The sequence below is a fragment of the Pseudomonas sp. S06B 330 genome (genome assembly GCF_002845275.2).
Classification (GTDB): Bacteria; Pseudomonadota; Gammaproteobacteria; order Pseudomonadales; family Pseudomonadaceae; genus Aquipseudomonas.
In genome coordinates this window covers 1,593,929-1,651,033 of record NZ_CP088149.1, presented here as the reverse complement: position 1 = coordinate 1,651,033, position 57,105 = coordinate 1,593,929, and the positions used below count along the sequence as shown (strand labels likewise).

Here is a 57,105-nt window from a genome sequence, read left to right as displayed (position 1 = left end):
ATTCATCAGATCAATCAACGCTGACCGATCACGACGCTTGCGGCATTGCTGGCTGGCAAAGGTACGCAGCGCTTCATCAGCCTCGGTCAGGCGGGTGAAACGCAGGAACGGTAACGACGATTGCGCCTCGTGCTCGGCTTCGCGGCTTTCATCGATGTCGACCAGACCGCGCGCACCGATCACCAGATCCGAGTGCGGCTCTTCCAGGCTCAATACGTGGAGGATATTCCCGTACGGGTCCAGTTGCGCACGCACTGGGCGTGGCAGGTCCAGCTGCCACGCCAGTATGTGCTGACGCTCGCTGTCATGCGGCGTCAAGCGCAGGTACTGAATGCTGGTGCGCACCTGGTCTTCATAGTGGTAGGCGGTTTCATGGCTAATCGTCAGTCTCATACAGCCTCCAGGTAAGCGCTGTGGATGGCGTTGCCCAGTTGGCGGACCAATGGGATGTAGTGGTTAAGCCAAGGGTGCAGGCCTTCGGCGAGGATCTCGTCGATGCCGGTGTAGCGCAGCCGTGCATCCACCTCGGCGGCCAGGCGCTGGGCAGCGCGACCGTTAGTGCCTGGCAGACTGGCGAGAATCAGATCGATTTCCTCGGTGCAGGCACGCAATGAGCGCGGCACGTCGGCGCGTAACAACAGCAACTCGGCGACATGGCGGGCAGCCGGCGCGTCACGATAGAGCTCGGTGTAGGCTTCGAACGAGGACAATGCCCGCAGCAAGGCGCTCCATTGGTAGTAACCACGGGCCGAACTGTCACTGACCGCCTCGGCCTCTTCACCGAACATTTCGTAGCGAGCATCGAGCAGACGCAGGGTGTTGTCGGCACGCTCGATAAAGGTGCCCAGGCGGATAAAGCGGAAGGCATCGTTGCGCATGATGGTGCCGTAGGTGGCACCACGAAACAGGTGCGAGCGCTCCTTGATCCATTCACAAAAGCGGCTCATCCCATAGCGGCCCAGCCCCTGCTCGGCGATGCCACGGATCTCCAGCCAGGTGGCGTTGATGTTTTCCCACATGTCGGCGGTGATCCGTCCGCGCACCGCATGGGCACTGGCCCGTGCTGCGCCCAGACAACTGTAGATGCTCGCCGGGTTGTCCGGATCGAGGGCGAAAAAGTGCAGCAGGCGCTCGGCATGCAACTGGCCGTGGCGCTCCAGGTAGTCGTCCAGAGTGCCGGTAATCAACAGGGGCATGGCCATTTCATCCAGACCATCGCCGCGACCATCCTGAGGCATCAACGACAGTGAATAACTGACATCGAGCATCCGCGCGAGGTTTTCCGCCCGTTCCAGGTAGCGTGACATCCAGTACAAATCAGAGGCAGTTCTACTCAACATGGCTTAATCCTCGACCACCCAGGTGTCCTTGGTACCGCCACCCTGAGACGAGTTGACCACCAGCGAACCCTCACGCAATGCGACCCGGGTCAGCCCCCCTGGCACCACGCGGGTTTCACGGCCAGACAGCACGAACGGGCGCAAATCAATGTGGCGCGGCGCAATGCCGTTTTCCACAAAGGTTGGGCAGGTCGACAGTGACAGGGTTGGCTGGGCGATATACGCCGCGGGACGGGCTTTGATTCGCGCGGCGAAGGCCTCGATTTCAGCGCGGGTCGCGGCCGGACCGACCAACATGCCGTAGCCCCCCGAGCCCTGGGTTTCCTTGACCACCAGCTCCGGCAGATGCGCCAGCACGTGGGACAGTTCCTCCGGCTTGCGGCACTGCCAGGTGGGAACATTCTTGAGGATGGGTTCCTCATCGAGGTAGAAGCGGATCATGTCGGTGACATAGGGGTAGATCGACTTGTCATCGGCCACCCCGGTGCCGATGGCATTGGCCAGCACGACGTTGCCGCAGCGATAGGCCGAGAGCAGCCCGGGCACGCCGAGCATCGACTCGGGATTGAACGCCAACGGATCAAGGAAGGCGTCGTCCAGGCGCCGGTAGATCACATCAACCGCCTTGGGCCCGTCGGTAGTGCGCATGAACACCCGCTCATCACGGACGAACAGGTCAGCGCCCTCAACCAGTTCGACGCCCATTTCCCGGGCCAGAAAGGCGTGTTCGAAGAACGCACTGTTGAAGCGCCCCGGCGTCAGCACGACAACGCTGGGGTCATCCAGCGGGCTGGCGCTTTTCAGGGTGTCGAGCAGCAGATTGGGGTAGTGGTCGATCGGTGCGATGCGCTGAGCAGCAAACAGCTCGGGAAACAGCCGCATCATCATCTTGCGGTCTTCCAGCATGTAACTGACGCCACTGGGGGTGCGCAGGTTGTCTTCGAGCACGTAATAGCTGCCGTCACCATCACGCACCAGATCGACCCCCGAGACATGCGCGTAGAGATCGCGGTGCAGGTCGAGCCCCTGCATAGCCAACTGGTACTGCTCGTTAGCCAGCACCTGCTCGGCCGGAATGATCCCGGCGCGAATGATGCGCTGGCCATGATAGAGGTCAGCAAGAAACAGGTTCAGGGCCTTGACCCGCTGAATACAGCCACGTTCCACCACCCGCCATTCACTGGCGGGAATACTGCGAGGGATGGTGTCGAAGGGAATCAGGCGCTCAGTGCCCTGTTCGTCGCCATAGAGGGTGAAGGTAATACCGGCGCGATGGAACAGCAGGTCGGCTTCACGCCGACGTTGTGCCAGCAGTTCCGGCGGGGTGTCGGCCAACCAGCGGGCGAACTCCCGGTAATGCGCACGGACCTGGCCGTCTGCGCTGTACATCTCATCAAAAAAGGTGCGGATCATGCCGAACTCCTTGTCACCCGAGCACCTAAGCCTTCGCAAGCCCCGTGCCAGCGGCATAATTCCTTTGATTTCAATCGGTTGTATTTTCAAAGACGAGCGGTCGCACCAGATGCGTGCAACCGCTACGACTACGCTGTGATCAACGCTTCATTGCGAGGCGTTGTTCAGGCCAGCGGGCGCTCCTGTTTGACGCCCCAGCCTTCGATTTCACCGCCCAGTGGCGCGATCACGGCTTCGAAGTCCTGCTCGAACTCACCGATACCGCCGTAGGTGGCGTACATCACTTTGCTTAACTCAAGGTGCCAGGCACCATCATCACGCTCATGCACCTGGGCGCTGAGCGATTCCCCGCGAAACTGTCCCGCTGCCCGTCGTGCCCGTGCCTCATCAGGAAAAACTGCATAGAACTCAATGGGATGAATCTGGGCAAAGTTGAAACCGCCCTCTTTCATCTGGCGTAGAACCGTGCTGCTGATGTCCTCGTATTGGCTGCTCATGAATCGTCCTCCTAACTACCGATGGATAGACTTTCAGTGCAAAACGCACCTGCCCGTCACACAAGACGTGTGAGGGCAATTCGAGCTGATGCATGACGTGGATCGGCAAGCCCGGGCGCTTGCAAAAAAACGGCCCGAACTTGATTGCAGCGTAGCGCCAAGTTGCCCAGCGCGCCAATGGGCGGTTTCAAGGCGCTGGGGTAATCGCGGTAATCTCGACTCCGTTCTGTTCCTTGAGCCATTTGGCCGTGGGCATTGAGGCGCGATCCTCATAGTCGGTGAGGTCCAATTCACTGATGACCGGATACAGGTGGGCGCGAATATGCTGCGCCGCTTCCTCGATGGAGGGTGGGTGATCACAGGTGCACGGCAGCACGTTTTGTTCGCCTTTTTGATCAACAAAGGTAATGACCCATGCTTTCATCAGATTCTCCTCAGTTCAGACACGCAGAGTGAATCGACTTACCTTCCGTTGACCTGCACCACGGGGGAATGTTCAGTTACGGCGATCGTTGGCCATTGCAAAAAAAAGAGGCCCAGTGGGCCTCTTTTGTTTAGCAACGGAATACTGCTTACTCCGGCGTTCCGTGGACTACACCCGCGGTGTTGTCGAGCAAGCTCTTGGTCGCAGTCTGGATGAACGACTCAAGCTTGTGGGTCAGGTCCTGCTGGTCCGGGCTTTCGATCAGCTCGGCCTTGAAGTTAGCGCCCAACTCGTAGCGGTACATGCGTGGCGCCATGTCCTTGGACTCGATCAGGATGCGATCTCCCTTGATCAGGCCAACCACTTGCTCGCTGCCCGATGGTTTGATCATGCCAAAGCCTTGATCACCCGCCGGCAGGTTAAGCAGGTCACGCCCCCAGCACTGGTGACGGGTTTCCCCACCCAGACGGCCCATGATGGTCGGGACGATGTCGATCTGGGTACCGACGGTGTGATTCACCGCACCGAACTTCTCCTGAATGCCTGGGGCAATCAGCAGCAGCGGTACGTTAAAGCGGCCCAGGTCGAGTTCGGTCACTTGCTGGTGGTTACCAAAGCCGTGGTCACCCACGATGACGAACAGGGTTTCCTTGAAGTACGGCTCTTTGCGCGCCTTCTCGAAGAACTGGCCCAGCGCCCAATCGGAGTAACGCATGGCGGTCAGGTGTTCATCCAGGCGACCTTGACCGGTCACAGGTTCTACCGGCAGATCGGCAGGCAAGGCATACGGGGTGTGGTTGGACAGCGTCTGCAGCAGCGCATAGAACGGCTTCTTGCCGTAGTTCTTGGCCAGTTCTTCAGCACTGCGGTCGAACATGTCCTGGTCAGACACACCCCAGGTCGGATCGGAGACCACCGGATTGACGAAGTCATTGCGCCCAATAAAGGTGGTCATACCCTGGTTGCCGAAGAAGCCGGACTGGTTGTCCCAGGCAAAGTCACCGTTGTAGACGTAGACATCGTCGTAGTCACGAGCGCTAAGCAGTGCCGGCAGACCGGACAGCTTGTGACCCCCTTCCGGCGTCTGCATCAGGTACTCGAAACCTGGCAGGTTCGGGTAGCAGGCCATAGTGGCGAACATGCCCTGGTGGGTATGGGTGCCATTGGAGAAGAAACGGTCGAACAGCAGGCCTTCTTTGGCCAACTTGTCGAAGTACGGAGTGATGTTGTTCGGGCTGCCCAAGGCGCCCACCGAATGACCGGCGAAGCTCTCCATGAGGATCACCACGACGTTCTTGATCGGCAGGGTGCTGTCAGCTGGCGGAGTGAAATCACGGCGCACCGCAGCTTCATCGGCATCAACCAGTTTGTCGTTTTCAGTCAACAGCATGTCACGCACGGTCTGGGTTGCCAGCGATTGCTCGATGGTCGACTTCCAGACGTTGGCGCGGTCCTCGCCGAAACGGCTCTTGGCCGCGTCGATCAAGGTCAGGGTGCCATTGAGGCCCAATTGGTTGACGAAGTTCGAGTCAGTGGTGAAGGCATCGCCCCAGCGCATCGGCGGGCCCTGACGCAGGGTACCGCGAGCAGCGATCACCGCCACCAGCAGGATCATGAAGAACACCACGCCACGCACGTACCACGGAGCCACGGCACGGCTGCCGGCAGCCTGGTTCTGGTCGTTACCACGAGGACGGGTCAGACGGTCTACGCCCTTGAACAGCAGGCTCAGCAACCAGGTGCCGAAAATCCACGCCAACAGGTAACGCACCACCGGGAAGCCGTACCAGAGCATGCTCAGTACAGTCTTGGGATCTTCCTTGACGTACTGGAACACCAGGCCGTTGAGACGCTGGTGGAACTCGCGGTAGAAGTCCAGCTCCATCAGGCCGAGGAACATCACAATGCTCGAGGCCAGGGTCAGCCACACCCGGAACAGGCCACGGGCCGCCATGGCACGAGCACTGAGGGTAGCCAGCAGCAATGGAATGCTCAGGTAAACAACAACGCGCAGGTCAAAGCGCAGGCCATTGAGGAAACCCTCGGCCACGGTCGACATCGGGGTGTCACCGATCATGTCGTTGTTGTAGATCAGCAGCGCCAGGCGTACCAGGCTGAGCATAATCATGATCACCAGGCCACACAGCAAGGTGTAGGCCAGGTGCGATTTTAGCGTTGGTTGCAGCGGGCGCGACGCAGCCCGCTGATCACTCAAGGCGTCCGTGTTAGCCATGGATTGGAAGATCCCTAGGATTCAGATTCAAAGAAGGCGAAAAAACGAATCGGCAAATGTGCACTAAACCCGAGGGTAATGCACGGCCATTCGGCGAACGGATAATTGCGCGCGCGGATTTTCCATAATCGAATGTGAAAATTTCGTTGTCCGACAGGGCGCTTAAGTTACCGAAGATGACAAGCCAGGCTTACGGTATCGTTGTCATTGGTTCATCGTTCAGGGCGTCACGCCATGTATTACCGCTACCTACCCAGCCCACTTGGCCCGCTGTTGCTGGCCGGTGACGCGCAGGGCCTGCACCTGCTGCACATGGATGCTGCACAACCGTGGGAGCTGCCCGTGTCATGGCAGCCAGCGTCGCATCAACTGGATGAAGTGGCCCAGCAGTTGGACGAATACTTTGCCGGCACGCGCGAACAGTTCGAGGTGAAGCTAGCCCCCGTAGGAACGCCGTTTCAGCATGAAGTCTGGCACGCCTTGCAGCGCATACCCTACGGTACCACTTGCAGCTATGGAGACCTGGCGCAGCAAATCGGCCGGCCACGCGCCGTGCGGGCGGTCGGTACCGCCAATGGCGCCAACCCGATCGCGATCATCGTGCCCTGCCATCGGGTCATCGGCAGCAATGGCACCCTGACCGGGTATGCCGGTGGCGTGGAGCGCAAGCAGATGCTACTGGAGCTTGAGGGCGCGTGGTTGATTTAAGTGTGGACCAATCTACATCCGCACATCCCCTCGTGGCCCGGCAATCGCCCAGATAATCAAGCCAAGCACCGGCAGTAACACAATCAACAGGATCCAGAGGATCTTGCTGCCCATGCTGGCACCGCTTTTAACCACATTGATAATGGCCCAGATATCCAGTGCGAAGATTATCAGGCCTACCAGGCCATTGAATGTCGAACCCATGCTGTCGCTCCCTTGATCAAGTTTGCCCCAAGGATAGCTGGCTATGAGTCCAATAGAAGCTATTCGTTGGCCGCGCCGCGAACGCACTGGTTAGACTCCAGGCATCGATTTGATTCAGTGAGGTTTATATGCCCCCCGCTCAAAGCTCCAGTGGCCCTGCCCAGGTATCACTCTGGAACGCCTGGTTGCACCAGGCACAAAGCACCCCTTGGCTGAGCGCCGGGCTGGGCCTGAGTCTACTGGCGGTGCTTGGCTTGTTGATGGCCAGCGCCTGGAATGCCGTGCAGGGTGATCACCAAGAAAACCTGCACATGGCCATGCTGGGTGGTTTGGCTGGGTTTGCTGCGACGGCGTTAGGCGCAATCATGGCGGTGGTGTTACGCGAAGTCAGTGCACGCAGCCAGGATGTGATGCTCGGCTTTGCCGCCGGGATGATGCTCGCCGCCAGCTCGTTCTCGCTGATTCTGCCGGGGCTCGATGCCGCGCGCGAAATTACCGGCAGTGGTCCCTACGCAGCGCTGACAGTGGTGGTAGGCATGGGCTTGGGCGTGCTGCTGATGCTTGGCCTTGACCGCTTTACCCCTCACGAACATGAGAGTACCGGCCCCTGCGGGCCGCAGGCTGAACGTATCAACCGAGTCTGGTTGTTCGTGCTGGCAATCACCCTGCACAACCTCCCCGAGGGTATGGCCATCGGCGTCAGCTTTGCCAACGGCGACCTTAATGTGGGTCTACCGCTGACCAGTGCCATCGCCATTCAAGACATTCCTGAAGGCCTGGCCGTGGCCCTGGCCCTGCGTGCTACGGGGCTTTCGACGTTGAAAGCCGCCTTGGTAGCGATCGGCTCCGGGCTGATGGAGCCAATCGGCGCAGTCATAGGCCTGGGGATTTCCACCGGTTTTGCCATCGCCTACCCGGTGAGCATGGGCCTGGCGGCTGGCGCGATGATCTTCGTGGTCTCCCACGAGGTGATCCCGGAAACCCACCGCAACGGCCACCAGACCTCAGCGACCCTCGGTCTGATGGGCGGCTTTGCGGTGATGATGTTCCTCGACACCGCCCTCGGTTAAACGTGTACCGCCACCCGCAGCGCTTCCAGTGCAGGCGCTGCGACAATCCCCACCTCGGCGCACAACGCCAGTACGCGCGGCACATCGTTGCCGCCGACCATGACCATCTGCAGCTCATCATCGAGCAACTGGCTGAAGTTCATCAGCACATAGCCGCCGGCCTCCTTGTTCATCGCCCCCATCTGTACCTGGATCCGGTTGAGGGCGGTCAATGGCTCGACCTTGGCCAATTGCTTGGGCTTGAGGTTGAAGGCCACGCTCTTGTCGAAGGAGTCGACGATCTGGGCGAACAGGTCCTGGTAGGTGTCGGCCTGGAACAGCACCGTGTCTGGCAAGCTGCCGACGACGACCCATTCCCCCAGCGGGATCGGGAAGCTGTCGTCGTAGTTGATATCCGGGTTGGCGGCGAGGAAGGCTTGCGGGTCGGCATAGGCTTGGGCGGCTTCGTCGGCGATGCGCGCGATGTCTTCTTCGCGCAGGCAACCAGCGCTGATTTTGCCGATGAGTTCGACCAGTTGGGATTTCATGAAGGGGCCCTGCGACACTGAAAAAAGTCGCCAAGGATAGCCGCAAAAGGCCCCTTAGGGTTAGCCGGCCAGCGCTTGCAATTGCGCGGCGGTATCGGCGGCACCCATGGTCTGGGCAGCGGCTAGCGGCGTGGTACCTTGAGCATCGCGGTGCGCTGGATTGGCACCCTGACCCAACAGGTACTCGACGATCGCGGTGCGGTTGAACATGGCAGCCAGCATCAGGGCGGTGCGACCATCGGCGGACGTGCCATCGACCTGGGCGCCCTGCTCGACCAACAGTTCAATCATCGCCAGATTACCTTTGAACGCCGCCCCGGCGATAGGCAACTGGCCTTTGTCGTTGGCCATCTGCGGATCCGCGCCATGGGCCAGCAGCACCCGTACCGCGTCGAGATGCCCGTGGTAACTGGCAAGCATCAGCAAGGTATCGCCGTTGCCGTTGCGCAGATTGACCGGCAGTCCCTTGTCGAGCAAACGGCCAAGCATGTCGGCATCGCCATTGCGCGCCCGGTCGAAGACCTCCTCAGCAAAGGCTGCGGCTTCATCATCATTCATAGGCGTTGGGCTACGTTGGTCGGACATGGGGAACCTCCTGGCTGCCGGAAAAGCCCAAGTCTTTGTCAGTGAGCGCGCGGGGTCAACTGTGGATAAGTCATCGCCCCGACAGAGGAAATCTATTGGCTGGGCAAACCTGCAAAATGCACTGTGCAAATTGCACGACCATGCAGAATGCACGGTACCACTTACAAAAATTTATTCTAACTTATTGATTTTTAAGTATTTTAATTAAAAAAAAGACTGGCACGGTCGCTGCACCTATTACTCCATGTCTGCCACTAACAGTCAGGAGCTGATATGGACCTCATCCAGGAAAAATTCGCCTCGGTATTCTCTGCCTACGATGTCACCACTCAGGCGCGCCCCGACGGCGGCATTCTGCTGACCTTGCGCGCTGCCGATGGCGTGCAGACCAAGCGCTGCCTTTCTTATGCGCAACTGCACAGCGCCGAGCAGCTGTCCTGGGCGATCAGTGCGATTCGCCGTGACCTGGCTGAGCAAGCCAGCGAACTGCCGGTGATTTCGATGCTGCAGAGCCAGCAGCGGTTTGCCTTGCCGACCTATCGTTGAGACTAACGCCCCTGGTAGCCGCTGCCGTCAGGCCCAACGAGGTGTCCGAGTTGCGACTGCCCTGCAGTCGATGGCTGCCTCGTGCCTCGGCAGCGGCTACAGCGCGTGTTGCTGCGCTGTTTGTCAGTCGTCCAGCCGGGGAAAAGCCTCAGCGATCTGGTCGCCGGTGAAGCTGGCAACCTGATCAGGTGCCTGGTTGAACAACCGGATCGCGACGAAACGCGGCTCTTCGCCCATATCGAGCCAGTGTTTGGCCCCTGCCGGCACCACAATCAGATCGCCCTTCTCGCACAACACGGCGTAGAGATAATCCTCGATGTGCAGGGTAAACAACCCACGACCGGCTGCGAAGAAGCGCACCAGGTCTTCAGCACGGGTATGTTCATCGAGGAGGCCGGCTGCCGCTTCGTGGCACACATCAACTTGCTGATAACCACGCTCGGCCATCAATGCATCAATGCGCTGCTGGTAAGCGCCAATCACCTGCTCATCATTGGCGCCCGGCTGGATCGGCGCATCGGCTTGCCACCGTTCAAAGCGCACGCCCTGCTCAGCGAGGGTGGCGGTGATGTCCTCAAGGTGGGTCAGGACCTTGTTGGGAATATCAGGGGTGGACTGGTGGTAAACGGTCAGGCTGCTCATCAGCGGCAATTCCTATGGCTGGGCTTCTTTCATTCGGGTCGCAATGATAACGGCTGCAGCCAACGCTGCGACGCTGGCAATACTAAAGGTGGTAGTGGCGCCCAACAGGTTCCAGCTGTAGCCGGAATATAGTGCACCCAAGGCACCGCCAGTGCCGGCCAGAGCCGCATACAAGGCTTGGCCCTGACCTTGCTGGCGGGCAGCAAAACTGCGTTGTACAAAAGCGATGGCGGCGGCATGGAAGCTGCCGAACGTGGCGGCATGCAAGACCTGAGCGAACAACAGCACCCAAAGTTGGTCGGCAAAATTGCCGAGTAGCAGCCAGCGCAAGGCCGCCAAGGCGAAACTGGCCATCAGCACCCGGCGCAGCGAGACCCGTGCGAGGATCCAGCTCATGGCCAGGAACATCAACACTTCAGCAACCACGCCCAGCGCCCAAAGCATGCCGATCACTCCACGGCTATAGCCCAATTGCTCCAGGTGCAGCGTCAGAAAGGTGTAGTACGGCCCATGACTGAGCTGCATCAACGCCACACACACGTAGAACGCCGCCACGCCGGGACTGCTCAGTTGCTTGAGAAAACCACCGCCACTTCGCTCGTTCTGCCCGGGCGGCTGAGCGTTGGGGACCCAGAGGCTGGCCAGGACAATGCCCGCCATGATGATCACTAGCGCCATCGGGTAGACATCCAGACTTAGCCAGTCAAACAGCCGCCCCAGACCGACCACGGTGAGAATGAAACCAATCGAACCCCACAGGCGGATCTGGCTGTACCGGGCGGTCTGCCCCTGCAGGTGCGCCAGGGTAATCACCTCGAACTGTGGCAGCACGGCGTGCCAGAAGAACGCATGCAAGGCCATCACCAACGCCAGCCAGGCATAACTCTTGGCGTAAAAAATCAGTGAGAAACTCAACAGCGTCGACAGCGCCCCAAGGCGCACGATCAGCAGGCGCCGGCCACTGCGGTCACCGAGCCAGCCCCACAGATTGGGCGCGACGCAACGCATCAGCATGGGGATGGCGACCAACTCGCCAATGCGCGCGCTGGAAAAACCCAGGTGATGAAAATACAGCGCCAGGAAAGGCGCTGTAGCACCGAGCAAGGCGAAGTAGAACAGGTAAAAGCTGGACAACCGCCAGTAGGGAATCGGCGCCACGGCTCAATAGGCCGCGGCGCACATGCCAGGTGACGGCATTACAGCTGACCCAGCACCGGCGTGGTCACTCGAACATCGGCATTCTGGCCGCGATGACGCAACAGGTGATCCATCAGCACGATCGCCATCATCGCTTCGGCAATTGGCGTGGCACGGATACCCACGCACGGGTCGTGACGGCCCTTGGTGATCACCTCCACCGGGTTGCCATCGACATCGATCGAACGACCGGGGGTGGTGATGCTTGAGGTCGGCTTCAAGGCCAGGTGGGCGACAATCGGCTGACCGGAGGAAATCCCGCCGAGAATACCGCCAGCGTTGTTGCTGAGGAAACCTTGCGGCGTCATCTCGTCACGGTGCTCGGTGCCACGTTGCGCCACACTGGCGAAACCTGCACCGATCTCGACGCCCTTGACGGCGTTGATGCTCATCAAGGCATGGGCCAGTTCGGCATCCAGACGGTCGAAAATCGGCTCGCCCAGGCCAGGCATGACGCCTTCAGCAACCACTGTGATTTTCGCCCCGACCGAATCCTGATCGCGACGCAATTGGTCCATGTAGGCTTCCAGCTCCGGCACCTTGTCCGGGTCGGGGCTGAAGAACGCGTTCTGCTCAACCGAGTCCCAGGTTTTGAAGGGGATCTCGATGGGCCCAAGCTGGCTCATGTACCCACGAATGCGAATGCCCTGGCTGGCCAGGTATTTCTTGGCAATGGCACCTGCGGCCACGCGCATGGCGGTTTCCCGCGCCGAGCTGCGGCCACCGCCACGGTAGTCACGCTCACCGTACTTGTGGTGGTAGGTGTAGTCGGCGTGGGCCGGACGAAACAGGTCTTTGATTGCCGAGTAGTCCTTGGACTTCTGGTCGGTGTTGCGAATCAGCAGACCAATCGAACAACCGGTGGTGCGCCCTTCGAAAACGCCGGAGAGGATTTCGACTTCATCGGCTTCCTGGCGCTGCGTGGTGTGCCGGCTGGTGCCGGGCTTGCGCCGGTCAAGGTCGTGCTGCAAGTCAGCCAGGGAAATTTCCAGGCCCGGCGGACAGCCGTCGACAATGGCGACCAACGCCGGACCATGGCTTTCGCCAGCGGTGGTGACAGTGAACAGCTTGCCGTAGGTATTGCCGGACATGCAGGACGCTCCGCGAATCAGCCTGATTTGAACAAGGCCGCCAGTATACGCAGGCTAACCATTCAGTTCATCCCTGACAGCGAACCTTCTGCGCAGACCTCGGTCCAACTGCCATCTCCTCGATAGTGGCCTGATGATGTTGCGCGTCTTTGCAGTAATCGCTCTACTGTTCAGCGGCCTGGTCCAGGCCGCCGCCCCCACTGTGCTGCAACGGCCGATCAGCCTAGACACCGGCAGCGGTATGCTCTACGGCAGTTTGCTGTTGCCGCGCACCGAGCAGCCACCGCCGGTGGTGCTGATCATCCCCGGTTCAGGTCCGACCGACCGCAACGGCAACAGCCCGGACGGTGCCCACACCGACAACCTCCGGCAGTTGGCGCTGGTGCTGGCCAAGAACCGCATCGCCAGCGTACGTTTCGATAAGCGCGGCGTGGCCGCCAGCCGAGCGGCGACCCCGGACGAACGCGACCTGACGGTGGAGCGTTACGTCGCCGATGCCGTGGCCTGGAGTCAAGCACTCAAGGCTGACCCGCGTTTCGGTCCATTGATCCTGCTGGGACACAGTGAAGGCGCGTTGATTGCCAGCCTGGCTGCACCAGACAGTGGCGCCAGCGCGGTGATCAGCGTGGCCGGTAGCGGACGGCCGATTGATGAGGTGTTTCGTGCGCAACTGGCCGGACAAGTCCCGTCGCGCTACAAACAACGTGTCCTGCACATACTGGACAACCTCAAAGCCGGACGTATGGCTGTCGATATTCCCGGTCCGTTACAGGACGTGTTTCGCCCGTCAGTCCAGCCTTACCTGATTTCATTACTGCGCCAGGACCCGGCGGCAGCGTTTGCCAAGGTAAAAGTACCGGCACTGATTATCCAGGGCACCCACGATATACAAGTGGATGTCAGTAACGCCCAACGACTTAAAGCGGCCAAGCCCGATGCTGAACTGGCTCTGATCCAGGGCATGAACCATATGCTCAGAATTGCCCCGCAAGCCGCCAGTGAACAGCGTGACAGCTACCTCAACCCAAAATTGCCGCAAGCCAGCGAATTAGGCACCCAGGTCGTCGACTTTATCCACAGGCTGCCGGCTGCTTGAGCGAATTTCAGCGAAATTCGGCCTCCAGTACCGGTCGATTCTGCCGATAAGCCGGTGCTGGCATCGTGATTGTGTCCAGCTTGCTGTGCACAAGAGGATTGCCGTGATGACTGAAGCCGCCCCCCAGGAAGCCCCCGAAGCCCCAGAGGCCGCGCCGGAACCCGCCCCACTGCCTTGGGCCGAGGTTGCTCCGGAACATTTTCAGATGCTGCGCCTGACGCCGCTGCCAACTGACCGCATCAGCGGCGCACGACCGCTGCGCTTCGTTCAGTACGGGTTTGCCGAGCGCCACAACAAAGACACCAGCCTGTTGCGCATGGCCATCCAACTGCCTGGGCAGAAAGTGCGCAAGGAACAGAATCACCTGGACATCTGGGTTGACCATCAGGAAAAGCGCGTGCGCATCGGCCCCGACAGCGGCCTGCAGATCGAACCCTTGAGCCGTGGCCTGGGGCGTTTCTTGCTGGCCCAGGCGGTGAGCTGGGCCCAGCGCAAGTGGTCGCACTACCGCGTTGAAGGTGCCGCCCTGGCCAGCAAGGACGCGCTCAACGAAGACACCCGCCTACGCCGCGACCATCTGTTGCGCAGCCATGGTCTGGAAGTGGAATACGCCGATGCCCAGCACCTCAAGGGGCGCTATATCGACGTACAGGTCGGTGAGCTCAAGGGTGGCTGGAATACTGACAAGGTGCAGCGCGTGGAGATTCTCGATGCTGCGCAGATGCTCCAGCAGGCCGAACAGCATTTGCAGGAAAAGGAAGCGCAACTGCGCGAACGTGATGAACGGGTCAACAAGTACCGCCGCGAGGACAGCGGCCTGCGCTTTACCATCACTTGCCTGGTGGCCTTTGCGGTGTTCCAGGCCGGCTTGCTGATCTGGATTGCCACGCACCGCTGAAATCCATCGCCGGCACGACCGGCCCCCACAGGGTCTGTGGCTGCCCCTCAAAAATTGGATGGAGGCAACCCAGGCCTATTGTGGGAGCCGGCCTTGCCGGCGATGAAGCCACTGCAGATCTGACGCCTTACACCTTCGAAGCAAACAGCGCCTGATGCTGGCGGCACTGCTCAGCCGTCAACATGAACACCCCGTGCCCACCCCGCTCGAAATCGAGCCAGGCAAAGTCCACCTCTGGGTACAGCGCCTCGACGTGCACCTGGCTGTTGCCAACCTCGACAATCAACAAGCCTTTCTCGGTCAGATGCTCCGCTGCTTCGGCCAGCATGCGCCGCACCAGGTCCAGGCCATCGTTGCCACAGGCCAGCCCCAGCTCCGGCTCGTGATGGTATTCATCCGGCATGTCGGCGAAATCCTCGGCATCGACATACGGCGGGTTGGACAGGATCAGGTCGAAACGCTGTCCCGGCAAACCGTCGAAGCCATCGCCCTGGACGGTGTAGACACGCTCTTCCAGGCCATGGCGTTCGATGTTCTGATTGGCCACCTCCAGCGCTTCGAAGGACAGGTCAGCCAGTACCACTTCGGCGTCAGGGAACACTTCGGCACTGACGATGCCAATGCAGCCGGAACCGGTGCACAGGTCGAGAATGCGGGCAGGCTCAGCAGCGAGCCACGGCTCGAAACGCTTTTCGATCAATTGGCCAATGGGCGAACGTGGAATCAGCACGCGCTCGTCGACAATGAAGGACAAGCCACAGAACCACGCCTCACCCAACAGGTAGGCGGTAGGCACGCGGTCTTCGATGCGGCGTTTGAGCAGGCGCTGCAGGTGCACCAGTTCATCGTCTTCCAGCTGGCAATCCAGATAGCTGTCGGCAACCTCCCAAGGCAGGTGGACCGAACCCAGCACCAGCAGCCGGGCTTCATCCCAGGCGTTGTCGGCGCCGTGTCCGAAAAACAGGCCATGCTCATGGAAACGGCTGACGGCCCAACGGATATGATCGCGCAGGGTGCGCAAGCGAGAAGTGATCACAACAGACTCCTTGAAAGACGACCTGCAATTCTAACAGCCCAACCACAGAAAAGGTCGGTGGAAATGGCCTGTAAGCATTTCACCGACATGGCTGCAGGCCACTAACGACGCTGCTTGTACGCGAAGCGATTCACATAAGTGCTCAGGCAGGGGACAATAGGTGAAAAGCCCCATCCAAAGGAGCCCTTGATGTCTGTTCCAATGACGATGTTCCACCTCAGCGGCCGTGGCTATCCACCGGCCAAGCTGAACAACGCCAGCCTGGTCATTATCGACGCGCAAAAGGAGTACCTCAGTGGTCCTCTGGGCCTGTCGGGCATGGACGAAGCTGTGATGAACATCGCTAAAATGCTCGAGGCAGCCCGCAAGGCCGGTCGCCCGATCATCCACGTGCGCCATCTGGGCACCGTCGGTGGCATGTTCGATCCTCAGGGACCACGCGGTGAATTCATCCCTGGCCTTGAGCCACAGGGCGATGAAGTAATCATCGAAAAGCGCATGCCCAACGCCTTCAAGAACACCACCCTGCATGAAACCCTGCAGAAATACGGGCACCTGGACCTGATCGTCTGCGGGTTCATGAGCCATTCCAGCGTCAGCACCACCGTGCGCCGTGCCAAGGACTATGGTTATCGTTGCACTCTGATCGAGGATGCCTGCGCTACCCGCGACCTGCCGTTCAAAGACGGGGTGATTCCGGCTGCGCAAATCCAACAAAGTGAAATGGCGATCATGGCTGACAACTTTGCCTGCGTGGCACCGACCAGCAGCCTGATCTGATAAGCCTTCCGACGGGCTGGTGGAACCAGCGGGCGGCGCATCAGTCCAACGGCGGATATCCATAGAGGAATCGGCATGAAGTTGAAGGACGGTTTTGATGCCAAGCGCTTGCGCCAGCGTCAGCCACGCAACTGGGGCGCACGCCTGGCCGCAGCTTTTTCGGCGCTACTGGCAACCGTAGGGGTTTTGCTGGCCATGGCAGGTGCTGCCAGCCTGTTCGGCAACCTCGAAGCCCTGGCTGAGCTCAATGCCAACCGGGGGGGTGCTGCGGTGATACTCGCCGGTGGCCTGGTGGTGCTGTACCTGGGCATCTGGTTCTGGCGCCGCAGTCGCTTGCGTCTGCGCCGCAGCCGCGAGCTGAACCTGTCACCGCATCTGATGAAAAAACACGATTGACTGCAACCTGCGCAGGAGTCGCGTAAACTTCGCCGCCCAGGCGGAGGCTTACATGCAAGACGACGATTTTTCCCTGTTCAAAAGCGAGATGCGCGGCGTCAAACCGATCACGCATGATCGCGCCGAGGTCGGCAAGCCCAAGACCGACCGCAAGCAGCTGGCCGGCCTGCGTCAGGCCGCTACAGTGCGTAGCGACCAGACAGTGGTTGATGGTTTGTCGGACCAGTTTGTCATCGATGTCGGCCCTGAGGACGACCTGCACTGGAGCCGTGACGGCGTCCAGGAAAGCCAGATGCGCAAGCTCAAACTTGGCCAGATTGGCTTCGAAGGCAGCCTCGACCTGCATGGCATGACCGTGGAAAAAGCCCGTGAAACCCTGTGGGCGTTTCTCGCCGAGGCCACCCGCTTCGAAGTCCGCTGCGTGCGTGTCACCCATGGCAAGGCGGTGCGCCTGGATGGCAAGAAGCCAATGATCAAGAGCCACGTCAACACCTGGCTGCGTCAACACCCCCAAGTGCTGGGGTTTACCTCGTGTCAGGCCCGTCATGGCGGGACCGGCGCGGTGTATGTAATGCTCAAACGAACCATGCTCGAAGGCCGTGACGAGTAACGCCGTACTTGCAGCGCCGCCGCCGCCGCCGTACCCTTCGCGTTTGCGATAATTCCCCACAGGTAGATCCATGTCCCTGGAACAGAACTACACCGCTATCCTCGGCCAGCTCGGCGAGGACGTCTCCCGCGAGGGCCTGCTCGACACGCCCAAGCGGGCTGCGAAGGCCATGCAGTACCTTTGCCGCGGTTATGAACAAACCCTGGAAGAAGTGACCAACGGCGCGCTGTTCAGCTCCGATAACAGTGAAATGGTCCTGGTCAAGGACATCGAGCTGTACTCGCTGTGCGAACACCATATGCTGCCATTCATCGGCAAGGCCCATGTGGCCTACATTCCCGATGGCAAGGTCTTGGGCTTGTCCAAGGTTGCACGGATCGTCGACATGTACGCACGTCGCCTGCAGATCCAGGAAAACCTCAGCCGTCAGGTGGCCGAGGCAATCCAGAAGGTCACCGGCGCCCTGGGCGTTGCGGTGGTCATCGAAGCCAAGCACATGTGCATGATGATGCGCGGTGTGGAAAAACAGAACTCGACCATGATTACTTCGGTGATGCTCGGCGAGTTCCGCGATAATGCCGCGACCCGCAGCGAGTTTCTCAGCCTGATCAAGTAATCGGGTGCGTCTGCAAGCCGATCCTCAGGGGTCGGCTTTTTTCATTCTGAGGAGTTGTCATGATCGTCAAAGCACTGCGTGTCGGCCTCGGCCAATTGATCGTATTCGGCGACTGGGTCAGCCGCCCGGCCAAGCTCAAGCGCGACCCGGCAGCTCAAGCCCTGGTCGAACAACAGGCCAAGGGCCTGCGCCTGTATCAGTTTCACGCCTGCCCGTTCTGCGTGAAAACCCGCCGCACCCTGCACCGCCTGAACGTGCCGGTAGCCCTGCACGATGCGAAGAACAACGAACAGGATCGGCAGACCCTGCTCAATGAAGGCGGCAAGATCAAAGTGCCGTGCCTGCGCATCGAAGAAGAGGGTAAGACCATCTGGATGTATGAATCCAAAATGATCATCGAGTATCTCAACAAGCGCTTCTCAGCGGCCTGAGACCTCACCCCAGCGACACAGTGCTTTTGTGGGAGCCAGCCTTGCTGGCGATGGGATCCGCGGAGCCTGCATCGCTGGCAAGGCCAGCGCCCACAACGTCAGCACCATTCAAGGCTAGCCAAGCATCGTCACATGACGGGGATGGCTCTCTACACGTTCCAGCCAGGCCTGAATACCCGGATAGGCGTCGAGGTCAAAGCCCCCCTGATGGGCCACATGGGTATAGGCATACAACGCGACGTCGGCAATCGAATAGCGGTCGCCGACCAGGTACGGCGTCAGTTGCAGCTGCTTCTCCATGACCCGCAAGGCCTTGTAACCGCCTTTGTGCAGGGTTTTGTATTCTTCCAGGCGGTCTTGCGGCAGCCCGAGGTAAAACTGGATGAAGCGCGCCACGGCGATGTATGGCTCATGGCTATACTGCTCGAAGAACTGCCACTGCAGCACCTGGGTACGCAAACGCGGCTCGGTGGGCAGGTACTCGGTGCCATCAGCAAGAAAGTTGAGGATCGCGTTGGACTCCCACAGGTAAGTGCCATCTTCCAGCACCAGCACCGGCACTTTGCCGTTGGGGTTCATTTCCAGAAACGCCGGGGTTTCTGTTTCACCCTTAAGGATATCCACCGAGTGCCACTCATACGGCAGATCAAGCAAGTGCAGCATCAGCTTGATCTTGTAGCAGTTGCCCGACTGGTAATCACCGTAAACCTTGTACATCACTCCCCCCGTTCGATGGCTGGTCCTGCTCACCGCCCATAGTTGGCGACTGTACGGCTAAATGCAATGCCTGCTGTATGACAAGCATCAGCTGCTTGCGCGTTAGCCTGCAAAATCTGCTTACACCTAGCCCAAGGATTGCCCCATGCCCGATACCACGTCTGCGCAATTGCGCCCGTTGGCTGACTCCTCACCCTCGGCCGTGGTCGCCGGTTTTATCGCCATGCTGACCGGCTACACCAGTTCGCTGGTGCTGATGTTCCAGGCTGGCCAGGCTGCCGGTTTGACCAGCGCGCAGATTTCATCATGGATCTGGGCCCTGTCGATCGGCATGGCCGTGTGCAGCATCGGCCTATCGCTGCGCTATCGCACACCGGTGACCATCGCCTGGTCGACACCCGGCGCTGCACTGCTGATCACCAGCCTTGGCGGCGTGAGCTACGGCGAAGCGATCGGCGCTTACATTACCTGCGCCGTACTGGTACTGATCTGCGGACTGACCGGCAGTTTCGAGCGCCTGGTCAAACGCATCCCCGCGTCGCTGGCCGCGGCGTTGCTGGCCGGTATCCTGTTCAAGATCGGCAGCGAAATTTTCATCGCCGCCCAACACCGCACGACGCTGGTGTTGGGGATGTTCTTCAGTTACCTGATCATCAAGCGCTTGTCGCCGCGTTATGCAGTGCTTGCCGCCTTGCTGGTGGGTACCGGGTTGTCTGGCGCCATGGGGCTACTGGATTTCAGCGGTTTCAGCCTGGAAGTGGCAACGCCGGTATGGACGACGCCGAGCTTTTCCCTGGCGGCGACCATCAGTATCGGTATTCCTCTGTTCGTGGTGGCCATGACGTCACAGAACATGCCTGGCGTTGCCGTGCTGCGCGCCGACGGTTACCAGGTCCCCGCCTCGCCGCTGATCTCGGTGACAGGCCTGGCCTCGCTGGTGCTGGCGCCCTTCGGTTCGCACGGCATCAACCTGGCCGCCATCAGCGCTGCCATCTGCACCGGCCCGCACGCCCATGAAGACCCGAACAAACGCTACACCGCTGCGGTCTGGTGCGGGGTGTTCTATGGCATCGCCGGGGTGTTCGGTGCCACCTTGGCCGCCTTGTTCGCCGCACTGCCTAAAGAGTTGGTGCTGTCGATTGCGGCCCTGGCGCTGTTCGGCTCGATCATGAACGGCCTGACAGTGGCCATGAACGAAGCCAAGGAGCGTGAAGCGGCGCTGATTACCTTTATGGTGACCGCTTCGGGCTTTACCTTGTTCTCGATTGGTTCGGCGTTCTGGGGGATCGTCGCTGGGGTGCTGACGTTGATGATCCTCAACTGGCGCAAGGCCGTGTAAATCTTGAAGCAGCTATCTTATGCAGGTTTTGTGGGAGCTGGCCTTGCCAGCGATGCAGGCGCCGTGCAATAGCCGGCAGCGCGCCGATCCAATCGCCAGCAAGGCTAGCTCCCACAGAAAAATAGCAATCACAGAGGCCTTTGGACAAACTCGCGGCTACAGCCTGAAATGCCCAACCATACCTTTGAGGTCTCGGCCCAACTGCGCCAGCTCGACACTTGAGCTGGCATTACCGTGCATGGCTAGCGCCGATTGATCGGCACTGCTGCGGATCTGGGTGACGCTGCGGTTGATTTCCTCGGCCACTGAGCTTTGCTGTTCAGCGGCAGCGGCAATCTGTTGGTTCATCTGCTGGATCAACGACACCGCTGCGGCAATGCTGCCCAAAGCGCTTTCCGCGTGCAGGGCATCGGCCACCGCCAGTTTGACCAGTTCACTGCTGCCCTGAATCTGCGCCACCGACGCCTGGGCACTGCTGCGCAAGCTGCTCACCAAACGCTCGATCTCTTCAGTTGACTGCCGGGTTCGCCGCGCCAGCGCGCGAACTTCATCAGCCACCACGGCAAAGCCGCGCCCCTGTTCACCCGCGCGCGCCGCTTCGATGGCAGCGTTGAGCGCGAGCAAATTGGTTTGTTCTGCGACACTTTTGATCACGTCCAGCACACTACCAATGCTCTGGATTTCAGCACTGAGATTTTCAATTCCCTGGCTGGCTGAATCGGCGGCACTCGCCAATTGCTCGATCCGTTGCATGCTCTGGCGCACCACCTGCTGGCCACTGCCGACCTTGTCGTCTGCCGCCTGAGCCGCTTGGGCTGCTTCTTCTGCATTGCGTGCGACATCATGGACAGTGGCCGTCATCTGCTGCATGGCGGTGGCCACTTGCTCGGTTTCCTCCTTCTGGCTGCTGACCTCACGGGTGGTCTGTTCAGTCACCGCCGACAGCGACTGGGCATTATTAGCCAACTGTTCTATGCCCTTCTGCAAGCCACTGACAATACTGCTCAAGCCTGACCCCATCTGCTGCATGGCGAGCATGAGTTGCCCCACTTCGTCACCTCGATCAACAGTGATGTCAGCGCTCAAGTCGCCCGCAGCAATCTGCTCGGCACGCCCGATCACCTGACGCAGCGGCCCAACGACCGCGCGGGTGATCAACCAGGCCGCCAGCACGCCAACCAACAGTGCCAACAACGACGCCAACAGAATCGATACCGTGTTGCCCTGAAGTTCGGCCTGCATGGCCTGGTCTTCAGCAACATAGGCGTGATCGACCTGCGCACTCACCTGCTCGGCGCGTTGTTGCAACTGCTGTTTGAGCTGCTGCTCGCGCCCCAGCAGGTCGGTGTATTCGCCAAGTTTTTCAGTGAAGCCGGCGATATGGCCACTGACTTCATTGAGCACCGTCTGATAACCGGCATCACTGACGCGAGTCTTGAGCTGTTCGACCTGAGCCGCGGCCTGGTCGGCCTGCTCGATTCGGCCCTGACGAGCCTCTTCAGAGCCTTTGCGCGCCTGCTCCAGACGCAGGCGCGCCTCATCCATGGCCTGGAGCATCAGCCTCGCGACCTGGGCGACCTGCCCAGCCTGCTCGACAAACTCGGCACCTTGCTGGCCCTGACTATCTTTGAGGGTGTAGGTGCCATCATCGGCAAGCCCTGCCTGCAGCACGTCGAGGTTATTGGCAACGCTCGACACCGACCAACTGGCCATGTCCAGCGCCAGCTCTTTGGACTGGGTCAGTTCAACGAACTGATCGAAGGCCTGACGGTAATCATTCAGCGCCGGCTCCACACCGCTGCCGCGTAATTGCGCTAAGCCTTGTGCCTGTACCAGCAACTCGTCCACCCCTTGATGCACGGCGTCGATAGCCTTGGGGTCGGACCGCAGGGTGAATGCCTGTTCCTGTAAGCGCAGCTTGAGGACTTCGGCATTGAGCGCCGTCATCTGCTTGAGCGCCTCAAATCGCTGACCGACGCTGTGCAAGGCGGCAACACCACACATCGCCACCACAGCGGTCAGCAGCAAGACCAGGGCAAAACCCAGGCCCAACTTGCGCGCCATGTTCAGGTTGGCCAAAAAACCACGCTTGAGCGAATGCATCGCACCTCCCCCACTGCCCCGGCAAAGACTCAAGAGTGAAGAGTGGCTATGGCGCCGGTGCTGGCACAAGAGGCAGGCATCGCATTAGTAGCAAATGGCTACCTAGGCGTCGCTTTCAGGACGACGGAGGTCGCCTTGTGCGCTGCAAGAACGCCTGTGCACGCTGGTCCTGAAGGTAAGCGACGTTGATGCGCAACCAGTCACTGGCAGCGCCTTGCGGATCAAAAGCGCTGCCTGACGCCAGCAATACCGAACAGGCCATTGCTTGACGGTTGAGCGCGGCAAAATCCCAACCTGGGCAACGTGCCCAGACAAACATCCCGCCATAAGGCTCAGTGAACACCTGCCAACCACTGGCCTCCAGTTGCCCTAACGCCTTGGCCATATGTTGCGCCAGGCGTGGACGCAAGCGCGCCACGCTTTTGCGGTAACTGCCACTGGCGAGCATCTGTGCCACCACCTGCTCGGTGAAGCGGGAAGTCCCCAGCCCCGAGACCATCTTCAGCTCAGCCAGACGGGTGATCAGCGCCGGTGCTGCCACCAGGTAACCGCTGCGCAACGAACCGCTCAGGGTCTTGGAAAAACTGGCGAGGTATATCACCCGCTGCTCGGCGTCGAGGGTGGCCAGGCGGGTCACCGCACCGTCCTGGAAGTCGGCGTAGATATCGTCTTCGATGATCTGCACATCATGCTCACGGGCAAGTTCCAACAAGCGATACGCCACTTTCGGTGTCAGGCTGCTGCCGGTGGGGTTGTGATACAGGCTGTTGATGTACAGACAGCGCGGACGATGGCGCTTGAGCAGCGTTTCCACCACTTCCACGTCCGGGCCGCTGGCGGTGCGCGGCATCCGCAGCATCTCGACCTGATGGTGACGCAGCAGGTTGTACAGGTTGTAGTACCCAGGGCTTTCCACCAGCACCTTGTCGCCCGGCTTGAGCAAAGTGCGGACCAGCAGGTCGAGGCCATGACTGGCACCTTGGGTGGTGAGAATCTGCTGCGGGCTGACCTGAATACCGATCTGCCCCAAGCCCTTGTGCAATTGACTGCGCAAGCGGGCCAACCCCAAGGGCGGACAATAATCGAGCAAATCTTCAAGCGGCCCGCGGCTGACCTGGCGCACCGCCTGGGCAATCGCCTCACTGGCGCGCCAACTGGAAGGCAGCCAGCCGCAGCACAGATTGAGCAGCTCCGCCGGGTTGTCGCTGAACTGTTGCCAGCGATTGCTGAGGGTTTCATCGGGCAATGGCAGGTCGCGCAGCGGTTCGCTGAGCCGCTGCTCGGCGACAAAAAAACCGGCGCCATGGCGCGCCTCCAGCACACCCTTGGCCACCAGGCGATCATAGGCCTCGATCACACAGGATTGACTGACACCCTGCTCGCGCGCCAGTTGCCGGATCGAGAGCAAGCGGCTGCCTGGGCGCAGGCGCTGGTGGTCAATCCAGGCCTGCAACTGATCGGCGACCTGTTGCACCAACGGCGTGGAAGATTGGCGGTCGAGTGTCAGCTTCATGGGCAAAGTGTTCGTTGATTTTGTTCAAACAGTTAATCACAAATCCGCGCGTAGTGTGCCTTGTGCGCCTTGGGTGATCGCCGGATAGTCGCGGCATCGACAAGGAGCCGTTCCATGCCCAACCCGTGTTCCCCTGCCCTACTGGCCTTTGCCCTGTGCCTGATCACTTTCGCGGTCAACCTGCAGGCGCCGCTGTATGGCGCCTATGCCGAGCTTTCTGGACGAGGCGCGGCGGCCACGGCGGTGGCTTTTTCGGCTTATGTTGTCGGCGTGATCCCCGTGCTGTTGCTGCTCGGCGGCCTGGCGGACCGGATCGGGCGGCGGCCGCTGATTATGCTTGCCCTGTCCTTGTCGATGCTGGCCACCGTATTGATGCTGCTGGCGCCAACCCTGGAGACACTGGGGCTTGCCCGCTTGCTGCTCGGGCTTGGTACCGCCCTCGCTTCGGCGACGGGCACCGCTTACATGAGCGAGCTGATGGCCAACAACGACAGCTCGCGCGCCGCCACCTGGGTCACCGCCAGCACGTCGCTGGGCTTTGGTCTCGGCGCTGCACTGACTAGCCTGTTTCTGTTACGCGGGCCGACGTTGGCTCCAGAGAGCTTCTACCTGCATCTGCTGCTCGCCAGCCTGGCCTTACTGGCGGTCTGGCGCCTTCCGGACCGAGGCGGCGACAGGCAAGGCGCATGGCTGCGCCTGCCCTTCTACCCCACAGGCAGCCTGGTCTATGGTTTGGCAATACTGCTGGCCTGGGCCTGCGTCGGCCTGGTGATCGCCTTGCTGCCCTCGATCCTGAAGCAGCATGACTTGGCCAGCTGGTCGGGTTTCTCAACCTTCTGCGTGATCAGCTGTGGCTTGTTATTCCAACCGTTGGCCCGACGCCTGGAACCGGCCAAAGCGACCCTGGTCGGTTTGATGATCTTGCCGTGCAGCTATGCCCTGCTGGCCTGGGGTGCCGACAGTGGTCAGCTTGTGGCGGTGCTGCTGGGCACCGTGGCGGCCAGCAGCGCCTGCTATGGATTTGTTTATCTGGGAGGACTGTCAGCCGTGAACCTGCTGGCAGGTACGGAGAAAACCCGCGCCAGCGCAGGATTCTTTCTGCTCGCTTACCTGGGCTTCAGCCTGCCGGTGATCTTTACCGGGCTGCTGGCCGACCACCTGGGTGCCAGGGTTGCCTTACTGGTATTCGCTGCCGGCTTGCTGCTCGGCTGCGTATTGCTTGGCGCCCGCTTGTTTCAACACTGCCGACAGTTGCCCATTCAGCCAATGGTTCCCTGACAAATCAGTGACTTGGGTGCATCAACGGCGGTGAAAGAAAATGTATAAACGCCCTGAAAATGTTACAGTTATTTGACGATGGCATTTTGACATATAGAGACGCGAACTGTGGGCGGATGCAAGGATTTGGTCAACGAGTTTTCCTTTACGCTCAACCACCGTCGCTCCACATTACACTTCAAGTCCGCCCCCGCCACCTTCACCACTCAGGCCTTGCAGCGCCTGGTCGAGCAAAAGCGCTCAAGTGACCGCATCAGCGCCCCCCTGGATTGCACGCAAAGCGCCTTGTTCACCAAACGCCATCCGCTGGAGTCGCTGAAGAAAAAGCTGCGCGTGGCCTTCGGTGGCGCTAAACGCCAGAACCTCAATGACTGGATGATTGAAGAGCTGGTCAACACTGCCGAAGCGCACAAACGCGGTGCCCGTGTCGCGCCGCTGATCGGCTTTGGCTACACCAAAGATCGACTGGGCTTGATGGATGACTTCTACATCATCACCCAATTGCTCACCGGCCACACCGACGGCTGGAGATGGGTAAATGCTCAGCCGCTGCAGGTCGAGACCTTAATCTCCAGCGCCTTTGAGCTCCTGCACTCGCTGCACCAGCAAGGCATCAGCCATATGGACCTGTGGGCCGCCAACGTGATGATGCCGGACGAGCTCCCAGGCCCAGCGCAGGCCATCGACCTGGAAAACTGCTTCTGCCGGCCCACGGCCTTCCTCAGCGAGACCCTCGGCTTTCAGTTCGGCTTCTTTTACCACCGGGAAATCTACCGATTTATCACCGAAGCGCGCTACGACGAACTGGTCGATGCCGCATTGGGGCACTATGCCGATATCGACCGCGCACGCTTCCAGCACTGCTATCAGTTGAGCAAACATGAACACATCGGCCGTAAAGACCGACGTGCCGTGTTTCTTGAAGGCAAATTGCAGTCGCGCTGGTAGATCAGATCGCCGTCGCCCCGCCATCGACCGCCAAGGCTTGACCGGTGGTAAACGCGGCGCCATCACTACACAGATAGAGGACGGCGCTGGCAATTTCCTCGACCTTACCGATGCGCCCAACTGGATGCATGGCTGCAGCAAACTCGGCTTTACGCGGATCGGCCTCGTAAGCGCGGCGGAACATGTCGGTGTCGATTACCGCCGGGCACACGGCATTGACACGGATTTTCTTTTTGGCGTACTCAATCGCCGCTGACTTGGTCAGGCCGATCACCGCATGCTTGGAGGCGCTGTAGATACTCATCTTCGGTGCGGCGCCCAGCCCGGCCACTGACGCGGTGTTGACGATCGCACCACCGCCCTGGGCCAGGAGTAACGGTAGCTGGTGTTTCATGCACAGCCACACGCCCTTGACGTTGACGCCCATGATCGCGTCGAACTCCGCTTCGCTGCCTTCGGCCAGACGGCCCTGCTCGATTTCGATACCGGCGTTGTTGAAGGCATAGTCCAGCCGCCCATAGGCCTCGACAGTGCGTGCCAGCAGCTGCTGCACGTCGGCCTCACGGGTGACATTACAAGCGATGAACAGTGCCTCACCGCCTGCCGCGCGGATCACTTCGACCGTGGCTTCGCCGCCGACAGCGTCGAGGTCTGCCACCACCACCTGCAAACCTTCAGCCGCAAAGGCCAGCGCCGTCGCCCGGCCAATACCTGCTGCGCCCCCGGTGACCAAGGCAACCTGGCCAGAAAAACTCATGCTCATCGCTAGCTCCTGCAACAAAGTGAGGTCAGTGGCCTGGAGTCTAGGCAGGCAATTGCCGTGATGGGCAGCATCATCAGGAGGCCGGTTGAAGGGTTATCGCTGCAGGTGATTATGCAGCTAGCGCTCAATCACCTTTATGGATCGCATTGCATTCGCCAATTGGGTAAACCTTGCCTGAATGCCAGGGAGGGTCTATCAACACTCTTTGCCCTTTACACGAGAGCCGCTGTCATGACTGCACAGAGCAACCGCCGCTTCCTGCTCAGCAAACGTCCAATCGGAGCAGTCAGCCGTGACGACTTCACCTTCGAACAGGTACCGGTGAGCGAACCCGGCGAAGGTCAGGTGCTGGTGAGAAATCTGTATCTGTCCCTGGACCCAGCCATGCGCGGCTGGATGAACGAAGGCAAGTCCTATATCCCGCCAGTGGGGCTTGGCCAAGTGATGCGCGCGTTGGGCGTGGGCGAAGTGATCGCCTCGAAACACCCCGGTTTTGCCGTCGGCGACCACATCAATGGCGCCCTCGGCGTGCAGGACTACTTTGTTGGTGAGCCGCAGGGCTTCTACAAGATCGATCCAAAACTGGCACCGCTGCCGCGCTACCTGTCTGCCCTGGGCATGACCGGCATGACCGCCTACTTTGCCCTGCTCGACGTCGGCGCGCCGAAAGAAGGTGAAACCGTGGTGATCTCCGGTGCCGCCGGTGCGGTGGGCAGCATTGCCGGGCAGATTGCCAAGCTCAAAGGCTGCCGGGTCGTCGGTATCGCCGGCGGCGCCGAGAAATGTCAGTACTTGAAGGATGAACTGGGCTTTGACGGCGTCATCGACTACAAGGCCGACGATGTCCTGGAAGGTCTTAAGCGCGAATGCCCAAAAGGCGTCGACGTGTACTTCGACAACGTGGGTGGCGACATCCTTGATGCCGTACTCAGCCGCTTAAACTTTAAAGCGCGCGTCGTGATCTGCGGCGCCATCAGCCAGTACAACAACAAACAGGCGGTCAAAGGCCCAGCCAACTACCTGTCATTGCTGGTCAACCGTGCGCGGATGGAAGGCTTCGTGGTCATGGACCATGCCGCCAACTACGGCAAGGCCGCACAAGAGATTGCCGGCTGGCTGGCAAGCGGCAAAGTGAAAAGCAAGGAAGATGTAGTGGAAGGGCTGGAAACTTTCCCCGAGACGCTATTGAAGCTGTTCAGCGGGGAAAATTTCGGCAAGCTGGTGCTGAAGGTCTAACCTCTTCAGGCGCGGATTTCGGCTACCACCGCCGCCAAGGCCTGCGCCGGATCGACGGCTTGGCTGATCGGGCGACCGATCACCAGGTAATCGGAACCGGCGTCCAGGGCCTGGCGTGGGGTCAGGATACGACGCTGGTCGTCCTGCGCACTGCCCGCCGGGCGAATGCCTGGCGTCACCAGTTGTAGCGACGGATGCGCCGCCTTCAACGCTGGCGCTTCCAGTGCCGAACACACCAAGCCGTCCATCCCGGCCTTCTCGGCCAGTGCCGCCAGACGCAGCACCTGCTCTTGCGGCTCGATATCCAGACCGATACCGGCCAGGTCCTCACGCTCCATGCTGGTCAGCACCGTTACACCGATCAGCAACGGCTGCGGGCCACTGCGCTTGGCCAGCACCTCACGGCACGCGGACATCATGCGCAGACCGCCGGAGCAATGCACGTTGACCATCCACACACCCATTTCTGCCGCGGCTTTAACCGCCATGGCCGTAGTGTTGGGAATATCGTGGAATTTCAGATCGAGGAACACCTCGAAGCCCTTCTCGACCAGGGTTTCGACAATCCCCGATGCGCTGCTGGTGAACAGCTCCTTGCCAACTTTGACCCGGCACAGGGTCGGATCGAGCTGATCCGCCAGCTTCAGGGCGGCGTCACGGGTAGGGAAATCCAGGGCGACGATGATGGGCGTCTGGCAGGCGGACATGAGGCGGGTCTCTTGGCAAGTCTTGAACGGCGCGCATTGTAAACGATGTAACGGATTGTTGGGGGCCAATGATCGCGAATTGGCCCGCCGGTGGCGCCGCACCTATAATTGAACCACTGAATGATGGAACGGTTCCAATTTACAGGAGCGGCATCATTCGCCGCTCATAGGAGAACAACATGCCTTGGTATGCCTGGTTGATAATGGTGCTCGCAATAGGCTCCATCGTGGGTGGCCTGATGCTGCTACGTGATACCGCAAAAAAGCTGCCCCTGACCGAGGAACAGCTCAAGCGCGTGCATGAGCGCAACGCAGAGATGGATGCCAAGGATGCGCAAGACCGCTGAGCCCACGCGTTCCCCGCTCCACCTAAAGCATCACTTATAGCGTGCTGCGGCTGAACTGCGCGACAAATTCGGCCCCAGCGCATCGCGCGCCGTAATCAACGCCTGCCAATCTGCAGCGTTGGGCAATGACGGAATCGTCACCAACTCCTTGCTGTCCAGCCCACTCAGCGCGGCATCGACCATCTCCCCCACTTCCATCACCATCCGTGGATCGATATGGGCGACATCCAGCCCAGAGCGTTCCCAGATTTCGGTGCGGGTTACGCCAGGCAGCACCGCTTGCACTTGTACGCCTTTGTCCCTCAGCTCGCCGTGCAGTGTCTGGGTGAGACTCAATACGTACGCTTTGCTGGCACTGTAAACAGCATTGAACATCTCCGGTGCCAAGGCCACCACCGATGCCAGGTTAATAATGGTGCCGCGACCTGCTTTGCCGAACTGGGCGGCCGCAGCTGAAGCCAGGCGTGTAACGGCGACAATATTGAGCGCCACCAAGGCATCAATTTGCTCTGGTGTCGCCTCGGCCAACGTGCCGTGCATGGCGATACCGGCATTGTTGACCAGCACCCCAATACTCTGATCAGTGCGTAGACGTTGCTCGACGTGGGACAGGTCTTTGGGCTGCGAAAGATCCGCCGCCAGAACCTCGACATTGACGCCATGGCGGGCTTGCAGATCTGCGGCCAGGGCTTCGAGCCGCTGCCGGTCACGCGCGACCAACAATACATCGTGGCCACGGGCGGCCAATCGTTCGGCATAGACTGCACCGATGCCGGAAGAAGCGCCGGTGATGAGTGCGGTGGGGGTTAGCGTGGAAGCTGACATAGCGGTGATCTCCGGGGACTGGCTGAGGACGGATGAGCCTGCCCAAGAGAAAATATTACCAACGTAATATTTATACAAATCCGACTGACCAAAGGCACTCCCCAAACAAGAAGGCCGGTCAGTGACCGGCCTCTATGGGAGCGCTAGTTAACGGTGAGCCGGTCGCGGTTGCGGTCGAGTAGCGCCTTGCCGATGCCCTTGATCTCCAGCAATTCATCCACTGAAGCGAAGGCTCCGTGTTCTTCGCGATAGGCGACGATGGCTTCAGCTCGGGTTTTGCCGATGCCCGTCAGGGTGGATTGCAGGGTTGGAGCGTCGGCGGTGTTCAGGTCCAGGCGGGCGACAGGGTGTTGTGCCGCGACGACCGCCACCGGGGCTACAACTGGGTCAGCGGCGGGTGCTGCACTTAATGAGAAGGAGGCACTGGCGAACAGAGGGAGGAGCAGGTAGGACAGGACGGTGTTGCGCATGGGTTAAGACTCCTAGGTGGTTGCGAAGGCAGCTTTTCCTTGGCTGCCTTTGAAATTTAGAACGGGTTGGGGGGGAGTCAAATGGTGGGGGGTGGGGGAATCGTTACTGAATCGGACGGAGGGTTGGGAGTGGGGGGGCAGAAATTTTGTGTTCGGGCATAACATGAGCAAGAGGTGTATGTAAGCCAACAAAAAAGAAACCCGCGTGCCAAGCACTTCGAGAACTGCCGAAAATCCCGAAAGAGCTGCTTAGCAGCTCGCCGACGGGGCGATGACCGCTGAAGCTATTGGGATGCCTCTGCGCCGCTCAAGAAGGACCTGATTGAGCGATCCCTGAGGGCCGAAGTCGGTCACCACTTGTGCTATCCGCCGGGCGCGCAGCGCCCAGAATATGAGACCAACGTTCAGGTTTTCGACCAGTTTGCGCACCTAGCCAGATGCGTGCCCGACCTGACCCAGAAACGCGGCTACCCGCACCCAGCTGTCGATCTTGTAGAGAGCCATAGTCCGGTTGAGCACAGACAAAAATAAACCCGCTCTGTGACGAGTGTTGGATAGAATGCCCGTTTTGATTATCTGAATCTGAGAATGCAGTCCATGGGCACGAGTGGCGAGAGTTCTTTGGAATCCAACAAAATAAACTACATACCCGGCCTAGATGGCGTGAGAGCAGTATCCGTAGCTCTTGTTATATTTTTTCACTATGCATCGTTTTTTCCAGATGCATTCAGTTCGACTGGTCTTATTGGAGAGACATTAGGGAAAATTTTTTCTATTGGTTGGATCGGGGTTGATATTTTTTTTGTTATATCCGGCTACCTAATAGCAACAACACTCATCAAAAACCCAATAAGTTCAACAGGCGGCTATGCTAAATTCATAAAAAAGAGATTTCTCAGACTAATACCAACGTATGCAGTATGTGCCATAACATTCTTGAGCCTGTCGTTAATCTTCTACCCAGAAAGTAAAATCGTAGAAAACCAGTATTCAATATGGACACTGTCATCAAACATACCAACAGTCTGGGGCGAGCGGTCACCGCTAGGCGGGCCAGGCTTCACGCTGGTTCACTTCTGGTCTCTGGCAGTGGAGTGGCACTTCTACATAACTTTCCCTATTGCGATGATCCTAATAAGATCTGCTCGAAACATTGCGATCCTGGCAATCATCATAGCCATCGCATCGAGAGTAACCCTTATCTATATAGGGCATGAAAATTTCGACAACGCTATATATGCATTCACGACATGCAGAGGTGATGCGCTTGCTTGTGGTGTTTTCCTGGCAACCCTGAAGGAATGCAAAGGATCAAAGCTCCCACCCCTCATTGGGCTGATAGGGATCTTAGTTCTATTAGGAATCTTGTACAAGATAACAAAAAGCGACGTACTATTTAAAGCCATTCCTTGGCTTCAGATATTTGGCTATACATTGATTGCCCTGTCTGTAGCCATGGTTATTTATTCCATAATAAACTCAAGCCAAGCATCAGCAACAATACGAGCACTTGAAAGCAAACCATTTACCGCGATCGGTCGCTCAAGTTACAGCTTATACATCTGGCACTTGCCACTGTACCCAATGATTGTGCTCTCAGCAAAAAAACACATCAACTCCCCTACAGATCAACTAATAATTTCAGCATCGGCATCACTACTGGCGACAGCAATATTTGGCGCTCTTTCGTATCGCTATATAGAATTAAGATTTATGCGACCAAGGCCAGCCCGTACCATACAAATCAATTCGTCATACCGATCAACATAACGCGACACAAAGCGTCGACACTTAAACTGTCGGCACTTTTCATGCGGACAGCGAGTTAGCATTATGCAGGACGCAGCAGTGAGCGTTCCTTCCGACTAGGCCGGCATTCTGTGGAAGCGCTAGTTAACGCTGAACTCGTAACGCTTGCGTTCAAGCAGCTCCTTGCCGATGCCCTTGATCTCCACCTACTCACCCACTGAAGCGAAGGCTCTATGTTCTTCGCGATAAGCGACGATGGCTTCAGATCTGGTTTTACCGATGCCAGCCAGAGTGGATTGCAGGGTTGGGGCGTCGGCGGTATTCAGGTCCAGGCGGCGACGGGGTGTTGTGCCGCGACGACTGCCACCGGGGCTACAACAGGATCAGCGGCGGGTGCTGCAGGGAGGCGCTTGCGAACAGAGGGAGCAGCAGCTAGCACAGGACGGTGTTACGCATGTGTTGAGACTCCTATGTGGTTGCGAAGGCAGCTTTTCCTTAGCTGCCTTTGAAACTTAGAACGGACTGGAGGGAGTCAAATGTTGGGGAAATCGTTACTGAATCAGACGAGGGGAGTTCATCAACTCCAGAACTATCGATAACATACGCAATATCAACTAATCGACTTCCTCATTCACTAACCACAACTAGCCAATACTAGCCAATACTAGATTTACGAATAAATGGAAGTTCGATGTATTTATACTGAATGAGCGACAAGACGAACACTGTCATAACACCGACAAAAGTCACGAGTATAAACACCCCTCCCCCGTAATGACCAACAGAAACAACATCCCTAAAAAAAACCCGATTAACAATCAAAACCGGAGCATGTAAAAGATACATACTATAACTTATATCACCCAACAACCTAAGCGGTCTAGAGGAAAGAATTTTCGGCTTACACAAAGCAATAAGCAAAAACAACAAAGACGCTAGTAAAAAGCGCTCCCACCCATATGATGGATAGCTGGAGTAAATCAAATAGAAAACCAAAAATAGGATAAAAAACCCAAAAACCAACCTAACCGCAATAGGAGGACTAAACTTTCTTGCCAAAAGATAAGCGACACCCCCGGTTAGAAAGTACCCGAAAAAAGTTTCGCCTGTCCTCGCCAACTCGTACATAACAATAGCAAAGATAATCGCAAAGCCTGCGCCAACACCCACTCGAGCAATAAAGTAAACCACAAAAGGAAATGACGTATAAAAAAGAATCTCATACTTAAGCGTCCAGATCACGCCAAATATAAGATCAAGGTGAACAGCGGCAAAAACTTTACCCTCGCCTTTCCCCGCAAACCCCATAAATGCCATATCTACGATATTTGCCAACTGACCAAAAGAAGCCTTACCAACATCCCCATAGATAATCACCGCCATAACACCGAGCACATAGAATACGAGGTATCCTGGAACTATGCGCCTAACCCTTGAACGATAGAAAACATCCCAAGAAAATTCGCCTCTCCTGTGAATCATTTGGCCAAAAAATAAAAAGCCTGTAATACAAAAAAAAATCTGAACACCTAGTGGACCATAATTAGCACGACCTTCAAATAGGAATGACACCCCAGAGCCCGATGGTGTTATTCTCCAGAAATGAGTAGCGACCACTCCTACCGCTGCTATGCCTCTAAGCCCATCTATATAATCAAACCTATTACCATTAGAAATTTCAGTAACACTAGACCTAGCTGTCACTGCCCAGGCAAAAAATAAAAATAGTGAAAAAATAATTAAAGGAAGTAAATTTGTTAGTGTCATAGTGGTAAGACCAAGGCCTAGAGCGTGCAGCCTACATCACGGCCCACGCAAATTATCAAGAGACAACTAATGGGTGTAGCAAAATAGGGAAGTCTGCACTCGTGAACTGCTACACCCTGATTGGCTTTAATCGATAAACCTGAGATTAAAATGATTTCATCCAGATTCTTTCAGACGATTCGGCACCGCAAGTAAAATAGCAACTGGCAACCAGAAAACCGTCCAATAATCACTAGGTCGCGTGATAATTCGCTCAACATCAGTCAGCATTGCGATCAATGCATACGCTAACGCCGGAAAAGTCAAACGAACCCAAGGATCGTTGCGCAGATGCCAAGCTTTGTAGCACAACCCCAATAGACCAAAAATCAATAACCCAAATGAGATTACACCGCTATCGAAAATTTGCTGTAGATAGAGGCTATGAGCATGAGGGGAAATCATTTTCCCATTCGGCCACACATACTCGAAGGGAGTACCTAACCCATGCCCAAAGAGCCAATGTCCCGACATAATGTCGAAGTAGTAAGCCCAGATTGGTCCGCGACCGGATAACTGCCGCCTTCCCACCTCATCAACTATTTGATCCCAAAAAAGAAAAACCCCAGCAAAGGCAACAACTGCAAAGAGCCCCACCCCCCAAATGCCACGCTTTGACTTCTGCATTACCACCGCAAATATGCAACCGACAAGTAGCGCGAACCAGGCGCCCCGTGTCCCTGTCATTAACACATAAGCAGCCAGGACAATGAAGACCATCAACCAAGCAGACGTTGCCCAGTTACTAATTCGTTTATCAAGTGCCATCCCGATTGCCCAAGTAGCTACGGCACCATTGAAAATACCAGCAGCTACAGGCCAACCATAGTTTGCAAAATCTCCGACCCCCATGCGGTCTATCCGAAATGCGCGATAAGTCATTGGCTTGTCGAGCACACCATATTGATAGATCAAACTTACCATGGCTCCAAAAGCAACCACGATCACAGCTGCCAGCAAGGCACGGCGAAAAAACATCTCATGACGGTTAAATAACAAATTAATCGACACTAAGTATATCCCGATGAAAAGACAGCGCTTCGCTAACGTGTGCGGACTGGCTTCGGAGCCTGTAGCCCACAACGTACTCATCGCCACCCAACCTAGGAACAAGGCCCACGGTAGATACTTTAAATCAAGCTTGAAGCCACCCTTCGCAATAATTCTGTAGAGTGAAAAAATCAGAGCTGGCAACAATAGCCATATATAAATTTGAGCATTTCGACCACTACCCGAGACTATCCAGACCTTACCACTTATCTGAACAAAGAATCCGATAGTTAACATCCAAGCCATTACTGCCGACCAACGAATGGTCATAAAATGCTCAGTCACGGCACTTAATTTGCCAATTTTCATATGCTCTCGCTACACTCGCACCAACATCAATACGCGTTTTTATTTATAAAACCCTTGAATACTGTTAGAAAGATTATCTTCAAGTCCAGCCAAAGCGACCAGTTACCGATATACCAAAGATCGTGCTCCACTCGCTTCTTCATCTTCTCTAACGTATCGGTTTCGCCGCGATAGCCGCTAACTTGAGCCCAACCAGTAATACCCGGTTTGACCTTGTGACGCTGCATGTATGATTCAACCAAATCTTTATAGTATTCATTATGTGATAAAGCATGAGGACGCGGCCCAACAATAGACATACGTCCCTGCAGCACATTGAAAAACTGCGGCAACTCATCAAGGCTTGTACGCCTTAGAAACGCGCCAACTCGCGTAATGCGCGAATCATTCCGCGTTGCCTGAGTCACACTCTCCGAATTCTCCCGATGAACAACCATGGAACGAAATTTATAAACCTTAAAACGCTTTCCGTTAATACCGGTACGGTACTGTTTGAACAAAATTGGTCCATTCGAGGTCAATTTGATTGCTATCGCAATCATCAAGCAAACTGGTGCAATCAGCAATGAAATTAAAGCGCCCAACACGAGATCTTCCAAACGCTTGAGCAAGCGTGGCGGCCCATCCATGGGACTACAACTCAAGTCAAGCGAATAGACACCCGCTATATGACTGACTTTGTGATTAAGCAGAGGAATATCATCCCACTCAGGAATAAATCGGACTGCAACAGTATGATGGCGAAGTGCATACATAATTGAACGAATCCCTCCGCCTTCGCTCAGCGGCAAGCACAACCAGACCTCATGCACTCCTAGCTCGTTGACTTTTGCAACCAAATGTTCCAACCAGCCCTCTTCCAAACGGAACGGTAGACTTTGAACCACCTTGAAACCATATTCGTCAAGCGCAGGGCCGCTGCTCAACTGGCTGGCCAACATGCCGCCTGAATCCACAAGTAAAACGGTTTTCAGATTCATCCCCGACGCGCGCAATCGCCGCAGCAGCAAGAAGACTGTCAAACGAAGCAATAAGCTCAATCCTCCACCTGCAAGCAGTGTGGTGCTGAACCATATTCGCGAATAGTTCTCGGAAACTTTCAGAAAAAACGTAAGCGATAGCAAAATGCCGGCCGCTGCGAACCACCCAGCCAACAGTACAGTAAATTGACGTAAGAACGCGTACCCTCGCTGGGAACCATAAACCCCGCCCATTCCTAGGCAGAGCACGACCACAATCGCCGTCAGCATCGTCGCGGTGTTGTAACGGCCGTTCATTTCCAGGCTACCAAAGCGGTAATAATGAGCCAGGACACCTGCTATCAGTACAATCAAAAAATCCAGTAACGCCACAAAAACAGGCACCGGATAGCGCTCGGCAAAGGTTGGCTTATAACGAGGAATAGCTTGCATATCCTTTACAAAAACTCCGACTGAACGCGAACGAGGATGACAATAATACTGCCCTTTACTGCAGATTTCTAAGGAAACTCCGAACACGTCTTCAAATATGCAGCAAGGGACCCAACCGCCTAAGCCGAGCCGCCAGACGGGTCAGGTGAATTTTCGAGATCTGAATACGTCGACAACCGCTCCTCCAAAACTGCTTTCTCGCCAAGATGACTCGGGTCGTGCCCTGCCCGGCTTGCTGGCGCGAATCAGACCGTATCATTTGAAGGTTGACGGTGTTTACGTGTAAGAATCGCGCGGCATGACAGACCCTCTCTGAGCAACGATGCATTGCCTGAAATAAACTGTAAACCAATTCACGTGTTAACCCGGAGTCTCTCGAAAGTCACCAGAGCCATTCCCCCCACGCACGCTGGAAAGCATAAGCGGGCCCTGGTAATCCTTATTTTTATCAATGGCTAGTACGATTAATAGGCATCTCGCTTACCTAGGACACCATTATCGTAGCAGGGATCACCAATGTACCTCGCTCAACCAATAATGCAAAGCCACGTGCAATCCCAATACACACCAGGAGAAAAAGATAGTATTCATCCTAGCATATAGACGCTTAACGACATCAATTTAAATAGTATTTCTGGCATACTGAAAACTACGCCACACAGGTCTGTTTACTAGACGATGTGAACCGTCGATAAACATTATTCAACCAATCCCGAGCTGGCCTCTCCACAAACATGAAGACCAAAATAGAAATCATCACAAGGAATAAAAAATACAGATAGAAAGCAGTGTCTCCAGAAAGTAAATGGCTACCCACGAAAAACTTATTGAAAGCAAGGAAAACCGGCAACTGAAGAATATACAGCGCATAACTTGCCTCCCCTAGTAAAACAGAGGTCTTATTCGCCAAGAGCCACCCAAAGCCGCGAGAAGCGACAACGACTGAAAAAATAAACAACGCATAGAGTGGGGCCAAACCTCCAGCAGCATTCAATATTTTAATACCTAAAAAGGTAGATACCCTAGTATTTAGAATCTCATATATTAGATAAGCAGCTCCCCACGCACCAAGGAAGCACAATCTAACAGCAAGGGTAGTGCCAAGACTCGACCTATAAGCAAGCAATACATATGCCGTTGCTAGTCCTAGTATAAAACTGGAGAGATGTGACAGTGGGAAGTAAAAAATCAGGCCATGCCCAAATTTCCCACCAACTTTATATAAATCAGACGAATACAGATTACCCAACACAAGCTGAGAAAACACCCAAAACAATAGCGCCGCCCCAACAAATCCAAAAGCAGAAAATTTCAAATCCTTTATTAATATAAGTACAAAAGGGAAAATCGTATAAAAAAACAACTCCACAGATATCGACCAACCAGGATAGTTACCCCAAGCCGCAAATTGAGGAAACCAAGCCTTAAGAAGAGTCACATCAACAACCAACTGCCACCCCCCAAAGGACCTAAAACAGAGCAGGCTCAATAATGCCAGCATGTAAACCGGAACAATCCTGGAAAATCGCGCGACAAAATACTCGCCAATCCGAAAATCAGGCCGCGCCAAATAGACGTAAGCCATAATAAATCCGGAAAGCACAAAGAAAAAGCCAACCATTTGTGGCCCTGCAGTCAAAAAACCCTTACCTACAGAGGACACCAACTCAACGTCCTTGCCAAAATGAAAAATAACAACAATTGCTGCGGCCAGAAACCTTAGCCCAGTCAAGACTCGCGTATCCATCCTCCCCCCTGCCAATATAGAACAGCAACTTATTTTTTGAATACGCCGACAACGTCATTATTCTTTTTCACTAGCAGAGAGGTAATTTGACGATTCTCCATCACAGATAAAGCATCTTCAATTCGAGTCCCCACAGAAATAGTAACCGGCTCAGCACTCATCAGCTCAATGGCTTTTTTGGAAAATACATCTTCACCATAACACTCGATGGCGCGCCTGATATCACCATCGGTCACCACTCCCCAACCTTCTTCCGCTTCAACAATAGCCAGCCCTAAGGAGCCATGAGTCATTATTTTAATCAGCTCTAAAACTTTGGCTCCCTCAGCTACGAACGGTAAGTCGTCCTTGACCATCTCATCTTCTACAAAGGATAAAAGGCGACGACCTAAAGAACCGCCTGGGTGAAAACGAGCGAAATGCTCGGGCTTAAACCCCCGCGCCTCCATCAAGGTCACAGCCAAAGCATCGCCCATCGCAAGAGTTGCGGTAGTAGAGGATGTCGGAGCCAATTGTAGTGGACAAGCTTCCTGCTCAACGTGCACGTCAAGATGACAATCGGCAGCGCGCGACAATGAAGAGGACGAGTTACCAGTGATCGCAACGAGAAAGTTGCCATTATCCTTCAGAAACGGTAACAGCTTAATTACTTCATCGGTTTCACCGGAGTTGGAAATAGCAACAAACACATCCTCGTTCGTCACCATACCCAAATCGCCATGATAGGCTTCACCAGGATGCATGAAGAAACTAGGTGTTCCCGTACTTGCTAGCGTAGCCGCAATTTTCTTACCGATAATTCCAGACTTACCCATACCACAAACAATAACTCGACCACGGGAGCGTAATACGCGATCAACAGTAGTGCTAAAGTTTGCGTCCAACCTAGCTGACAGTGCTGCTACCGATTCAGCTTCGATATGGAAGACCCGACGAGCAGAAGCAAGGTAATTTGGCTGTGTGGTGGAATTACTATTCTTACTGTCCATGGGTTAGCGAATGTCCATTACAGGGAAAGCTTTAACTACATCGTCCAGCACCTTGATCTGGGCCAGAAACGGTTCCAGTTTGTCCAGCGGTAAGGCGCTAGGACCGTCGCAACGGGCCTGATCTGGGTCAGCATGGGCTTCCAGAAATAATCCGGCCAATCCAACCGCCATACCTGCACGTGCAAGCTCCGCAACCTGACGACGACGACCGCCGGAGGCCTCGCTGCCAGCATCACGGCGCTGCAGACTATGGGTGACATCGAAAATTGCTGGATATCCGCCAGAAGCTTCGATCATCTCGTGGAAACCGAGCATGTCGACCACCAGATTGTCATAGCCGAACTGGCTGCCACGCTCGCACAGAATGATTTTATCATTACCGGCTTCCAGGATCTTCGCGGTGATATGTTTAATCTGTGAAGGTGAAAGGAATTGTGGCTTCTTGATGTTGATCACGCGCCCTGTTTTGGCAATAGCCACGACCAGATCGGTTTGGCGGGCAAGAAATGCAGGAATCTGTAACACATCCACCACTTCGGCGACCGGTACAGCCTGCTCGATTTCATGCACGTCGGTGATGACTGGACAACCGAAGCGGGCTTTTACTTCAGCGAAAATGCGCAATCCCTCGTCCATACCAACACCGCGAAATGACTTGATCGAACTACGATTAGCCTTGTCAAAACTCGCCTTGAACACGTAGGGGATGCCCAGCTTCTCTGTAACTTTAACGTAGTGCTCGGCAGCGCGAAGGGTAGAATCCAAGTCTTCAATCACGTTTATTCCACCGAACAGCACGAACGGCTTGTCATTGGCGACAGCAATTGTGTCGTTAATATGGACGGTGACAGGAGCGATGATCATGAGTGTAGTTCGTCTCTAAATAAAAGGGTCGTAATTCGTAGCCAATCAGCAGCGCTGCCACTGTCCCAATGCAGGGTCGTAATGTTTAATTACACGAGCAGGCGCGCCAACGATCACACAGTGATCGGGAAACTCTCCGCGAACAACCGAATTCGCACCAACTACACAACCCTTGCCAAGGATCGTTCCGGCCTGAATGCGAACTCCGATGCCAAGAAAGCAGTTTTCACCGATGCGGGTAGGTCTGATCCTGTCAGGCTGATCGAACACAGGCTTGTCAACACGATCAAACGTGTGGTCAGTATCGGTGACAAATACGTTAGCGGAAATCAAGCAACCCGTTTCAATATGTAGATCGCCACTGGCAATAACATGAAAGCCTTGGCCTATAGACACATTGTCGTGTACAAAAAGCTGTCCTTCCCCGTGACACTCTGCCCGTAGTCCTGGAAAAATCCGGACACGTTTGCCAATATACATTCGTCGGGTATTCATGAGAAATACTGGCGGGCCAATGTAACTTGGTATGGAAAGGCGGCCGAAAATGAGTTTATAGAATAATGCACGAGCACCCCAGAGTAGTTTAAATAGACGGTGCATCTCAGTTCCTCTCATCGAGCAAGGCGGCACAAATACGTGCGGCCTGAGCATTATCATCATTGAACCACTTGCTGAGACTTTGGATTCTTTTCCTTGCCAAATCCGGAAACTGCATATCTTTAAATACTGCAGCAGCGATTGTATCTGGAGTGCTATAACTCAAGCCATTAACGCGAAATGCGTCAGCGAGCTTCCCGTCATCCAACAAATAAATAGGAGCACTGGAATACAACATTTCTATGCTTGCACCCGTCATGTGTGCAAGGCTAAAGTCGACTTGTCCTAAATATGAGGACAAGCCGTAATGGCCTATACCTGAACATCGATGATCGAGAAATTCCGCATATTGCTTTGGCTTGCTCCATGGATGTAAGCGAACTAAATAACTTAAATTTAGCGAACCAGCAACGGACTTTGCAGCTTTCAATAGTTCAGCATTAGACTCTCTTCCATTTTCACCATTGAGCATCACTCCAAATACTCCAAGCTGCGCATGGCTAGCTACACTAGTCCATTGCTTTATCCAACCTGTGATTATGAACTGCTCGGGTTTGAAGCCAACTCTCACGAAGTCTTTCCGTGTTGCCTCACCCCAGCAAAAAATGTAATTTGAAACAAAATTTTCATACACTTCGGCATCAGAACTTATATTACAGGCTTCAAGAATTCGATACTGTCCATGCTGGGTGGTAAAGGTCTCAATACCAGAGAAATTTGCCATTTGTGCCAATAAATTTTCCGGTGCCTGGGCATCACAAAAAGTAACGAGCCTGCGCTTATCCTGCAAAAATGGGAGAAACACCCGCTCTGCAGTTGAGCTATATTTTGCAATTAGCAAGGCGCAACCCAACCGATGAAAATAATTAACGCGATAGCCATCAGCGCACCGCCATGCCTCGGGAATTTTTTTAAGTGTGTGTAGCGCCTGGACGAATGAGAATCGTTCTAAAGACTCAAAATACTCACACCGAGTGCCAAGTAACTCACGCAATCGCTGTGGAATATAATCATAATCAGCCCTACGCTTATGCCGGCATGAGTAATACAAAAGCAATGCATTTCCTTTCGACTCATGCATTGTGACACGCGTAGAAAAAAACAAGGAAAACATCAGTTTCTTGAAAAAACCGAGCACAGATTTATCGTATAAAAATGGAGCAACAACGTGCGCATAATTAACACCTTTCAACATAGCTGTGCGACAAGTTTTGAATGCTTGAATTTTTTTATAATCTACGAACTGATTCATTCTTATGCCTCCTTAGCTATGCCGGTTAGATAGTGCACACGTAGGCCAAGGGCAAGTGAAAGGACAAAGTAGGAAGCGACCAACAATAAGGAGGCCGCCTCCAATGGAAGAAATTGGCAAGCAATAATGAAGATTACAGCGCTGGTCCCGTTGATAGCTGCCTGGACAACAAACAAATAGTTATCGTCATGCGCCATACTCAACACTACTGAAAACAAGGCAGAAATTGAAAAGAAGAACTGACTGGCAAGCAAAATTAGCAACAAGTTTGTCATTTCGACATCTATCTGTGCGTAGGCGAACAACCAGTGGCGTGTTAACACGATGAACAGTGTGATGCCGAGGCTGGCGACGATAATAGCAAGAAAGGAATAACGTACCATGTTTCGCAATCCCTGCAGGTCGCCACCGGCATACAATGATGCGAAGCGCCGGGAAAAGGTGAAGTTTACCGCCAACATAGTCAAGCTGATAAGTGTGGCGACTTTTTGTACCACCACGAACCCTTTGTAGGCGTAATCGCCATAGACATAGGGGACTATTAGTAATGCTGCCCAGCCCACCACTTGCTGTGCCAACACCACCAGCCCCAGCTTATTGGCAGCACTGCTGTCCGCGCTACGCCATTGGAGTTTGAAGGCCGCCGTGAACAATGCCAATGGATTGCCATAACGACCAACAACGGTTACTAGATAAACTCCGACTGCCACACTAGCATATAAAACAATCAAGTCGCGAGCGTCAGGCTTTTTGAAGCTAATCAACAGAAACAGTCCGAAGAGGGAGAGTCCTGGCACAACTATATTTAAAAGGAAGGTGGCGAGATTTGTACGACCATCGCCCTGCAAAACGCGTGCAGCGCATGCAGTCAAGGCCACAAATGTCGCAGCACAAAGCGCAATTGCTAGATTTAATGACTCAACCGATGGCAATACGTTGCTAAAAACCGGAAGATAAACCACGAACGCTGAGAGCAAGCAAACTATTGTCCATAGAGCCACACGCCGATGCGACAATACTGTAAGATGCCGCGATACTGGCTCAATTTCACTTGGAAGTAATTTAGCTATACGACGGATGATTACTTCATCCAACCCCCAACGAAAGCAAACAGCTGCAATGGTGCTGATATTGAATAGCAAAAAAAAATGAGCAGCTGACTCAGTAGGTAAATAGCGCGAAATCATCACTGTAAATAATACTGAAACTCCAGAGCCAAGCCCACGAAGAACGAGCGTATTCAATACCGCAACTGCACGTTTAAAATCCATTATACGGAGTGCCCGGTGGCCCGAGAGAAATTTATCGAAGTGTTAACTTTCGCCCTTTGGTGGCGACCTTCAAGATGGAGCCAATAAATCATCAAAAACACAAGAACTACTCCATTAACGTAATACTCACCCATTCGCAACAGAATAATCATCAAAGTAGCAGCATAGGCAATACTAATAGCGGGGGTATCACCTCGGCGAATCTCGCGCCAGCTCCAAATAAAGAAAACAAAAAAAGCAACCCATGACGCCACACCCAACTCAGCGGTCAGACGCGCAAAGAGTGAAGTTGCTGAGCCACGCCCCGGCAAGTCATCTCGATAATTGGGCATCTCATAGTTATCAATATAGTGATCAAAAACCGAGCTATAAGTACCGAAACCAGTACCAAAACCATAATTATCTTGAAGCGAGCGCAGGGACATAGACATATTCACTGCGAGCGAATAGGTACTGATATTCATACCAGTGGTCATTGTGAGCTCCGCGCCTGAAAGCACTGCAATCGTGTCATTCATGCGCATTTGAAAAAAATGCAACTGACTAACTTTATATGCACCAAAGCCAAAGAGTGGTAATAGAATAAACACCACCCAAATATGGCGAAGCTTTATACCAAACAAAACAGTGATCGCTGCCGATATAAACAAACCTAAATATCCGAGCGAAGATGTCGATAGAAGAATTGCCCCAATGACTGCCCCCCCTAACAGCCCAAGCTTGAAGGTACGTGTAAAGTTCGATACGTAATAGGCACCTGCAGGCAACAAGGAGCAAGCATAAAACGCAGGTTCGACACTCAAGCCAGCAATACCTAGATACGAACCAAAGTCTTTTGCTCCATTAGTGAGAGGAGCAATAAAATTCACACCAGAAGCCACGAAAACAACTTCTTGCAAAATACCAAGAACAGCAAAAACAGATGCAACTTCCAAATAACGCTGAAACAGAAGCCTTGCCGATCTTCCACAGAGATTATGGACGGTTGTGAAAAAGAGTACAAAAAACACCAACATCACGATTTTTGCGACGATAGCGGTGAATCGCTCGAAGTCCACCCCGTAGTTAAATCCCGAGATAAGAAATCCTAAGCATGAAACCCCGACCAACAAAAAGAAGAAAACCCCATACGCCTTGCGAAGGCCGAAAGACCCAGTTCGTGCAACTATCAGCGCATACGTGGCCACCATCAAAAAATACGAAAAAAATAAATTTCCGAATTTTGTTTCAATATAAAGACCTGAAACAAAAATAGAAGACAGGGCGACCCAAGCCAGAAACTTATCTAAACCTAATTGCCTTTTTAATGTTTCAGTATGCATAATAATTATTAGACGCAATGGCGAAATACAGATCGATACTTCATCGAAAAATCCGGTTTACCCACGCAGAAACCGAATACTTTTCGCGCAGGGCCGGGTCAAATGGTAATTCATCATTAAACAGAAGCTCTTCGTCGATTATTGGGTTCTGTCTGTCTACCAGTAACACACCGCGCGGATTGTATAGGTCATAATTGACCACATCGGCATTGGTGGTAATTAACTTACGCTGCGCACCTACTGCTTCAATTGTACGCATCGTCAGCCCCAACTGGTCGGGTCGATTCACATCGATCACTGCTCGGCTTTCTGCTATGCGGCTGACCACTTCGGTGAGCTTCATGCCGGTGAAATTAACGTATTTTCGACCAAAACGACGGAAGCCGGGGTCAACCAAGGCGCGCAGTCGATACAGTTGTTTAGAAGGGTAGTAACAGAATACGAACACCTTATGACCCCGCTCCTGCAGGCTATCGATGATCTTTTCCAGCACCTTATAACGATCTGTGTGGATGGTACCGATGAAACACGCGTCGTATAGCGGCGTACCCTGCCACTGCGCCGAGGACTCAAACTCCCGCCCGTAGAAAAGGGGCAGAAACTGCATCTTCGGGTTCTGCCCTACATCCGAACGGTCGAAGGAAAATACTTGATCAAACTTGTCCAGCAACTTCCGCGCATTCGGGTTGTAGTGCATTGAGTCCCAAAGGTACAGACTCAATCGAGCTTGAGGCTGAGCCTGACGCAACTGCTGCAGCACCTGCATCGACATGGCTTCACCGCGCACAATCAGGACATGATCGTAGGTTTGGCCACGAGTAGACTCGATGATGTTGCGGTAATAAGCATCAGTTTTGCGTGCCAACAGACGCCGATCCACGCGGATCAGCGCCTTGGTCCAGAAACTGTTGTCTGGGCGATCGTTGAAGTATTCGACCCGTGCGCCTTTGGCCTCAAGCTCAGCCTTGATAAGTTTCTCGTAACCGAAGAACATCGGGGCGATAAACAACACACGCTTGCCAACCAGGTTCTGTACGTCATCCATCACTTCAGCAAGCCCTTAGCACGCAACTCACTGACTGAGCGCTCGTAGCCAGAATCGCTGATTTCTTGGGTCTTGACCCACTGGGAGAAGGCTTTAACACCTTCAGCAAAGGATACTTTCGGCACGAACCCGATGTCTTTCTTGATGCTGGAAAGATCGGCGATGTTGTGACGAATATCGCCAATACGGAAATTGCCGGAAACTTTGATTTCCCCCCCAGTACCATAGTTGGACTTGAGCGAATGAGCCACGGTCAGTACGTCGGTAGCTTCGCCTGTACCCACGTTGTAGGCCTTACCGGTCACATCGGAGTCGATAGCGGCGATGGTGGCATCGACGACATCATCAATAAATACGAAGTCGCGACTTTCCTTGCCGTCTTCGAAAATATTCACGTCTTTGCCCTGCAGCAGCAAGGTAGAGAAAATCGAGAGGATGCCTGTATAGGGGTTCTTCAGCGACTGTCCGGGACCGTACACGTTCTGATAGCGAAGCGCTACCGCTCCGATTCCCAAGGCAGCGCCGCCGGTGAGAATCAATTGTTCCTGCACCTGCTTTGTAATGCCATAGATCGAGCTAGGATGTATGCGTGAGGATTCGTCGGTCGGCACCGGCGTAGCAATGTCGCCACTGTCCGGATCGCGACACTCGAAAATGCCAGCTTGCAAATCGTCCAAGGCACGCGCAACAGGATAGACGAAACCATTACGACCTTGATACTTACCCTCACCGTAAATAGCGCGTGAGGACGCAACTACTAAGCGACGTACGGATTCGCTGCCAGCTTCCTTCTTAGCCAACATGTCAAGCATCAGCGATGTACCGCGAGCATTGACGTCTACATAGTGGTCAATTTCATACATGGATTGACCGGTGCCGGTCTCAGCCGCCAAATGGACAATAATTTCCTGCCCCGCCAGTGCACTTGCCCAAGCGTTGCGATCACGAACATCCCCTTTGATGAAGCGGACAGAGGATGGCAGGCGCTGAACAAGGGCAGATGCCTCAGGTTTTTCACCATGAATTTGCGGTGAGAGGTTGTCCAGAACAGTTATCTCATCTCCTCTTTTCTCAAGTGCAATTGCCAGCGCACTACCGATGAAACCTGCGCCGCCAGTGATGAGAATCTTCATTGATACTGTTCCTTTCCTCGAAAAAAGCACAAAAAAATAAGTATGGCTGTTGCGGGAGCTGAGTGCAATACGGCGCAGATGCATCAGATTCTCATCTACGCAAATCGACAAAAACACTTTAAAAGTCTGCCTCGCCAAAGGCGCTTAGCACCTCATCCACTAGCTATGTACAGGTCCCGATTTATTCAGGCCTTGGAGCTCTACAATTCGGACCTGGCGAAGGCGCCTCTTGAACATTCCACGCATCAGGGCGATAGCGGCGCCAAGCCCCAGCCCTACCATTAACGCTGCCACCACTATCAGCAGCTTATGTGGTGAAACAGGCTTGCTTGGAGGCACGGCAAACTGATCGATACTGACCAAGCGCAACTGCTGCATGTCAGTTTTTATATTTTCTAGCCGAGTACGCTCAGCGCGCAACACATCAATCCCTTCGAGAAAAACCATTTCATTTTCTCGGGCCTTGAGCATCTCGACTTTTCTATTTGATCCTAGCATCAGCAACTCTTTGCGAATTTGCGCGATGCGAGGAGCGGTAAAGTCATCTGAAACCCGCTTGCGCAAGGCGTTACGCTCAGCCTCCAGCACGTCAGACCCCATGAAGTAGAGGGGCACCTCTTGGCTATTCACCTCCGTACGAACAATATTGTTCGCACCCGCGACTTCATCTGCCATCGAAGATGGAGTAGCAGGCTTTTTCAAGCCGAGACTGCGAGCAATGCTGATGGCCTCTTCAAGCTGAATCAAACGTGCCTCACGATGCATTTTCAGCTGTACTCGTAAGGCCTTCAACTCATCCTGGAGCTCTGCCCGCTTGATTGCATCAGTCTCCATGAGACGAGCAATTTTGCTTTCTTTTTGGGCCTCGTATTCCTTCACGGCAGAGTCGAACTTTGTAGCCACCTCATCCAAGCGATTATTGACGATAACCTTCAAATCCTCTGCAAGTTGAACACGCTCGCTGTCAACCGTATACGACACAAAAGCGTTGAGAATAGCAGCGCCATTCAACCCTTCTTCATAGCGCATCTTCAAACCAATAAATGCAGACAGTAGATCAGCCTTTTTTGGGTTGGGCTGCACCAGTACCAACGCTTTATTAAAGTTGGAGAACGCCTGCTCTGGCGTCTGCCCTTCGTGGCTATAAGCCGCTATTAATTCAGGCTTCGAACGAAAAAAGTTCAAACGTGTATCGTAGGAGTCCAAGGCGGCACCAACGCGTACCAAAGCTTTACCTGGAGGCAGTGAATAAATCTCGGAGCGATTCAGAGCATCCAGATCGTTCAGTGCAGCCGGACGCAGAACCGTGCTCACCTCGTATTCGGGCGTAACAAGAAAAGCATACCCTCCTCCCAGTGCTGCGGTGAAAAGCGCTACAGAGAAGATCAGCACTTTACGTCGCCAAAGGATTCCTAAGATATGGAAAAGGTCGATTTCATCTTGAGATACAATTGAGGGTATGCGAGAGACGGTGGTCAAAACTAAGCCTGTCTGCTGAAGGTGGATTTTCACCTCAGACAGGCTTACTCAGACTCTGGATAGCCAAAAACAGGCATCCAACCCTCAGTACAATCCCTGTCGCGTGGTGATGGGGGCGCTATTCTCGCACCATCCGTCGGCCAACAACAGGGCACCATACAATTCCTTTGCCATCACAGCGCTTCGGCACTATGTAGATGCAAGCGCTCTCTTGCGCCTAACCCACACATCTCGCCCCAGCGCCGCAACCAAACCTAATGCCAATCCAGCCACCGCACTCAACACTACTATGATCAATTTTTTCGGCTTGATCGGCTTGTCCGGCTGCTCTACCACACCATCTTGTTGGTACACGGCGATAATCGAAGGGTCAACCTTAAGATTCCGGTAGAAGGTCAACAATTCCTGCTTTTTCCGCAACCCTGTAATAAATGGATCGTCGGAATAGCGCGACTCAAGGTTCGCTATCTCCGCCTCAAGCGCCTTACTCCCTCGCATGTAGGTTAACGAACCGTCCATTCCCGCCGAAACTTCGATTGAGAGGGTGCCGGAGATGAGCGGTGGCTTCTCCAAACCGATCGATTTTGCTACCACCAGCGCCTCCTTGAGCTGCGCGATCAGATCCTCTCGCTCTTTGCGTGCACTGGCTTTTGACCCAGCGATCTGCTGCTCAATGTTGTCCGCCTTGACCAACATTTCACTCCGATTGCTCTTCAGCACTTCTTGCTTCGCACGCTCTGCAGCCATTTCCGCATACGCTGTAACCCAGCTCGCGGCCTGCTGAGGACTCTCAACATTGGCGGTTATCACATAACGTGTAGGCGTGTCCTTGGCCGCTTGCGCCACATTGAGCATTTTACTGAATTCGCTGTAGAGGGCATCCCTGGAGCCGCTGCGATCTTCATCATTCAAAGTCGGCAGGTAGACGGTACGGAAGAATTTGTTCCGTACGGCCTCCGACAACAGCGCCTTGGTGTACACGTCGTACACATCCTTGACCGCCAGCGTACCTAGGCCGGTTTCGGCACCACGACCGTAGTTCAATTGCGCAATATCATTCTGCGAGGGGGGTTGAACGAACAGCTTCGCTTCATAAACCGGAGTGGCCAACACTGCATAGGCAATGCCTATGGCCATTATTGGTGCAGCTACCAACAGCACCCAAACCTTCTGACGCCACACCCCTTCAATCAGCTCAAACAGATCAATCTCATCATCACCACTACGGCGCTCAGGTTCATTGCGCATTTATTCTAGTTTTCCTTGGTCCGTCTATTAGCATTTCGCACTTAAGGGGCACGTGTGTCGCGTCTATGCTGATCTCGCGCCTCAGAGCCAGACAGTTTCCACCGTCCTAGCCCTGAAGCGTAGCGTCATTTTGCCATCCTGCTCGCAAGATCTGTACCTTGCTTCATCGGCATTACGCGCCTGAGTTTACAATCTGAGATAGAGCGCCCAGAAGCGCAATAAGTTCCATTCAATCCGACCACTATCCACCTCTCTGCCAAACGGTTAACCAGAGCCGGGAATGGTTACATTCACCTCCAGCCCCGCCTGACCAAAGCGTCGCTGCAGCGCAGCAGCCAGCACCTTTTTCGCCTTCCCTTCCCCATGCACCAGCACCACCTCGCTTGGCGGCTGCTGCATGCCAATTGCAAACGCCACTAACCCCGCCTGATCCGCATGTCCGGAATAACCTGTCAAACTAACAACCTTCGCTAGCACCTCATACGCCTGCCCATCCAACTCGACCAAGGCTCCCTCCGACCTACGCCCACTCGCCTGAATTGCAGCCCCCGCCGTGCCTTTAACCTGGTATCCGACAAACACCACCTCATGCCGCACATCACCAAGCATGGCCTTGAGGTAATTGACGATCCTGCCACCCGAGCACATGCCGTTGCCGGCAATGACAATCGCCGGCCGACCGGTGCTCTTGAGGTAATTGACCACTTGCTGGTGCTTGGCATGGGTATCAATACTGATGAGCTGGCGAAAACCCAATGGCGCCCGCCCCTCACTCCGTCGCTGCCTGGCTTCTCTGTTCCAGTACTGATGCAAATCTCGGTAGGCCTGGGTGACGCGATTCGCCAAGGGCGAATCGAGGATAACCGGCAGTTGTGACCAGTCCATGGCCTGGATTGGGTCTATTTCGCCAACTGGCCCGCCCTCCTCTTCTTTCAACAGCACCTTGCGGTACAGGATGTCTTCGATCTCGTAGAGCAACTCCTGGGTCCGCCCCAGGCTGAAAGCTGGGATCATGATCGTACCCTGGTCGGCCAGCGCACGATCAATCACGGCTTCTAGCTGCTGCTGGCGCTGGCTACGATCAGGGTGCAGACGGTCACCGTAGGTGCTTTCCAGCACCAGGATGTCGGCACGCTCGGGCGGCACTACGCTGCGCAGCAATGGATTGCACGGGGCACCCAAATCACCGGAGAAGACGATCCGCGTGTCGCGACCGGTAGCGGTATCCTCGACCTCGCACTCGACATAGGCCGATCCCAACAGATGACCGGCACGCTGTAAACGAATGCGGCAGTTGAAGGCTTCCCGCTCGATCAGCGGATGCCATTGCCCAAAGGGCAGCGGCACGATGCGCTGTTGGATATGTTCGATAAAGCGCGACACCTGAAGCGGGTCACTGCTGATCCCAAGCTTATAGGCGTCTTCCAGCACCAAAGGCAGCAAGCGGGCTGAAGGTTCGCTGCAGAGAATCGGACCGTGAAAACCCGCCGCCAGTAACGCCGGTATGCGGCCAACGTGGTCAAGGTGAACGTGGGTGACGATCAGCGCTTCGATGCCTTGGACGCTAAAGCCCAGTTGCTGTCCATTCGCCCGTGTTTGCGTGTTAGCCCCTTGCTCCAGGCCGCAATCCACCAGCAGGCTGCTGTGCTCATCGAAATGGAGCTGATGGCAGGAACCGGTGACACCGCGGATGGCACCATGGTGTGAGAGGAAGGGAAAACCCTTCATGAGAGGCACGCTCCAGGCTGGCGAAGGATGGCGCTATTTTCCCACCACCACTGAAGAACCTCTCCCGGCTAAATCGCGGCGACTTGTAAGAAAAGTCTTAGGCCCGGGACTACAAATTCGTTTAGAGCGTGTTTCGCAACCGACGCTTACTGCGCAGCACACCGTAGGCACCCAGCAAAGGCCCTATTGCCAAGCCAACCAGCAATGCCGCCAACACAGGCACCGCTACAGGCATCGCCGGCGCCGACCAGCCGAACATGACCAAGGCAACGGCTTGTTGGTTTTCCAGGACAAAAAACAGCACCAGCGTTGCCAATGCCAAGAGAAACAGCACCGCCAAGGCGCGCTTGAAATTACGCATTACTTGCTCCCTGGCACTGGCTAGTCGACATGATGCTCTTCATCTTCATTGACGCGGTCGCGCAGTTCTTTACCGGGCTTGAAATGCGGCACGAACTTGCCGTCGAGGCTGACGGACTGACCGGTCTTGGGATTACGCCCGACCCGCGGGGCGCGGTAGTGCAGGGAGAAGCTGCCAAAGCCACGGATCTCGATGCGATCTCCGGTCGCCAGGCACTGGGACATCTGTTCAAGCATAGTCTTGATGGCCAGCTCGACATCCTTGGATGAGAGCAGCCCTTGATGGGTGACAATACGTTCGATCAGCTCCGACTTCGTCATATTTTTCCCTTCTTTATCAAGCAGCTAGATCATTGCTTCATTGTTTTTAGCATGACCTGAGGGTTTTGAACAGGGTGGTTATTGACTTAATCGCGGAATCTTGTATTGGCAACCTTAGGAAAACCTTACGGCGCCTCGTCAGTGACTTTGGCAAACCCAGCCAGCACGAGGGTTACAGCCGCTGGGAACACTAGCAGCAAGAGTAAATCGCTGGCACAAAAAGGTTTCTCTTGGATTGTCGGGTACGCCATCTGTACAGGGGCCAGCCCCCTATTATGGACTGCTGTAGCCGCTGCCGAGGCACGAGGCTGCGATCGACTGCAAGGCAGTCGCGACGCGTACACCTCGTTGGGCCTGGCGAATTGCGGTAGCCAGTTTGCGGGCGTTTCACGCCCGATCGCAACCTTACGGCAGCGGCTACAAGACAACGCCCCCAATAAACCATGAGGCACAAAAAAGGGCGACCGAAGTCGCCCTTTTTTAGATCCAAGCAGAACTTAGTTCTGTTTGGCCATTGCCTGACGCAGCAGCGCGGCCATGGTGGTGTCAGCAGCTTCCGGAGCAGTTTCTTTCAGGCTCTGGATGGCTTCTTTCTCTTCAGCGTCGTCTTTCGACTTGATGGAGAGGCTGATCACGCGGCTCTTGCGGTCAACGCTGATGATCTTAGCTTCGATCTCTTCGCCTTCCTTCAGGACGTTACGCGCGTCTTCAACGCGGTCACGGCTGATTTCGGAAGCTTTCAGAGTGGCTTCGATGTCGTCGGCCAGGGTGATGATAGCGCCCTTGGCATCAACTTCTTTAACGGTACCTTTGACGATAGCGCCTTTGTCGTTGACAGCAACGTAGTTGGAGAACGGATCGTCTTCCAGTTGCTTGATGCCCAGGGAGATGCGCTCACGCTCTGGATCAACCGACAGGATCACGGTGTCCAGCTCGTCGCCCTTCTTGAAGCGACGTACGGCTTCTTCGCCCACTTCGTTCCAGGAGATGTCGGACAGGTGAACCAGACCGTCGATGCCGCCGTCCAGACCAATGAAGATACCGAAATCGGTGATCGACTTGATGGTGCCGGAGATCTTGTCGCCCTTGTTGAACTGGCCAGAGAAGTCTTCCCATGGGTTCGACTTGCACTGCTTGATGCCCAGGGAGATACGACGACGCTCTTCGTCGATGTCCAGAACCATAACTTCCACTTCGTCGCCGACTTGTACGACTTTCGAAGGGTGGATGTTCTTGTTGGTCCAGTCCATTTCGGAAACGTGTACCAGGCCTTCCACGCCTTCTTCCAGCTCTGCGAAGCAGCCGTAGTCGGTCAGGTTGGTTACACGCGCCATTACGCGAGTGCTTTCTGGGTAACGAGCTTTGATAGCAACCCATGGGTCTTCACCCAGTTGCTTCAGGCCCAGGGATACACGGTTACGCTCACGATCGTACTTCAGAACCTTGACATCGATCTCGTCGCCAACGTTGACGATTTCCGATGGGTGCTTGATACGCTTCCAGGCCATGTCGGTGATGTGCAGCAGGCCATCAACGCCGCCCAGATCAACGAATGCGCCGTAGTCGGTGAGGTTCTTGACGATACCTTTGACCTGCTGGCCTTCCTGCAGCGATTCCAGCAGAGCTTCGCGCTCGGCGCTGTTTTCGGCTTCCAGGACGCTGCGACGGGAAACGACAACGTTGTTGCGCTTCTGGTCCAGCTTGATGACCTTGAATTCCAGCTCTTTGCCTTCGAGGTGGGTGGTGTCGCGCACTGGGCGGACATCAACCAGGGAGCCCGGCAGGAACGCACGGATACCGTTAACGTCGACAGTGAAGCCGCCTTTAACCTTACCGTTGATAACGCCCTTGACCACTTCTTCGGCGGCGAAAGCTGCTTCCAGAACAATCCAGCACTCGGCGCGCTTGGCTTTTTCACGGGACAGTTTGGTTTCGCCAAAGCCGTCTTCGACCGCGTCCAGCGCAACGTGAACTTCGTCACCGACCTTGATGGTCAGCTCGCCAGCTTCGTTGTAGAACTGCTCGAGCGGGATGACGCCCTCGGACTTCAGGCCAGCGTGTACGGTAACCCAGTCGCCGTCGATGTCGACAACGATACCGGTGATGATCGCACCCGGCTGAAGATTGAGGGTTTTCAGGCTTTCTTCAAAGAGTTCTGCAAAGCTTTCGCTCATTTTAATTCCTGTAAATTAGGGCGAGACATACGCCCATCAGCCACATTCCAGACAATGTGGGTTTCGTTCATATAAAGGAAAGCCGACAGGACGTTGACTGGTGCCCCTGCCTGCTTCCCTGGTCATCAGGCGATATCGCGCAGGGCGATCTCGCTCTTGATGCGTTGCAACACCTGCTCGATGGACAACTCCGTTGAATCCAGCTGAATCGCATCGGCCGCCGGCTTGAGCGGGGCCACTGCGCGCTGGGTGTCGCGCTCATCACGCGCACGAATCTCATCTAGCAGACTCGACAGACTAACATCTTCGTCTTTGGCCTTCAACTGCAAGTAACGGCGGCGAGCTCGTTCCTCAGCGCTGGCGGTCAGAAAAACCTTCAACGGCGCATCAGGGAACACCACTGTCCCCATGTCGCGACCATCGGCAATTAGCCCCGGTGCTTCCTGGAACGCCCGCTGGCGCTGCAGCAAGGCGTCACGCACCGCTGGCAGCGACGCGACCATGGAGGCCCCGGCACCAACGGTTTCGGTACGGATGACATTGCTGACATCATCACCTTCAAGAATGATCTGCTGCAATTTGCCCGGTTCAGCAGCGATGAACTGCACGTCCAGGTGCGCCGCCAGCGTGACCAGCAGCTCTTCGTTGGTCAGGTCGACGCCGTGGTTGCTGGCCGCGAAGGCCAACAAACGGTACAGCGCACCCGAGTCCAGCAGTTTCCAGCCCAGCTCGCGTGCCAAAAGGCCAGCAACGGTCCCCTTACCCGAACCGCTTGGACCGTCGATGGTGATGACCGGCGCGTTCATGCTCACGACTTGCCCTCTTCAGCAACACGAATCCCGACTTCGGCGCACAGGGCCAGGAAGTTCGGGAAGGACGTAGCGACGTTGGCGCAATCGTGGATACGGATTGGCGCGGTAGCGCGCAGCGAGGCGACGCTGAAGGCCATGGCGATGCGGTGATCGCCATGCCCGTGCACTTCACCACCACCGATCGGGCCGCCATCGATAATGATACCGTCCGGGGTCGGCTCGCACTTCACACCCAGGGTCAGCAGGCCATCGGCCATAACCTGGATGCGGTCGGATTCCTTGACCCGCAACTCCTCGGCACCACGCAGCACGGTCCGGCCTTCAGCACAGGCGGCAGCGACGAACAGCACCGGGAACTCGTCGATAGCCAGCGGCACCAGGTGCTCTGGGATATCGATACCCTTGAGTTTAGCCCCACGCACGCGCAGGTCAGCCACCGGCTCGCCGCCGACTTCACGCTGATTTTCCAGGGTGATGTCGCCGCCCATCAGACGCAGGATATCAATGACACCAGTACGGGTCGGGTTGATACCCACATGTTCAAGCACCAGCTCAGAACCTTCGGCAATCGACGCCGCAACCAGGAAGAAGGCTGCCGAGGAGATGTCGGCCGGCACTTCGATATGGGTTGCGCTCAACTTGCCACCGGACTCCAGGGACGCCGTCGGGCCGTCAACGTTAACGCTATAGCCGAAACCACGGAGCATGCGCTCAGTATGGTCACGGGTCGGCGCAGGTTCGGTGATGGTGGTCTTGCCTTCGGCATACAAGCCGGCCAGCAGCAGGCAGGACTTCACCTGGGCACTGGCCATTGGCAGGGTGTAGGTCAGGGCCTTGAGCGTGTGCCCGCCACGAATGGTCATCGGCGGACGACCTTCGGCAGCGGTCTCGATGACCGCGCCCATTTCCCGCAGCGGGTTGGCCACACGGTTCATCGGGCGCTTGGACAGCGAGGCATCGCCCGTCAATACGGTGTCAAACGGCTGCGCTGCCAACAGGCCAGACAGCAGGCGCATGGAGGTACCGGAGTTGCCCAGGTAGATCGGCCCCGGCGGCGGCTTCAAACCATTGAGGCCAACACCGTGAATGGTCACCCGGCCATGGTGCGGGCCTTCGATGACCACGCCCATGTCGCGGAACGCCTGCAGCGTTGCCAGCGCGTCTTCACCTTCAAGGAAGCCTTCGACTTCGGTGGTGCCTTCGGCCAGGGAGCCCAACATGATCGAGCGATGAGAAATCGATTTATCGCCTGGTACGCGAATTCGGCCAGACAGTTGGCCACCAGGATTTGCCAGGAAAATCAGGTCGTTGGAGTTCATAGCGTCCACATAGGCCCGGCGGGCCAGGATTTTACTGAAATGCTCGCGGGCAACCCGGGCGCGCGTAAAGACGCCCAGCAATTGATGCCCATCCCCTGCATCGACCGCGTCGCGCAAGGCGTCGAGGTCGCTGCGAAATGTATCAAGTGTGCGCAGAACAGCTTCGCGGTTGGCGAGAAATATGTCGTGCCACATGACCGGATCACTTCCGGCGATTCTTGTGAAATCGCGGAAACCGCCGGCAGCGTAACGGAAGATATCCAGGTTTTCATTGCGCTTGGCCAGGGAATCGACCAGGCCAAACGCCAGCAAATGCGGCAAGTGACTGGTCGCTGCCAGGACTTCGTCATGGCGCTCGACCTGCATATGCTCAACATCGGCATCCAGCGCACGCCAGAGCCGATCAACCAGGGCCAGGGCACCTGGGTCGGTTTCAGCCAACGGCGTGAGAATTACTTTATGGCGGCGGAACAGCGCTGCATTGGAGGCTTCCACCCCGCTCTGCTCGGAACCGGCAATCGGGTGCCCAGGC

At 55.6% G+C, this 57,105-nt stretch carries 55 protein-coding genes and 4 pseudogenes (2 of these 59 only partly in view); 17 read left to right on the top strand and 42 right to left on the bottom strand.

Going from position 1 to position 57,105, the window contains the following annotated elements:
• The 6 genes from CX511_RS07720 to CX511_RS07695 form a co-directional block, all read right to left on the bottom strand.
• Positions 1-393, bottom strand: the start of a protein-coding gene (locus CX511_RS07720; RefSeq protein WP_045187032.1) for a transglutaminase family protein. It extends 405 nt beyond the left edge of the window; only the first 393 of its 798 coding nucleotides appear in the window; the start codon lies at positions 391-393; the stop codon falls past the left edge of the window.
• The gene (locus CX511_RS07715; RefSeq protein ID WP_045187030.1) at positions 390-1,340 is read right to left on the bottom strand and encodes an alpha-E domain-containing protein; all 951 of its coding nucleotides are present in this window, start codon (positions 1,338-1,340) and stop codon (positions 390-392) included. Before CX511_RS07715 ends, CX511_RS07720 begins: the two co-directional genes overlap by 4 nt.
• 3 nt (positions 1,341-1,343) lie before the next feature.
• Positions 1,344-2,753, bottom strand: coding sequence for a circularly permuted type 2 ATP-grasp protein (locus CX511_RS07710; protein ID WP_045187028.1), 1,410 nt, complete (start codon positions 2,751-2,753; stop codon positions 1,344-1,346).
• 164 nt (positions 2,754-2,917) lie between these two features.
• Entirely contained in the window at positions 2,918-3,250 is a 333-nt protein-coding gene (locus CX511_RS07705) for a ribonuclease E inhibitor RraB (RefSeq protein WP_045187026.1), read from the bottom strand.
• A 187-nt stretch (positions 3,251-3,437) separates the two neighbouring features.
• Positions 3,438-3,674: a hypothetical protein gene (locus tag CX511_RS07700; protein WP_045187020.1), complete on the bottom strand. Its 237-nt coding sequence runs from the start codon at positions 3,672-3,674 to the stop codon at positions 3,438-3,440.
• A 148-nt stretch (positions 3,675-3,822) separates the two neighbouring features.
• Complete coding sequence (locus CX511_RS07695; RefSeq protein ID WP_101293024.1) at positions 3,823-5,907, bottom strand: LTA synthase family protein; 2,085 nt, start codon at positions 5,905-5,907, stop codon at positions 3,823-3,825.
• A 234-nt stretch (positions 5,908-6,141) separates the two neighbouring features.
• Between CX511_RS07695 and CX511_RS07690 the strand changes: the two genes are divergently transcribed.
• Positions 6,142-6,615, top strand: coding sequence for a methylated-DNA--[protein]-cysteine S-methyltransferase (locus tag CX511_RS07690; protein WP_045187015.1), 474 nt, complete (start codon positions 6,142-6,144; stop codon positions 6,613-6,615).
• A gap of 12 nt (positions 6,616-6,627) precedes the next feature.
• Here the strand turns inward: CX511_RS07690 and CX511_RS07685 are convergent, their stop codons facing one another.
• On the bottom strand, positions 6,628-6,819 hold the full coding sequence (locus CX511_RS07685) for a PLDc N-terminal domain-containing protein (RefSeq protein WP_045187011.1): 192 nt from the start codon (positions 6,817-6,819) through the stop codon (positions 6,628-6,630).
• Positions 6,820-6,947: 128 nt separating this feature from the next.
• Here CX511_RS07685 and CX511_RS07680 point away from each other — a divergent pair, with 128 nt between their 5' ends.
• Positions 6,948-7,889, top strand: coding sequence for a ZIP family metal transporter (locus CX511_RS07680; RefSeq protein WP_045187009.1), 942 nt, complete (start codon positions 6,948-6,950; stop codon positions 7,887-7,889).
• Here CX511_RS07680 and CX511_RS07675 read toward each other — a convergent pair.
• Together CX511_RS07675 and CX511_RS07670 are read right to left on the bottom strand one after the other, a co-directional pair.
• Entirely contained in the window at positions 7,886-8,416 is a 531-nt protein-coding gene (locus CX511_RS07675) for a hypothetical protein (protein WP_045187007.1), read from the bottom strand. The genes CX511_RS07680 and CX511_RS07675 overlap by 4 nt on opposite strands.
• A gap of 60 nt (positions 8,417-8,476) precedes the next feature.
• Positions 8,477-9,001 (bottom strand): ankyrin repeat domain-containing protein, encoded by a 525-nt coding sequence (locus tag CX511_RS07670; protein ID WP_045187005.1) that lies wholly within the window; start codon positions 8,999-9,001, stop codon positions 8,477-8,479.
• 273 nt (positions 9,002-9,274) lie between these two features.
• Between CX511_RS07670 and CX511_RS07665 the strand changes: the two genes are divergently transcribed.
• Positions 9,275-9,547 (top strand): DUF3509 domain-containing protein, encoded by a 273-nt coding sequence (locus CX511_RS07665; RefSeq protein ID WP_045187002.1) that lies wholly within the window; start codon positions 9,275-9,277, stop codon positions 9,545-9,547.
• A gap of 123 nt (positions 9,548-9,670) precedes the next feature.
• On the opposite strand, the gene CX511_RS07660 is transcribed toward CX511_RS07665, so the two are convergent.
• Genes CX511_RS07660 through aroC form a run of 3 tightly spaced genes read right to left on the bottom strand, consistent with a single transcriptional unit; the run spans position 9,671 to position 12,477 of the window.
• Entirely contained in the window at positions 9,671-10,189 is a 519-nt protein-coding gene (locus CX511_RS07660) for a 1,2-dihydroxy-3-keto-5-methylthiopentene dioxygenase (protein ID WP_101293025.1), read from the bottom strand.
• Between the two features lie 12 nt (positions 10,190-10,201).
• Positions 10,202-11,347 carry an MFS transporter gene (locus CX511_RS07655; protein WP_101293026.1) on the bottom strand — a complete coding sequence of 382 codons (1,146 nt, stop codon included), beginning with the start codon at positions 11,345-11,347 and terminating at the stop codon, positions 10,202-10,204.
• Between the two features lie 38 nt (positions 11,348-11,385).
• On the bottom strand, positions 11,386-12,477 hold the full coding sequence (gene aroC / locus CX511_RS07650) for a chorismate synthase (RefSeq protein WP_045186989.1): 1,092 nt from the start codon (positions 12,475-12,477) through the stop codon (positions 11,386-11,388).
• 133 nt (positions 12,478-12,610) lie between these two features.
• Between aroC and CX511_RS07645 the strand changes: the two genes are divergently transcribed.
• On the top strand, positions 12,611-13,573 hold the full coding sequence (locus CX511_RS07645) for an alpha/beta hydrolase (RefSeq protein WP_045186987.1): 963 nt from the start codon (positions 12,611-12,613) through the stop codon (positions 13,571-13,573).
• A 106-nt stretch (positions 13,574-13,679) separates the two neighbouring features.
• On the top strand, positions 13,680-14,471 hold the full coding sequence (locus CX511_RS07640) for a hypothetical protein (RefSeq protein WP_045186984.1): 792 nt from the start codon (positions 13,680-13,682) through the stop codon (positions 14,469-14,471).
• Between the two features lie 127 nt (positions 14,472-14,598).
• On the opposite strand, the gene prmB is transcribed toward CX511_RS07640, so the two are convergent.
• A complete protein-coding gene (gene prmB / locus CX511_RS07635) occupies positions 14,599-15,507 on the bottom strand; it encodes a 50S ribosomal protein L3 N(5)-glutamine methyltransferase (protein WP_045186981.1) in 909 nt (302 codons plus the stop codon).
• A gap of 189 nt (positions 15,508-15,696) precedes the next feature.
• Between prmB and CX511_RS07630 the strand changes: the two genes are divergently transcribed.
• The 5 genes from CX511_RS07630 to CX511_RS07610 all read left to right on the top strand — a co-directional run bounded on the left by CX511_RS07630 (position 15,697) and on the right by CX511_RS07610 (position 18,340).
• Positions 15,697-16,287 (top strand): cysteine hydrolase family protein, encoded by a 591-nt coding sequence (locus CX511_RS07630; RefSeq protein WP_101293027.1) that lies wholly within the window; start codon positions 15,697-15,699, stop codon positions 16,285-16,287.
• Between the two features lie 75 nt (positions 16,288-16,362).
• Positions 16,363-16,683 carry a hypothetical protein gene (locus CX511_RS07625; RefSeq protein ID WP_045186976.1) on the top strand — a complete coding sequence of 107 codons (321 nt, stop codon included), beginning with the start codon at positions 16,363-16,365 and terminating at the stop codon, positions 16,681-16,683.
• Positions 16,684-16,735: 52 nt separating this feature from the next.
• A complete protein-coding gene (locus CX511_RS07620; protein ID WP_101293028.1) occupies positions 16,736-17,293 on the top strand; it encodes a Smr/MutS family protein in 558 nt (185 codons plus the stop codon).
• A 70-nt stretch (positions 17,294-17,363) separates the two neighbouring features.
• Complete coding sequence (gene folE, locus CX511_RS07615) at positions 17,364-17,909, top strand: GTP cyclohydrolase I FolE (protein ID WP_045186971.1); 546 nt, start codon at positions 17,364-17,366, stop codon at positions 17,907-17,909.
• A gap of 59 nt (positions 17,910-17,968) precedes the next feature.
• Entirely contained in the window at positions 17,969-18,340 is a 372-nt protein-coding gene (locus tag CX511_RS07610; RefSeq protein ID WP_101293029.1) for a glutathione S-transferase N-terminal domain-containing protein, read from the top strand.
• Between the two features lie 114 nt (positions 18,341-18,454).
• Here CX511_RS07610 and CX511_RS07605 read toward each other — a convergent pair whose 3' ends face one another.
• Positions 18,455-19,057, bottom strand: coding sequence for a glutathione S-transferase family protein (locus tag CX511_RS07605; protein ID WP_045186968.1), 603 nt, complete (start codon positions 19,055-19,057; stop codon positions 18,455-18,457).
• Positions 19,058-19,202: 145 nt separating this feature from the next.
• Between CX511_RS07605 and CX511_RS07600 the strand changes: the two genes are divergently transcribed.
• Positions 19,203-20,396: a benzoate/H(+) symporter BenE family transporter gene (locus CX511_RS07600; RefSeq protein WP_045186966.1), complete on the top strand. Its 1,194-nt coding sequence runs from the start codon at positions 19,203-19,205 to the stop codon at positions 20,394-20,396.
• Between the two features lie 156 nt (positions 20,397-20,552).
• On the opposite strand, the pseudogene CX511_RS25575 reads toward CX511_RS07600, so the two are convergent.
• From CX511_RS25575 to CX511_RS07590, 3 genes and pseudogenes are all read right to left on the bottom strand, one after another.
• Positions 20,553-21,149, bottom strand: a pseudogene (locus CX511_RS25575) (methyl-accepting chemotaxis protein); the annotation flags it as partial.
• Positions 21,150-21,416: 267 nt separating this feature from the next.
• Positions 21,417-21,638, bottom strand: a pseudogene (locus tag CX511_RS25570) (HAMP domain-containing protein); the annotation flags it as partial.
• A 976-nt stretch (positions 21,639-22,614) separates the two neighbouring features.
• Positions 22,615-24,012, bottom strand: a complete 1,398-nt coding sequence (locus tag CX511_RS07590) for an aminotransferase-like domain-containing protein (RefSeq protein WP_101293031.1) — start codon at positions 24,010-24,012, stop codon at positions 22,615-22,617.
• Between the two features lie 114 nt (positions 24,013-24,126).
• Here CX511_RS07590 and CX511_RS07585 point away from each other — a divergent pair, with 114 nt between their 5' ends.
• Together CX511_RS07585 and CX511_RS07580 are read left to right on the top strand one after the other, a co-directional pair.
• Positions 24,127-25,290: an MFS transporter gene (locus CX511_RS07585; RefSeq protein ID WP_101293032.1), complete on the top strand. Its 1,164-nt coding sequence runs from the start codon at positions 24,127-24,129 to the stop codon at positions 25,288-25,290.
• Positions 25,291-25,398: 108 nt separating this feature from the next.
• Positions 25,399-26,238 (top strand): hypothetical protein, encoded by an 840-nt coding sequence (locus CX511_RS07580; protein WP_101293033.1) that lies wholly within the window; start codon positions 25,399-25,401, stop codon positions 26,236-26,238.
• Position 26,239: 1 nt separating this feature from the next.
• On the opposite strand, the gene CX511_RS07575 is transcribed toward CX511_RS07580, so the two are convergent.
• Positions 26,240-27,001 (bottom strand): SDR family oxidoreductase, encoded by a 762-nt coding sequence (locus tag CX511_RS07575; RefSeq protein ID WP_101293034.1) that lies wholly within the window; start codon positions 26,999-27,001, stop codon positions 26,240-26,242.
• A 231-nt stretch (positions 27,002-27,232) separates the two neighbouring features.
• Here CX511_RS07575 and CX511_RS07570 point away from each other — a divergent pair, with 231 nt between their 5' ends.
• Positions 27,233-28,237, top strand: coding sequence for an NADP-dependent oxidoreductase (locus tag CX511_RS07570; RefSeq protein WP_101293035.1), 1,005 nt, complete (start codon positions 27,233-27,235; stop codon positions 28,235-28,237).
• 5 nt (positions 28,238-28,242) lie between these two features.
• On the opposite strand, the gene pyrF is transcribed toward CX511_RS07570, so the two are convergent.
• Positions 28,243-28,944 (bottom strand): orotidine-5'-phosphate decarboxylase, encoded by a 702-nt coding sequence (gene pyrF, locus CX511_RS07565; RefSeq protein ID WP_045186947.1) that lies wholly within the window; start codon positions 28,942-28,944, stop codon positions 28,243-28,245.
• 179 nt (positions 28,945-29,123) lie between these two features.
• Between pyrF and CX511_RS07560 the strand changes: the two genes are divergently transcribed.
• The gene (locus CX511_RS07560) at positions 29,124-29,291 is read left to right on the top strand and encodes a DUF2897 family protein (protein ID WP_082071392.1); all 168 of its coding nucleotides are present in this window, start codon (positions 29,124-29,126) and stop codon (positions 29,289-29,291) included.
• A 30-nt stretch (positions 29,292-29,321) separates the two neighbouring features.
• Here the strand turns inward: CX511_RS07560 and CX511_RS07555 are convergent, their stop codons facing one another.
• Positions 29,322-30,116, bottom strand: coding sequence for an SDR family NAD(P)-dependent oxidoreductase (locus CX511_RS07555; RefSeq protein ID WP_045186944.1), 795 nt, complete (start codon positions 30,114-30,116; stop codon positions 29,322-29,324).
• Positions 30,117-30,259: 143 nt separating this feature from the next.
• Entirely contained in the window at positions 30,260-30,586 is a 327-nt protein-coding gene (locus CX511_RS07550; protein WP_101293036.1) for a ComEA family DNA-binding protein, read from the bottom strand.
• Between the two features lie 224 nt (positions 30,587-30,810).
• Here CX511_RS07550 and CX511_RS07545 point away from each other — a divergent pair.
• Positions 30,811-30,988: pseudogene (locus tag CX511_RS07545) on the top strand (IS256 family transposase); the annotation flags it as partial.
• Positions 30,989-31,207: 219 nt separating this feature from the next.
• On the top strand, positions 31,208-32,356 hold the full coding sequence (locus tag CX511_RS07540; protein WP_158240005.1) for an acyltransferase family protein: 1,149 nt from the start codon (positions 31,208-31,210) through the stop codon (positions 32,354-32,356).
• A gap of 119 nt (positions 32,357-32,475) precedes the next feature.
• On the opposite strand, the pseudogene CX511_RS07535 reads toward CX511_RS07540, so the two are convergent.
• The 21 genes and pseudogenes from CX511_RS07535 to CX511_RS07435 all read right to left on the bottom strand — a co-directional run.
• Positions 32,476-32,774: pseudogene (locus tag CX511_RS07535) on the bottom strand (ComEA family DNA-binding protein).
• Between the two features lie 215 nt (positions 32,775-32,989).
• A complete protein-coding gene (locus CX511_RS07530) occupies positions 32,990-34,102 on the bottom strand; it encodes an acyltransferase family protein (RefSeq protein ID WP_101293038.1) in 1,113 nt (370 codons plus the stop codon).
• Positions 34,103-34,258: 156 nt separating this feature from the next.
• Positions 34,259-35,500: an O-antigen ligase family protein gene (locus tag CX511_RS07525; protein ID WP_101293039.1), complete on the bottom strand. Its 1,242-nt coding sequence runs from the start codon at positions 35,498-35,500 to the stop codon at positions 34,259-34,261.
• 26 nt (positions 35,501-35,526) lie between these two features.
• On the bottom strand, positions 35,527-36,912 hold the full coding sequence (locus CX511_RS07520; RefSeq protein ID WP_101293040.1) for an undecaprenyl-phosphate glucose phosphotransferase: 1,386 nt from the start codon (positions 36,910-36,912) through the stop codon (positions 35,527-35,529).
• 649 nt (positions 36,913-37,561) lie between these two features.
• Entirely contained in the window at positions 37,562-38,659 is a 1,098-nt protein-coding gene (locus CX511_RS07515; RefSeq protein WP_101293041.1) for an acyltransferase family protein, read from the bottom strand.
• Positions 38,660-38,688: 29 nt separating this feature from the next.
• Positions 38,689-39,648, bottom strand: coding sequence for a KpsF/GutQ family sugar-phosphate isomerase (locus CX511_RS07510; protein ID WP_101293042.1), 960 nt, complete (start codon positions 39,646-39,648; stop codon positions 38,689-38,691).
• Between the two features lie 3 nt (positions 39,649-39,651).
• Positions 39,652-40,512, bottom strand: coding sequence for a 3-deoxy-8-phosphooctulonate synthase (gene kdsA, locus CX511_RS07505; RefSeq protein WP_101293043.1), 861 nt, complete (start codon positions 40,510-40,512; stop codon positions 39,652-39,654).
• A 45-nt stretch (positions 40,513-40,557) separates the two neighbouring features.
• A complete protein-coding gene (locus tag CX511_RS07500) occupies positions 40,558-41,112 on the bottom strand; it encodes an acyltransferase (RefSeq protein WP_101293044.1) in 555 nt (184 codons plus the stop codon).
• Between the two features lies 1 nt (position 41,113).
• Positions 41,114-42,361: a hypothetical protein gene (locus CX511_RS07495; protein WP_101293045.1), complete on the bottom strand. Its 1,248-nt coding sequence runs from the start codon at positions 42,359-42,361 to the stop codon at positions 41,114-41,116.
• A gap of 2 nt (positions 42,362-42,363) precedes the next feature.
• Positions 42,364-43,632 carry a lipopolysaccharide biosynthesis protein gene (locus CX511_RS07490; protein WP_143527757.1) on the bottom strand — a complete coding sequence of 423 codons (1,269 nt, stop codon included), beginning with the start codon at positions 43,630-43,632 and terminating at the stop codon, positions 42,364-42,366.
• Entirely contained in the window at positions 43,632-44,954 is a 1,323-nt protein-coding gene (locus CX511_RS07485) for a hypothetical protein (RefSeq protein WP_143527759.1), read from the bottom strand. The genes CX511_RS07490 and CX511_RS07485 overlap by 1 nt, the downstream gene beginning before the upstream one ends.
• A gap of 40 nt (positions 44,955-44,994) precedes the next feature.
• Positions 44,995-45,999 (bottom strand): WaaS/CpsH family glycosyltransferase, encoded by a 1,005-nt coding sequence (locus CX511_RS07480; protein ID WP_101293048.1) that lies wholly within the window; start codon positions 45,997-45,999, stop codon positions 44,995-44,997.
• Positions 45,999-47,132 (bottom strand): NAD-dependent epimerase/dehydratase family protein, encoded by a 1,134-nt coding sequence (locus CX511_RS07475; protein WP_101293049.1) that lies wholly within the window; start codon positions 47,130-47,132, stop codon positions 45,999-46,001. The genes CX511_RS07480 and CX511_RS07475 overlap by 1 nt, the downstream gene beginning before the upstream one ends.
• A gap of 159 nt (positions 47,133-47,291) precedes the next feature.
• A complete protein-coding gene (locus CX511_RS07470) occupies positions 47,292-48,611 on the bottom strand; it encodes a Wzz/FepE/Etk N-terminal domain-containing protein (protein WP_231353380.1) in 1,320 nt (439 codons plus the stop codon).
• Between the two features lie 189 nt (positions 48,612-48,800).
• The gene (locus tag CX511_RS07465; RefSeq protein ID WP_101293050.1) at positions 48,801-49,859 is read right to left on the bottom strand and encodes an LPS O-antigen chain length determinant protein WzzB; all 1,059 of its coding nucleotides are present in this window, start codon (positions 49,857-49,859) and stop codon (positions 48,801-48,803) included.
• Between the two features lie 264 nt (positions 49,860-50,123).
• Entirely contained in the window at positions 50,124-51,587 is a 1,464-nt protein-coding gene (locus tag CX511_RS07460) for an MBL fold metallo-hydrolase (RefSeq protein WP_101293051.1), read from the bottom strand.
• Between the two features lie 121 nt (positions 51,588-51,708).
• Positions 51,709-51,948: a lipopolysaccharide assembly protein LapA domain-containing protein gene (locus CX511_RS07455; protein WP_045180057.1), complete on the bottom strand. Its 240-nt coding sequence runs from the start codon at positions 51,946-51,948 to the stop codon at positions 51,709-51,711.
• Positions 51,949-51,968: 20 nt separating this feature from the next.
• Positions 51,969-52,268, bottom strand: coding sequence for an integration host factor subunit beta (gene ihfB, locus CX511_RS07450; protein WP_045180059.1), 300 nt, complete (start codon positions 52,266-52,268; stop codon positions 51,969-51,971).
• A gap of 497 nt (positions 52,269-52,765) precedes the next feature.
• Entirely contained in the window at positions 52,766-54,442 is a 1,677-nt protein-coding gene (rpsA, locus tag CX511_RS07445; RefSeq protein WP_045180061.1) for a 30S ribosomal protein S1, read from the bottom strand.
• A 125-nt stretch (positions 54,443-54,567) separates the two neighbouring features.
• Complete coding sequence (gene cmk, locus CX511_RS07440) at positions 54,568-55,248, bottom strand: (d)CMP kinase (protein ID WP_177327743.1); 681 nt, start codon at positions 55,246-55,248, stop codon at positions 54,568-54,570.
• A gap of 2 nt (positions 55,249-55,250) precedes the next feature.
• Positions 55,251-57,105, bottom strand: partial view of a bifunctional prephenate dehydrogenase/3-phosphoshikimate 1-carboxyvinyltransferase gene (locus tag CX511_RS07435; RefSeq protein ID WP_045180065.1) — the 3' portion only. Its footprint extends 386 nt past the window's final position; only the last 1,855 of its 2,241 coding nucleotides appear in the window; its start codon lies beyond the right edge, outside the window — the gene reads right to left on this strand; its stop codon occupies positions 55,251-55,253.

Excerpts from the sequence above, each read along its gene's own strand:
- CX511_RS07715 (WP_045187030.1), bottom strand. The coding sequence starts at position 1,340 with ATGTTGAGTAGAACTGCCTCTGATTTGTACTGGATGTCACGCTACCTG.
- CX511_RS07710 (WP_045187028.1), bottom strand. The coding sequence starts at position 2,753 with ATGATCCGCACCTTTTTTGATGAGATGTACAGCGCAGACGGCCAGGTC.
- CX511_RS07705 (WP_045187026.1), bottom strand. The coding sequence starts at position 3,250 with ATGAGCAGCCAATACGAGGACATCAGCAGCACGGTTCTACGCCAGATG.
- CX511_RS07700 (WP_045187020.1), bottom strand. The coding sequence starts at position 3,674 with ATGAAAGCATGGGTCATTACCTTTGTTGATCAAAAAGGCGAACAAAAC.
- CX511_RS07695 (WP_101293024.1), bottom strand. The coding sequence starts at position 5,907 with ATGGCTAACACGGACGCCTTGAGTGATCAGCGGGCTGCGTCGCGCCCG.
- CX511_RS07690 (WP_045187015.1), top strand. The coding sequence starts at position 6,142 with ATGTATTACCGCTACCTACCCAGCCCACTTGGCCCGCTGTTGCTGGCC.
- CX511_RS07685 (WP_045187011.1), bottom strand. The coding sequence starts at position 6,819 with ATGGGTTCGACATTCAATGGCCTGGTAGGCCTGATAATCTTCGCACTG.
- CX511_RS07680 (WP_045187009.1), top strand. The coding sequence starts at position 6,948 with ATGCCCCCCGCTCAAAGCTCCAGTGGCCCTGCCCAGGTATCACTCTGG.
- CX511_RS07675 (WP_045187007.1), bottom strand. The coding sequence starts at position 8,416 with ATGAAATCCCAACTGGTCGAACTCATCGGCAAAATCAGCGCTGGTTGC.
- CX511_RS07670 (WP_045187005.1), bottom strand. The coding sequence starts at position 9,001 with ATGTCCGACCAACGTAGCCCAACGCCTATGAATGATGATGAAGCCGCA.
- CX511_RS07665 (WP_045187002.1), top strand. The coding sequence starts at position 9,275 with ATGGACCTCATCCAGGAAAAATTCGCCTCGGTATTCTCTGCCTACGAT.
- CX511_RS07660 (WP_101293025.1), bottom strand. The coding sequence starts at position 10,189 with ATGAGCAGCCTGACCGTTTACCACCAGTCCACCCCTGATATTCCCAAC.
- aroC (WP_045186989.1), bottom strand. The coding sequence starts at position 12,477 with ATGTCCGGCAATACCTACGGCAAGCTGTTCACTGTCACCACCGCTGGC.
- CX511_RS07645 (WP_045186987.1), top strand. The coding sequence starts at position 12,611 with ATGATGTTGCGCGTCTTTGCAGTAATCGCTCTACTGTTCAGCGGCCTG.
- CX511_RS07640 (WP_045186984.1), top strand. The coding sequence starts at position 13,680 with ATGACTGAAGCCGCCCCCCAGGAAGCCCCCGAAGCCCCAGAGGCCGCG.
- CX511_RS07630 (WP_101293027.1), top strand. The coding sequence starts at position 15,697 with ATGTCTGTTCCAATGACGATGTTCCACCTCAGCGGCCGTGGCTATCCA.
- CX511_RS07625 (WP_045186976.1), top strand. The coding sequence starts at position 16,363 with ATGAAGTTGAAGGACGGTTTTGATGCCAAGCGCTTGCGCCAGCGTCAG.
- CX511_RS07620 (WP_101293028.1), top strand. The coding sequence starts at position 16,736 with ATGCAAGACGACGATTTTTCCCTGTTCAAAAGCGAGATGCGCGGCGTC.
- folE (WP_045186971.1), top strand. The coding sequence starts at position 17,364 with ATGTCCCTGGAACAGAACTACACCGCTATCCTCGGCCAGCTCGGCGAG.
- CX511_RS07610 (WP_101293029.1), top strand. The coding sequence starts at position 17,969 with ATGATCGTCAAAGCACTGCGTGTCGGCCTCGGCCAATTGATCGTATTC.
- CX511_RS07605 (WP_045186968.1), bottom strand. The coding sequence starts at position 19,057 with ATGTACAAGGTTTACGGTGATTACCAGTCGGGCAACTGCTACAAGATC.
- CX511_RS07600 (WP_045186966.1), top strand. The coding sequence starts at position 19,203 with ATGCCCGATACCACGTCTGCGCAATTGCGCCCGTTGGCTGACTCCTCA.
- CX511_RS07590 (WP_101293031.1), bottom strand. The coding sequence starts at position 24,012 with ATGAAGCTGACACTCGACCGCCAATCTTCCACGCCGTTGGTGCAACAG.
- CX511_RS07585 (WP_101293032.1), top strand. The coding sequence starts at position 24,127 with ATGCCCAACCCGTGTTCCCCTGCCCTACTGGCCTTTGCCCTGTGCCTG.
- CX511_RS07575 (WP_101293034.1), bottom strand. The coding sequence starts at position 27,001 with ATGAGCATGAGTTTTTCTGGCCAGGTTGCCTTGGTCACCGGGGGCGCA.
- CX511_RS07570 (WP_101293035.1), top strand. The coding sequence starts at position 27,233 with ATGACTGCACAGAGCAACCGCCGCTTCCTGCTCAGCAAACGTCCAATC.
- pyrF (WP_045186947.1), bottom strand. The coding sequence starts at position 28,944 with ATGTCCGCCTGCCAGACGCCCATCATCGTCGCCCTGGATTTCCCTACC.
- CX511_RS07560 (WP_082071392.1), top strand. The coding sequence starts at position 29,124 with ATGCCTTGGTATGCCTGGTTGATAATGGTGCTCGCAATAGGCTCCATC.
- CX511_RS07555 (WP_045186944.1), bottom strand. The coding sequence starts at position 30,116 with ATGTCAGCTTCCACGCTAACCCCCACCGCACTCATCACCGGCGCTTCT.
- CX511_RS07550 (WP_101293036.1), bottom strand. The coding sequence starts at position 30,586 with ATGCGCAACACCGTCCTGTCCTACCTGCTCCTCCCTCTGTTCGCCAGT.
- CX511_RS07530 (WP_101293038.1), bottom strand. The coding sequence starts at position 34,102 with ATGACACTAACAAATTTACTTCCTTTAATTATTTTTTCACTATTTTTA.
- CX511_RS07525 (WP_101293039.1), bottom strand. The coding sequence starts at position 35,500 with ATGAAAATTGGCAAATTAAGTGCCGTGACTGAGCATTTTATGACCATT.
- CX511_RS07520 (WP_101293040.1), bottom strand. The coding sequence starts at position 36,912 with ATGCAAGCTATTCCTCGTTATAAGCCAACCTTTGCCGAGCGCTATCCG.
- CX511_RS07515 (WP_101293041.1), bottom strand. The coding sequence starts at position 38,659 with ATGGATACGCGAGTCTTGACTGGGCTAAGGTTTCTGGCCGCAGCAATT.
- CX511_RS07510 (WP_101293042.1), bottom strand. The coding sequence starts at position 39,648 with ATGGACAGTAAGAATAGTAATTCCACCACACAGCCAAATTACCTTGCT.
- kdsA (WP_101293043.1), bottom strand. The coding sequence starts at position 40,512 with ATGATCATCGCTCCTGTCACCGTCCATATTAACGACACAATTGCTGTC.
- CX511_RS07500 (WP_101293044.1), bottom strand. The coding sequence starts at position 41,112 with ATGCACCGTCTATTTAAACTACTCTGGGGTGCTCGTGCATTATTCTAT.
- CX511_RS07495 (WP_101293045.1), bottom strand. The coding sequence starts at position 42,361 with ATGAATCAGTTCGTAGATTATAAAAAAATTCAAGCATTCAAAACTTGT.
- CX511_RS07490 (WP_143527757.1), bottom strand. The coding sequence starts at position 43,632 with ATGGATTTTAAACGTGCAGTTGCGGTATTGAATACGCTCGTTCTTCGT.
- CX511_RS07485 (WP_143527759.1), bottom strand. The coding sequence starts at position 44,954 with ATGCATACTGAAACATTAAAAAGGCAATTAGGTTTAGATAAGTTTCTG.
- CX511_RS07480 (WP_101293048.1), bottom strand. The coding sequence starts at position 45,999 with ATGGATGACGTACAGAACCTGGTTGGCAAGCGTGTGTTGTTTATCGCC.
- CX511_RS07475 (WP_101293049.1), bottom strand. The coding sequence starts at position 47,132 with ATGAAGATTCTCATCACTGGCGGCGCAGGTTTCATCGGTAGTGCGCTG.
- CX511_RS07465 (WP_101293050.1), bottom strand. The coding sequence starts at position 49,859 with ATGCGCAATGAACCTGAGCGCCGTAGTGGTGATGATGAGATTGATCTG.
- CX511_RS07460 (WP_101293051.1), bottom strand. The coding sequence starts at position 51,587 with ATGAAGGGTTTTCCCTTCCTCTCACACCATGGTGCCATCCGCGGTGTC.
- CX511_RS07455 (WP_045180057.1), bottom strand. The coding sequence starts at position 51,948 with ATGCGTAATTTCAAGCGCGCCTTGGCGGTGCTGTTTCTCTTGGCATTG.
- ihfB (WP_045180059.1), bottom strand. The coding sequence starts at position 52,268 with ATGACGAAGTCGGAGCTGATCGAACGTATTGTCACCCATCAAGGGCTG.
- rpsA (WP_045180061.1), bottom strand. The coding sequence starts at position 54,442 with ATGAGCGAAAGCTTTGCAGAACTCTTTGAAGAAAGCCTGAAAACCCTC.
- cmk (WP_177327743.1), bottom strand. The coding sequence starts at position 55,248 with ATGAACGCGCCGGTCATCACCATCGACGGTCCAAGCGGTTCGGGTAAG.